The 57,671-nt window shown below is 62.5% G+C and carries 49 protein-coding genes (1 of these 49 running past the window's edge); 39 read left to right on the top strand and 10 right to left on the bottom strand.

Features of this window, described 5'->3' with window-relative positions; all coding sequences use genetic code 11:
- The 35 genes from KHP60_RS02230 to lpxB form a co-directional block, all read left to right on the top strand.
- Nucleotides 1–384 carry the 3' portion of an NADH-quinone oxidoreductase subunit C gene (locus KHP60_RS02230; protein WP_213561945.1) on the top strand. The gene continues 219 nt to the left of window position 1, outside the view, so the window shows 384 of its 603 coding nt (coding positions 220–603); the start codon falls outside the window, past its left edge; the stop codon is at nt 382–384.
- A gap of 20 nt (nt 385–404) precedes the next feature.
- A complete protein-coding gene (locus tag KHP60_RS02225) occupies nt 405–1,595 on the top strand; it encodes an NADH-quinone oxidoreductase subunit D (protein ID WP_213561944.1) in 1,191 nt (396 codons plus the stop codon).
- 115 nt (nt 1,596–1,710) lie between these two features.
- Nucleotides 1,711–2,769 (top strand): NADH-quinone oxidoreductase subunit NuoE, encoded by a 1,059-nt coding sequence (gene nuoE, locus KHP60_RS02220; protein WP_213561943.1) that lies wholly within the window; start codon nt 1,711–1,713, stop codon nt 2,767–2,769.
- Between the two features lie 14 nt (nt 2,770–2,783).
- The gene (nuoF, locus tag KHP60_RS02215) at nt 2,784–4,085 is read left to right on the top strand and encodes an NADH-quinone oxidoreductase subunit NuoF (RefSeq protein ID WP_213561942.1); all 1,302 of its coding nucleotides are present in this window, start codon (nt 2,784–2,786) and stop codon (nt 4,083–4,085) included.
- An 8-nt stretch (nt 4,086–4,093) separates the two neighbouring features.
- Nucleotides 4,094–6,172 carry an NADH-quinone oxidoreductase subunit NuoG gene (gene nuoG / locus KHP60_RS02210; RefSeq protein ID WP_213561941.1) on the top strand — a complete coding sequence of 693 codons (2,079 nt, stop codon included), beginning with the start codon at nt 4,094–4,096 and terminating at the stop codon, nt 6,170–6,172.
- 12 nt (nt 6,173–6,184) lie between these two features.
- A complete protein-coding gene (gene nuoH, locus KHP60_RS02205) occupies nt 6,185–7,210 on the top strand; it encodes an NADH-quinone oxidoreductase subunit NuoH (protein ID WP_213561940.1) in 1,026 nt (341 codons plus the stop codon).
- 12 nt (nt 7,211–7,222) lie between these two features.
- Complete coding sequence (gene nuoI / locus KHP60_RS02200; RefSeq protein WP_213561939.1) at nt 7,223–7,711, top strand: NADH-quinone oxidoreductase subunit NuoI; 489 nt, start codon at nt 7,223–7,225, stop codon at nt 7,709–7,711.
- Between the two features lie 138 nt (nt 7,712–7,849).
- Nucleotides 7,850–8,464, top strand: coding sequence for an NADH-quinone oxidoreductase subunit J (locus KHP60_RS02195; RefSeq protein ID WP_213561938.1), 615 nt, complete (start codon nt 7,850–7,852; stop codon nt 8,462–8,464).
- A 12-nt stretch (nt 8,465–8,476) separates the two neighbouring features.
- Nucleotides 8,477–8,785, top strand: coding sequence for an NADH-quinone oxidoreductase subunit NuoK (gene nuoK, locus KHP60_RS02190; RefSeq protein ID WP_027316571.1), 309 nt, complete (start codon nt 8,477–8,479; stop codon nt 8,783–8,785).
- A 29-nt stretch (nt 8,786–8,814) separates the two neighbouring features.
- Nucleotides 8,815–10,857 (top strand): NADH-quinone oxidoreductase subunit L, encoded by a 2,043-nt coding sequence (gene nuoL, locus KHP60_RS02185; protein WP_213561937.1) that lies wholly within the window; start codon nt 8,815–8,817, stop codon nt 10,855–10,857.
- Nucleotides 10,857–12,368 carry an NADH-quinone oxidoreductase subunit M gene (locus KHP60_RS02180; RefSeq protein WP_213561936.1) on the top strand — a complete coding sequence of 504 codons (1,512 nt, stop codon included), beginning with the start codon at nt 10,857–10,859 and terminating at the stop codon, nt 12,366–12,368. Before nuoL ends, KHP60_RS02180 begins: the two co-directional genes overlap by 1 nt.
- A gap of 7 nt (nt 12,369–12,375) precedes the next feature.
- Nucleotides 12,376–13,815 carry an NADH-quinone oxidoreductase subunit NuoN gene (nuoN, locus tag KHP60_RS02175; protein WP_213561935.1) on the top strand — a complete coding sequence of 480 codons (1,440 nt, stop codon included), beginning with the start codon at nt 12,376–12,378 and terminating at the stop codon, nt 13,813–13,815.
- 2 nt (nt 13,816–13,817) lie between these two features.
- On the top strand, nt 13,818–14,642 hold the full coding sequence (locus KHP60_RS02170) for a biotin--[acetyl-CoA-carboxylase] ligase (protein ID WP_311924545.1): 825 nt from the start codon (nt 13,818–13,820) through the stop codon (nt 14,640–14,642).
- 5 nt (nt 14,643–14,647) lie between these two features.
- Nucleotides 14,648–16,321, top strand: coding sequence for a ribonuclease J (locus KHP60_RS02165; protein ID WP_213561934.1), 1,674 nt, complete (start codon nt 14,648–14,650; stop codon nt 16,319–16,321).
- Nucleotides 16,322–16,344: 23 nt separating this feature from the next.
- Nucleotides 16,345–16,749, top strand: a complete 405-nt coding sequence (mce, locus tag KHP60_RS02160) for a methylmalonyl-CoA epimerase (protein WP_213561933.1) — start codon at nt 16,345–16,347, stop codon at nt 16,747–16,749.
- 10 nt (nt 16,750–16,759) lie between these two features.
- On the top strand, nt 16,760–17,095 hold the full coding sequence (locus tag KHP60_RS02155) for a DUF1467 family protein (protein WP_249688443.1): 336 nt from the start codon (nt 16,760–16,762) through the stop codon (nt 17,093–17,095).
- A gap of 391 nt (nt 17,096–17,486) precedes the next feature.
- Nucleotides 17,487–18,815, top strand: coding sequence for a proline--tRNA ligase (gene proS, locus KHP60_RS02150; protein ID WP_213561932.1), 1,329 nt, complete (start codon nt 17,487–17,489; stop codon nt 18,813–18,815).
- 6 nt (nt 18,816–18,821) lie between these two features.
- The gene (locus KHP60_RS02145) at nt 18,822–20,111 is read left to right on the top strand and encodes a lipoprotein-releasing ABC transporter permease subunit (protein ID WP_213561931.1); all 1,290 of its coding nucleotides are present in this window, start codon (nt 18,822–18,824) and stop codon (nt 20,109–20,111) included.
- A gap of 2 nt (nt 20,112–20,113) precedes the next feature.
- Nucleotides 20,114–20,809 carry an ABC transporter ATP-binding protein gene (locus KHP60_RS02140; RefSeq protein ID WP_213561930.1) on the top strand — a complete coding sequence of 232 codons (696 nt, stop codon included), beginning with the start codon at nt 20,114–20,116 and terminating at the stop codon, nt 20,807–20,809.
- Between the two features lie 393 nt (nt 20,810–21,202).
- Nucleotides 21,203–24,676 (top strand): DNA polymerase III subunit alpha, encoded by a 3,474-nt coding sequence (gene dnaE, locus KHP60_RS02135; RefSeq protein WP_213561929.1) that lies wholly within the window; start codon nt 21,203–21,205, stop codon nt 24,674–24,676.
- A 53-nt stretch (nt 24,677–24,729) separates the two neighbouring features.
- Nucleotides 24,730–25,212: a GNAT family N-acetyltransferase gene (locus tag KHP60_RS02130; RefSeq protein ID WP_213561928.1), complete on the top strand. Its 483-nt coding sequence runs from the start codon at nt 24,730–24,732 to the stop codon at nt 25,210–25,212.
- Between the two features lie 146 nt (nt 25,213–25,358).
- The gene (locus KHP60_RS02125) at nt 25,359–26,381 is read left to right on the top strand and encodes a 30S ribosomal protein S2 (protein WP_213561927.1); all 1,023 of its coding nucleotides are present in this window, start codon (nt 25,359–25,361) and stop codon (nt 26,379–26,381) included.
- A 105-nt stretch (nt 26,382–26,486) separates the two neighbouring features.
- Complete coding sequence (tsf, locus tag KHP60_RS02120; protein ID WP_213561926.1) at nt 26,487–27,416, top strand: translation elongation factor Ts; 930 nt, start codon at nt 26,487–26,489, stop codon at nt 27,414–27,416.
- A 71-nt stretch (nt 27,417–27,487) separates the two neighbouring features.
- Nucleotides 27,488–28,201, top strand: a complete 714-nt coding sequence (pyrH, locus tag KHP60_RS02115) for a UMP kinase (RefSeq protein ID WP_409366248.1) — start codon at nt 27,488–27,490, stop codon at nt 28,199–28,201.
- A 71-nt stretch (nt 28,202–28,272) separates the two neighbouring features.
- The gene (gene frr / locus KHP60_RS02110) at nt 28,273–28,833 is read left to right on the top strand and encodes a ribosome recycling factor (protein ID WP_213561925.1); all 561 of its coding nucleotides are present in this window, start codon (nt 28,273–28,275) and stop codon (nt 28,831–28,833) included.
- A 27-nt stretch (nt 28,834–28,860) separates the two neighbouring features.
- Nucleotides 28,861–29,628, top strand: a complete 768-nt coding sequence (locus KHP60_RS02105; protein ID WP_213561924.1) for an isoprenyl transferase — start codon at nt 28,861–28,863, stop codon at nt 29,626–29,628.
- Between the two features lie 2 nt (nt 29,629–29,630).
- On the top strand, nt 29,631–30,488 hold the full coding sequence (locus KHP60_RS02100; RefSeq protein ID WP_213561923.1) for a phosphatidate cytidylyltransferase: 858 nt from the start codon (nt 29,631–29,633) through the stop codon (nt 30,486–30,488).
- Nucleotides 30,489–30,494: 6 nt separating this feature from the next.
- Entirely contained in the window at nt 30,495–31,676 is a 1,182-nt protein-coding gene (gene dxr / locus KHP60_RS02095; protein ID WP_213561922.1) for a 1-deoxy-D-xylulose-5-phosphate reductoisomerase, read from the top strand.
- A gap of 20 nt (nt 31,677–31,696) precedes the next feature.
- A complete protein-coding gene (gene rseP, locus KHP60_RS02090; RefSeq protein ID WP_213561921.1) occupies nt 31,697–32,860 on the top strand; it encodes an RIP metalloprotease RseP in 1,164 nt (387 codons plus the stop codon).
- 166 nt (nt 32,861–33,026) lie between these two features.
- Nucleotides 33,027–35,420: an outer membrane protein assembly factor BamA gene (bamA, locus tag KHP60_RS02085; protein WP_213561920.1), complete on the top strand. Its 2,394-nt coding sequence runs from the start codon at nt 33,027–33,029 to the stop codon at nt 35,418–35,420.
- A gap of 38 nt (nt 35,421–35,458) precedes the next feature.
- Complete coding sequence (lpxD, locus tag KHP60_RS02080; RefSeq protein WP_213561919.1) at nt 35,459–36,523, top strand: UDP-3-O-(3-hydroxymyristoyl)glucosamine N-acyltransferase; 1,065 nt, start codon at nt 35,459–35,461, stop codon at nt 36,521–36,523.
- A 40-nt stretch (nt 36,524–36,563) separates the two neighbouring features.
- A complete protein-coding gene (gene fabZ / locus KHP60_RS02075; RefSeq protein ID WP_213561918.1) occupies nt 36,564–37,028 on the top strand; it encodes a 3-hydroxyacyl-ACP dehydratase FabZ in 465 nt (154 codons plus the stop codon).
- The gene (lpxA, locus tag KHP60_RS02070; protein ID WP_213562159.1) at nt 37,025–37,837 is read left to right on the top strand and encodes an acyl-ACP--UDP-N-acetylglucosamine O-acyltransferase; all 813 of its coding nucleotides are present in this window, start codon (nt 37,025–37,027) and stop codon (nt 37,835–37,837) included. The genes fabZ and lpxA overlap by 4 nt, the downstream gene beginning before the upstream one ends.
- Nucleotides 37,838–37,951: 114 nt before the next feature.
- Nucleotides 37,952–38,815, top strand: a complete 864-nt coding sequence (locus tag KHP60_RS02065) for an LpxI family protein (RefSeq protein ID WP_213561917.1) — start codon at nt 37,952–37,954, stop codon at nt 38,813–38,815.
- Nucleotides 38,808–39,986, top strand: coding sequence for a lipid-A-disaccharide synthase (gene lpxB / locus KHP60_RS02060; RefSeq protein WP_213561916.1), 1,179 nt, complete (start codon nt 38,808–38,810; stop codon nt 39,984–39,986). Before KHP60_RS02065 ends, lpxB begins: the two co-directional genes overlap by 8 nt.
- 189 nt (nt 39,987–40,175) lie before the next feature.
- Here lpxB and gltA read toward each other — a convergent pair whose 3' ends face one another.
- The gene (gene gltA / locus KHP60_RS02055) at nt 40,176–41,468 is read right to left on the bottom strand and encodes a citrate synthase (protein WP_213561915.1); all 1,293 of its coding nucleotides are present in this window, start codon (nt 41,466–41,468) and stop codon (nt 40,176–40,178) included.
- 173 nt (nt 41,469–41,641) lie between these two features.
- Nucleotides 41,642–43,072: a glutamate--tRNA ligase gene (gltX, locus tag KHP60_RS02050; RefSeq protein WP_213561914.1), complete on the bottom strand. Its 1,431-nt coding sequence runs from the start codon at nt 43,070–43,072 to the stop codon at nt 41,642–41,644.
- A 141-nt stretch (nt 43,073–43,213) separates the two neighbouring features.
- On the opposite strand from gltX, the gene KHP60_RS02045 reads away from it, so the two are divergent.
- A complete protein-coding gene (locus KHP60_RS02045; protein WP_213561913.1) occupies nt 43,214–45,490 on the top strand; it encodes a ComEC/Rec2 family competence protein in 2,277 nt (758 codons plus the stop codon).
- On the opposite strand, the gene lexA is transcribed toward KHP60_RS02045, so the two are convergent.
- The 8 genes from lexA to KHP60_RS02005 form a co-directional block, all read right to left on the bottom strand.
- On the bottom strand, nt 45,468–46,172 hold the full coding sequence (gene lexA, locus KHP60_RS02040; RefSeq protein ID WP_213561912.1) for a transcriptional repressor LexA: 705 nt from the start codon (nt 46,170–46,172) through the stop codon (nt 45,468–45,470). The two genes, KHP60_RS02045 and lexA, sit on opposite strands and share 23 nt — an antisense overlap.
- 151 nt (nt 46,173–46,323) lie before the next feature.
- Nucleotides 46,324–47,580 (bottom strand): gephyrin-like molybdotransferase Glp, encoded by a 1,257-nt coding sequence (gene glp, locus KHP60_RS02035; protein ID WP_213561911.1) that lies wholly within the window; start codon nt 47,578–47,580, stop codon nt 46,324–46,326.
- Nucleotides 47,577–48,053: a cyclic pyranopterin monophosphate synthase MoaC gene (gene moaC / locus KHP60_RS02030; protein WP_213561910.1), complete on the bottom strand. Its 477-nt coding sequence runs from the start codon at nt 48,051–48,053 to the stop codon at nt 47,577–47,579. The genes glp and moaC overlap by 4 nt, the downstream gene beginning before the upstream one ends.
- The gene (gene trpC, locus KHP60_RS02025) at nt 48,050–48,850 is read right to left on the bottom strand and encodes an indole-3-glycerol phosphate synthase TrpC (protein ID WP_213561909.1); all 801 of its coding nucleotides are present in this window, start codon (nt 48,848–48,850) and stop codon (nt 48,050–48,052) included. Before trpC ends, moaC begins: the two co-directional genes overlap by 4 nt.
- A gap of 11 nt (nt 48,851–48,861) precedes the next feature.
- On the bottom strand, nt 48,862–49,875 hold the full coding sequence (gene trpD / locus KHP60_RS02020; protein ID WP_213561908.1) for an anthranilate phosphoribosyltransferase: 1,014 nt from the start codon (nt 49,873–49,875) through the stop codon (nt 48,862–48,864).
- A 5-nt stretch (nt 49,876–49,880) separates the two neighbouring features.
- Nucleotides 49,881–50,510, bottom strand: coding sequence for an aminodeoxychorismate/anthranilate synthase component II (locus tag KHP60_RS02015; RefSeq protein WP_213561907.1), 630 nt, complete (start codon nt 50,508–50,510; stop codon nt 49,881–49,883).
- A 58-nt stretch (nt 50,511–50,568) separates the two neighbouring features.
- A complete protein-coding gene (trpE, locus tag KHP60_RS02010) occupies nt 50,569–52,089 on the bottom strand; it encodes an anthranilate synthase component I (RefSeq protein ID WP_213561906.1) in 1,521 nt (506 codons plus the stop codon).
- A 3-nt stretch (nt 52,090–52,092) separates the two neighbouring features.
- Nucleotides 52,093–53,976 carry a SurA N-terminal domain-containing protein gene (locus KHP60_RS02005; RefSeq protein WP_249688438.1) on the bottom strand — a complete coding sequence of 628 codons (1,884 nt, stop codon included), beginning with the start codon at nt 53,974–53,976 and terminating at the stop codon, nt 52,093–52,095.
- A gap of 148 nt (nt 53,977–54,124) precedes the next feature.
- On the opposite strand from KHP60_RS02005, the gene tpiA reads away from it, so the two are divergent.
- From tpiA to KHP60_RS01990, 3 genes are all read left to right on the top strand, one after another.
- Complete coding sequence (tpiA, locus tag KHP60_RS02000) at nt 54,125–54,892, top strand: triose-phosphate isomerase (protein ID WP_213561904.1); 768 nt, start codon at nt 54,125–54,127, stop codon at nt 54,890–54,892.
- Nucleotides 54,893–55,174: 282 nt separating this feature from the next.
- The gene (secG, locus tag KHP60_RS01995) at nt 55,175–55,582 is read left to right on the top strand and encodes a preprotein translocase subunit SecG (RefSeq protein ID WP_213561903.1); all 408 of its coding nucleotides are present in this window, start codon (nt 55,175–55,177) and stop codon (nt 55,580–55,582) included.
- A 105-nt stretch (nt 55,583–55,687) separates the two neighbouring features.
- Complete coding sequence (locus KHP60_RS01990; protein WP_213561902.1) at nt 55,688–57,316, top strand: CTP synthase; 1,629 nt, start codon at nt 55,688–55,690, stop codon at nt 57,314–57,316.
- Nucleotides 57,317–57,671: the final 355 nt, after the last annotated feature.

Below are 57,671 nucleotides of genomic sequence, written 5' to 3'. Positions count from 1 at the left end.
GTGGTTTATCACTTCCTTGCGCCACACCATAACCGGCGCATCCGCGTGAAGGTGGAGACGGACGAGGTCACCCCGGTTCCGTCGCTCGTAGGCATTTGGCCCGCCGCGAACTGGTATGAGCGGGAGGCCTATGACCTCTACGGCATCCTGTTCACGGGGCACCCGGACCTGCGCCGGATTCTCACCGATTACGGCTTCGAGGGGCACCCTCTGCGCAAGGACTTCCCGATGACCGGCTATGTCGAAGTCCGCTACGACGATGGTCAGGGCCGCGTTGTCTACGAGCCGGTGAAGCTCAATCAGGAATTCCGCAACTTCGACTTCCTCTCTCCCTGGGAAGGCACGGATTACGTGCTGCCCGGCGACGAGAAGGCCAAGGCATAAAGGAGCGGAGAGGGCGACCCATGGGTGAGCATAATATCCGTAACTTCACGATCAACTTCGGTCCGCAGCACCCGGCTGCGCACGGCGTTCTGCGTCTCGTGCTGGAGCTGGACGGCGAAGTGGTCGAGCGCGTCGATCCGCATATCGGCCTGCTCCACCGCGGTACCGAGAAGCTGATCGAGTACAAGACCTACGTTCAGGCCAATCCCTATTTCGACCGGCTTGACTACGTGGCGCCCATGAACCAGGAGCACGCCTATTGCATGGCGATCGAGAAGCTCCTGGGGATCGAGGTGCCGCGTCGTGCACAGCTGATCCGTGTCCTGTTCTCGGAGATCGGGCGCCTGCTGTCGCATCTCCTCAACGTGACGACGCAGGCCATGGACGTCGGCGCGCTTACTCCGCCTCTCTGGGGTTTCGAGGAGCGCGAGAAGCTGATGATCTTCTACGAGCGGATTTCCGGCTCGCGGATGCACGCCAATTACTTCCGCCCCGGCGGCGTGAACATGGACATCCAGCCGGAGCTGATCGACGATATCGAGGCCTTCTGCGATCCGTTCCTTCAGGTTCTCGACGATCTCGACACCCTCGTGATCGGCAACCGCATCTTCAAGCAGCGCAACGTCGACATCGGCACGATCACACTGGACGATTGCTTCGCCTGGGGCTTCTCAGGTCCGATCGTCCGCAGTTGCGGCGTGGCCTGGGACCTGCGCAAGTCCCAGCCTTACGAGTGCTACGAGGAGATGGAGTTCGACATCCCCGTCGGAAAGAATGGCGACAACTACGATCGCCAGGTGATCCGCATGGAGGAGATGCGCCAAAGCGTACGTATCATGCGCCAGTGCCTGAGCAAGCTGCGGGCGCCGGACGGGCAAGGACCGGTGACGACGCTCGACGGCAAGGTTGCCCCGCCATCGCGCAAGGACATGAAGCGCTCCATGGAAGCGCTGATCCACCACTTTAAGCTCTACACGGAAGGCTTCCACGTTCCCGCGGGCGAGGTCTATGCGGCCGTGGAGGCCCCGAAGGGCGAGTTCGGCGTCTATCTCGTGTCGGACGGCACCAACAAGGCTTATCGCTGCAGGATCCGCGCCCCGGGCTTCGCCCACCTCCAGGGCATGGATTTCATGTGCCGCGGCCACATGCTGGCCGACGTGGCAGGCGTTCTGGGTTCCCTCGACATCGTGTTTGGCGAGGTCGACCGCTAACAAGAGCTGCCCCGGTTCCGGGGCGGATATCCACGCACCTTGAGGCGTGTTGGAAAAGTTCAAGTCGCGAGTGGCCGGGCCTCATGCCCGGCCATGGCGATGAGGAGAAGAGTGTATGGCCGTTCGTAAGCTCGCGCCTGAAGACATGCAGCCCGAGAACTTCGTTCTCTCTCCCGAGACCGAGGCTTTCGCGGACAAGGAAATCGCCAAGTATCCGCCTGGTCGACAGGCTTCAGCTGTGATCGCTCTTCTGGGCAAGGCTCAGGAGCAGGCCGGCGGCTGGCTGCCGCGCAAGGCCATCGAGGCGGTTGCGGCCAGGCTTGAGATGCCGGTGATCCGCGTGATGGAGGTGGCGACCTTCTACACGATGTTCAACCTTGAACCGGTCGGAAAATATTTCATCCAGTTCTGCGGCACCACGCCCTGCGTGCTGCGAGGCGCGGGCGATATCAAGAAGGTCCTGGAGCGCCGCATCGGTGACCAAAACCATGTGACGGCGGACGGAACCTTCTCCTGGCTCGAGGTGGAGTGTCTGGGCGCCTGCTCCAATGCGCCGATGGTCCAGATCAACGACGACTATTACGAGGATCTGACGACCGAGAACTTCGAGAAGCTGCTCGACGACCTTGCCAGCGGTCGTCCCGTGAAGGCCGGATCCCAGATTGGCCGTAATCGGTCCGAGCCCTTCGAGGCCGTCAACACTCTTCAGGATCCTGCCTTGTACGACGGTTCGGTGGTGGGTGCTTGGCGGAAACGCTTCGAGGAGCAGGCGAAAGTCGCCGAGACTGGAGAGACCGCCGCTGCCATGGCCAGTGTTCCGCAGGAGGCCAGGGCTGCAAAGCCTGGAGCCGGGCGCGCCATCGAGAGCGATGCTGCCGACACCCCGGCCAAGCGCGCCAAGGAAGGCGAGACGCCGATCAATCCGGCCGATCGCAAGGAGGCTGCCGATCCGTCGACGGCCACCAAGGGTCAATCGCATACGGAAGCCGAGCCGAGACCTGCTCCACAGAGCGGCAAATCCTACGTGGCGACGCCAACGAAGGAAGGCGAAGCCACACCTGCCAACCCGACGACACCGGTTGCCGGCACACCGCCTTCGCAAGCCGAGACCCGTCGTGACGGCAGCGAGAGCAAGCCGGGCGTGGTCGTCGACAAAGACAACAAGTCGTCCTGATGGAGTGATCGGGAATGCTTCAGGACAAAGATCGTATCTTCACCAACCTCTACGGCTTCCATTCGCCGGACCTCAAGGCCGCGAAGATGCGCGGTGCCTGGGACGGGACGAAGTTCCTGCTCGAGCAGGGCCGCGACTGGATCGTCAACGAGATGAAGGCGTCGGGCCTGCGCGGCCGAGGCGGCGCAGGCTTCCCCACGGGCCTGAAATGGTCCTTCATGCCCAAGCAGTCGGACGGCCGTCCGCACTTTCTGGTCGTGAATGCGGACGAGTCGGAACCCGGCACCTGTAAAGACCGCGAAATCATGCGGAACGATCCGCATCTTCTCGTCGAGGGCTGCCTCATCGCGTCGTTCGCCATGGGGGCTCACGCAGCCTACATCTACATCCGCGGCGAGTACGTGGCCGAGCGCTACGCGCTTCAGCGGGCGGTGGACGAAGCTTATGAGGCCAAGCTCATCGGCAAGGACAACATCCACGGCTATCCCTTCGACCTCTACGTCCACCACGGCGCAGGCGCCTATATCTGCGGTGAAGAGACGGCTCTCATCGAGAGCATGGAAGGCAAGAAGGGCATGCCGCGTCTGAAGCCGCCGTTCCCGGCCAATATGGGCCTCTATGGCTGCCCGACCACCGTGAACAACGTCGAGTCGATTGCCGTTGCCGGCACGATCCTGCGCCGCGGGGCGTCCTGGTTCTCCAGCATCGGCCGTCCGAACAACGTCGGCACCAAGCTCTTCTGCGTGTCGGGCCACGTGAACAAGCCCTGCAATGTGGAAGAGGCTATGGGCCTCACTTTCCGGGAACTGATCGACCGCCATTGTGGTGGTATCCGCGGCGGCTGGGACAACCTGCTCGGCGTCATCCCCGGCGGTTCGTCTGTGCCGATTGTTCCGGCCGAGCAGATCGCCGATGCCTACATGGATTTCGACACCCTGCGGAATCTCAAGTCCGGTCTCGGCACTGCCGCCGTGATCGTCATGGACAAGTCCACCGACATCGTTCGCGCGATTGCCCGCATCTCGTACTTCTACAAGCATGAGAGCTGTGGCCAGTGCACGCCTTGCCGTGAGGGCACGGGCTGGATGTGGCGCGTGCTGACCCGCATGGCCGAAGGCCGCGCCCAGAAACGCGAGATCGACATGCTGCTCGAAGTTTCGACCCAGATCGAAGGCCACACCATCTGCGCGCTCGGCGACGCGGCGGCTTGGCCGGTTCAGGGTCTGATCCGCCACTTCCGTCATGAGATTGAGAAGCGGATCGACGACTACGCGGCTAACCCGCATTCCGAATCCGTCCTGATTGCGGCGGAGTGAGATTGAAGATGGCGAAAATCATCGTTGATGGCGTCGAGGTCGACGTTCCCGCGGAATACACCCTGCTCCAGGCCGCCGAGGCCGCGGGAGCGGAGATCCCGCGCTTCTGCTACCATGAGCGGCTTTCGATCGCCGGTAACTGCCGCATGTGCCTCGTGGAGGTAAAGGGTGCGCCGAAGCCGGTCGCATCCTGCGCCTGGGGCGTGCGCGACTGCCGTCCCGGTCCGAATGGTGAGCCGCCGGAGATCTCGACCAAGTCGCCGACGGTGAAGAAGGCACGTGAAGGGGTGATGGAGTTCCTCCTCATCAACCACCCGCTCGACTGCCCCATCTGTGACCAGGGCGGTCAATGCGACCTGCAGGACCAAGCCATGGCCTACGGCGTCGACACCAGCCGCTATCACGAGAACAAGCGCGCAGTGACCGACAAGTATCTCGGCCCGCTCGTGCGCACCTCCATGAACCGATGCATCCACTGCACCCGCTGCGTGCGTTTCTCCGCCGAAGTGGCTGGCGTGCCGGATCTCGGCGCCCTATGGCGCGGCGAGGACATGGAGATCACGAGCTATCTCGAGCGAGCCCTCGGCTCGGAGCTGCAGGCGAACGTTGCCGACCTCTGTCCGGTCGGCGCGCTCACCCACAAGCCTGAGTCGTTCCATTATCGTCCCTGGGAGCTCACCAAGACCGATTCCGTCGACGTGATGGACGCGGTCGGCTCCTCGATCCGTGTCGATTCCCGTGGCCGGGAGGTCATGCGCATCCTGCCGCGCGTGAACGAGGCGTTGAACGAGGAGTGGATCACCGACAAGACCCGCCAGATTGTGGATGGCTTGCGCCTCCAGCGTCTCGACCGCCCCTTCGTGCGGGAGAACGGCCGCCTGCGTCCGGCTTCCTGGCAGGAAGCCTTCGCCACGATTGCTAACCGCGTGAAGGGTACAGATCCCAAGCGTATCGGCGCCATCGTGGGCGATCTTGCCGCCGTCGAGGAGATGTATGCCCTGAAGCTCCTCATGGAGAGCCTCGGCGTTACCAACATCGACGCCCGCCAAGATGGAACCGTGCTGTCGCCGGCTTATGGCCGAGGCTCCTATCTCTTCAACACAACCATTTCCGGTATCGAGGACGCGGACGCGATCCTGATCGTGGGTTCGAACCCGCGCATTGAGGCTTCGCTCGTCAATGTGCGCATCCGCAAGCGCTGGCGCATGGCTCCGCCGCCGATCGCGATGATCGGTGAGCATGCGGATCTGACCTATCCCTACGACTACCTCGGCGCCGGTCCTGAGACGCTGGCCGAGCTGGTTGGGGGCCGTCACAGCTTCATCGAAAAGCTTCGTGGTGCCGAGCGCCCGCTGATCATCGTGGGGCAGGGCGCCCTCTCTCGTTCGGATGGTCTGGCGGTCCTCTCTGCCCTCGCGCAGCTCGCCCGCGATGTGGGCGCCGTCAAGGACGGCTGGAACGGCTTCTCTATCCTGCACACCGCCGCTTCCCGCGTCGGTGCGCTCGATCTCGGCCTCGTGCCGGGCGAGTGGGGCCTGAACGCTCAGACCATGGCACAGGGCAACGTGGACGTGCTGTTCAACCTCGGGGCGGACGAGATCGACATCGCTCCCGGCGCCTTCGTGATCTACCAGGGAACCCATGGTGACCGTGGCGCTCATCGCGCCGACGTGATCCTGCCAGCCGCGACCTATACGGAGAAGTCCGGTACTTACGTGAATACGGAAGGACGGGTGCAAATCGCCAACCGTGCAGCCTTCGCTCCGGGCGAGGCCCGCGAGGACTGGGCCATCCTGCGCGCTCTCTCCGACGTTCTGGGTCAACGGCTGCCCTTCGACTCGTTGAATGCTCTTCGGGCGAAGCTCTATACGCATTATCCGCACTTTGCGGCCATCGACACGGTCCAGCCGGCCGATGGGTTTGCCGCCGTCCAGGCGCTCGCCGGCATCGGCGGCACTCCCGGTCGCGAGCCGTTCGTGAGCCCGGTGAAAGACTTCTATCTGACGAACCCGATTGCCCGCGCCTCCGGCGTCATGGCCGAGTGCTCCGCGCTCGCCCGTGAGCTGAAGCTCGAGGCGGCTGAGTAAGAGGAACGGATCATGGAATTTGGGGATATTCTCCTCGCAGTCGCGATCATGCTGGGCAAGAGCCTGCTCATGCTGGTGGCACTGCTCATCTTCATCGCCTACGCGCTTTATGCCGACCGCAAGGTCTGGGCTGCGGTTCAGCTGCGCCGTGGTCCGAACGTGGTCGGTCCCTGGGGGCTGTTCCAGTCATTTGCCGACTTGCTGAAGTTCGTGCTGAAGGAGCCGGTGATCCCGGCTCCCGCCAACAAGGGCATGTTCCTGCTCGCTCCGCTGTTGATGTGCACCCTGTCGCTGGCGGCCTGGGCGGTCATCCCGCTGAACGCCGGCTGGGCCATCGCCGACATCAATGTAGGTATTCTCTACATCTTCGCGATCTCATCGCTCGGCGTTTACGGGGTCATCATGGGCGGCTGGGCCTCGAACTCGAAGTACCCGTTTCTCGGTGCACTCCGCTCCGCGGCGCAGATGGTGTCGTACGAGGTCTCCATCGGCTTCGTCATCGTGACCGTGCTCATGTGTGCGGGAACGCTCAATCTCTCGGAGATCGTTGAATCGCAGAACACTCGCCTCGGTATCCTGGGCTGGTACTGGCTGCCGCTCTTCCCGATGTTCGTGGTCTTCTTCATCTCTGCCATGGCAGAGACGAACCGCCCGCCCTTCGACCTGCCCGAAGCGGAATCGGAGCTGGTCGCCGGCTACATGGTGGAATATTCCTCCACGCCGTACCTGCTCTTCATGCTCGGCGAGTACGTGGCGATTATGACCATGTGCGCACTCGGCACGATCCTGTTCCTCGGCGGCTGGCTGTCTCCGATCCCGTTCGCTCCCTTCACCTGGGTGCCGGGTGTGATCTGGTTCGTCCTGAAGGCGAGCTTCCTCTTCATCCTCATCGCCATGGTGAAAGCCCTGGTGCCACGCTACCGCTACGATCAGCTCATGCGCCTCGGCTGGAAGGTCTTCCTGCCGCTTTCCCTGGCCATGGTGATCATCGTGGCAGCTGTCCTGATGGCGACCGGCAATGCGCCGGGCGTCCGCTAAAGGAGATCGGCCATGCAGCTCGACCGCATTGCCCAATCCCTCCTGCTGAAGGAGTTCATCTCAGGCTTCATCCTGACGGTGAAGTACTTCTTCAAGCCGAAGGCGACCCTCAACTATCCCTTCGAGATGGGCCATCGCGGGCCTCGCTTCCGCGGTGAGCACGCTCTGCGTCGCTACCCCAACGGGGAAGAGCGCTGCATCGCCTGCAAGCTCTGCGAGGCCATCTGCCCTGCGCAGGCCATCACCATCGAAGCTGGTCCGCGCCGCAATGACGGCACCCGCCGCACGACGCGCTACGACATCGACATGGTGAAGTGCATCTATTGCGGCATGTGCCAGGAGGCTTGCCCGGTGGACGCCATCGTGGAAGGCCCGAACTTCGAGTTCTCCGTGGAGACCCGCGAGGAGCTCTATTACGACAAGGCCAAGCTTCTTGATAACGGTGAGCGTTGGGAGCGGGAAATCGCGCGCAACATCGCGAAGTCCGCGCCTTACCGATAGGAGCGCCTTTTGCCCGGTAAGGGCAGGGGGGAAGGAGATCCGGCGGGTTGTGCCCCTCGGATTCGGATTTTATAGACAGGCCGTCGGATTCTCCGGGGCCACGTCGGAAGGGGCCGCCTTGGGCGGCTTGAGTTGAACATGACGGTTACCGCCGCCTTCTTCTACCTGTTCGCGACGATCACGATCGCGTCCGGATTCATGGTGATTGCCTCCCGCAATCCCGTGCAGTCGGTGCTCTTTCTGATCCTGGCCTTCGTCAACGCGGCGGGCCTGTTCCTGATGATGGGAGCCGAGTTCCTGGCGATGATCCTGGTCATCGTCTATGTGGGCGCCGTCGCGGTGCTCTTCCTCTTCGTCGTGATGATGCTCGACGTCGACTTCGCCGCGCTTCGCCAGGGCTTCCTGCAATACCTGCCCATCGGCGGACTGATCGGCGTGATCTTCCTGCTCGAACTGATCCTGGTTGTCGGTGCCTATGCCATTGATCCCGGCCTTGTGCGCTCGCCGGCGGTTCCAATCCCAGCGCCCGACGTCATGACCAACACCGAGGCGCTCGGCCAGGTTCTCTACACCCGCTACTTCTACTTCTTCCAGGCAGCGGGTTTGATCCTTCTGGTGGCCATGATCGGCGCGATCGTACTGACGTTGCGTGAGCGCGTGGGTGTGCGGCGCCAGGATATTTCCAAGCAGAACGCCCGGACGCAGGAAACCGCCGTCGAAGTGCGGAAGGTTCCCTTCCGCCAGGGTATCTAAGGAGGGCACGCAATGGTTATCGGACTGGGCCATTATCTCACCGTCGCCGCCGTGCTCTTCACGCTCGGGGTATTCGGAATCTTCATCAACCGGAAGAACGTCATCGTCATCCTGATGTCCATCGAGCTGATCCTGCTCGCCGTGAACATCAACATGGTTGCCTTCTCGACCCATCTGAACGACATCGTCGGCCAGATCTTCGCCATGCTGATCCTCACGGTCGCGGCAGCGGAGGCGGCCATCGGCCTTGCCATTCTGGTGGTCTTCTTCCGCAACCGCGGCTCCATCGCGGTCGAAGACGTCAACATGATGAGGGGCTAGGCCCAAACGGACCGGCGAAGTAAACCAACATGTATCACGCAATCGTCTTCCTGCCGCTCGTCGGCTTCCTCATCGCAGGCATGTTCGGACGCGTCCTTGGCGCCCGGCCGAGCGAGATCATCACCACGGCCCTTCTCTTCGTGGCGGCCGTCCTGTCCTGGGTGTCCTTCATCCAGGTCGGCTTCGGCGACGGGGCCACCCGTGTTCAGGTCGCTCAATGGATGTCGGTCGGCGATCTCCAGGTCGATTGGGCCTTCCGGATCGACACCCTGACCGCCATGATGCTGGTGGTGGTCAACACCGTGTCGGCGCTCGTGCACCTCTATTCCATCGGTTACATGCACGAGGATCCGCACCGTCCGCGCTTCTTCGCCTATCTGTCGCTCTTCACGTTCACCATGCTCATGCTGGTGACGGCGGACAACCTCGTCCAGATGTTCTTCGGCTGGGAAGGCGTTGGTCTCGCGAGCTACCTGCTCATCGGCTTCTGGTATCAGAAGGACTCGGCCAACGCGGCTGCCATGAAGGCCTTCATTGTCAACCGTGTCGGCGATTTCGGTTTCCTGCTCGGCATTTTCACCGTCTTCGTTCTGTTCAACGGCGTCACCTTCGACCAGATTTTCCCGCGCGTCGGCGAATTCGCAAATGCCCGGTTCAACTTCCTCGGGATCGAGTGGCATGCCCTGACCATCGCCTGCCTGCTGCTCTTCATGGGCGCGATGGGCAAGTCGGCGCAGTTCCTGCTGCACACTTGGCTTCCGGACGCCATGGAAGGCCCGACCCCAGTTTCCGCCCTCATCCATGCCGCCACCATGGTGACCGCCGGCGTGTTCATGGTCGCCCGTCTGTCGCCGATCTTCGAGTATGCTCCGGCTGCCCTCACGGTCGTGACCGTCATCGGCGGCATCACGGCCTTCTTCGCCGCGACCATCGGTCTGGTTCAGAACGACATCAAGCGCGTGATCGCTTATTCGACCTGCTCGCAGCTCGGCTACATGTTCGTCGGTTTGGGCGTCGGCGCCTACGGCGCGGGTGTCTTTCACCTGTTCACGCACGCCTTCTTCAAGGCGCTGCTGTTCTTAGGGGCCGGCTCGGTCATCCATGCGATGCACCATGAGCAGGATATGCGCCACATGGGCGCCCTACGCCGCTACATCCCGCTGACCACGGCGATGATGGCCATCGGCACGCTGGCGCTTACCGGCTTTCCATTCACTGCCGGCTACTACTCGAAGGATGCGATCATCGAGGCAGCTTACGCGGCTCATTCCTCGGCCGGCTCTTTCGCCTTCCTTGCCACGGTCGTCGCAGCCTTCATGACCTCATTCTACTCCTGGCGCCTGTTCTTCCTCACTTTCGAGGGGACCGCTCGCTGGGGTCATAGCCATCATGATCACCAAGCCCATGCTCCGCATGACCATGAGGGTGTGGAGCATGACGATCACAGCCGTGACGTCGAGGCGGCCCATCATGCCCAGCATGAACACGGTCACCACGGAGCTCACACGCCCCATGAGAGCCCGCTCGTGATGCTGCTGCCGCTCATCGTGCTCGCCATCGGCGCAGTTATAGCCGGTGTGGTGTTTCACGGAGCCTTTATCGGCGAAGGCTATCAGGAGTTCTGGAAGGGGGCTCTGTTCACTCGTCCGGAGAACCACATCCTGGAAGAGATTCATCATCTCCCTGGCTGGGTGCCGCTCCTGCCGACCCTGATGATGATCCTGGGCTTCCTGCTGGCTGTCTACATGTACATCATCGACGCCAAGCAGCCGGCGAAGCTCGCTGCCGATCACCCGATCCTGTACCGCTTCCTCCTGAACAAGTGGTACTTCGACGAACTGTACGACGCGATCTTCGTGCGGCCCGCCATGGCCATCGGGCGCTTCTTCTGGCGTACGGGTGACCAGCGCATCATCGATGGGCTCGGACCCGACGGCATCTCCGCTCGTGTGCTCGATGTGACGCGGGGCGTGGTGCGGGTTCAGACCGGGTACGTCTACCACTACGCCTTCGCCATGCTGATCGGCGTTGCGGCTCTCGTGACCTTCTATCTCTTCAGGGGAGCCCACTAATGCTCGGCTTCGGCATTCTCTCCGGCCTTCTCATCCTGCCACTCGTCGGGGCGGCCTTCATCCTGACCCTGCGGGGCGACAGCGAGGCCGCTCGTTCGAACGCCCGCTGGGCCGCCCTTGCCACGACGATCGCGACCTTCCTGCTTTCACTCGTGGCCTGGGCGCGCTTCGACGTATCATCGGCTTCGTTCCAGCTCGTAGAAAGCCATGTCTGGCTGACCGATACCATCCGGTTCAAGCTCGGCGTCGACGGCTTCTCGATGCCGCTCATCCTGCTCACAACGTTCCTGATGCCGTTCTGCATCCTGGCCTCGTGGGAATCCATCGAAAGCCGGGTCAAGGAATACTTCGTCGCCTTCCTCGTCCTCGAGACGACGATGATCGGCGTGTTCTGCGCCCTCGACCTCGTACTGTTCTATCTGTTCTTCGAGGCGGGCCTCATTCCGATGTTCCTCATCATCGGCATCTGGGGCGGCAAGCGGCGCATCTATGCGAGCTTCAAGTTCTTCCTCTACACGCTCCTTGGCTCCGTTCTGATGCTTCTGGCCATTATGGCCATGTACTGGACCGCCGGCACGACCGACATTCCGACACTGCTCGCCTATAAGTTCGCGCCGAACCTGCAGATCTGGCTCTGGCTTGCATTCTTCGCCTCGTTCGCCGTGAAGATGCCCATGTGGCCGGTCCATACCTGGCTCCCAGATGCGCACGTGGAGGCGCCGACGGCCGGCTCCGTGATCCTGGCTGGCGTTCTCCTGAAGATGGGCGGCTACGGCTTCATCCGAGTGTCGCTTCCCATGTTCCCGGACGCCTCGCTCTATTTCGCCCCGCTGGTCTACGCTCTCTCCGTCATCGCGATCATCTACACCTCGCTGGTTGCCCTGATGCAGGAGGACATCAAGAAGCTCATCGCCTATTCGTCGGTGGCGCATATGGGCTTCGTCACCATGGGCCTGTTCAGCATGAACGAGCAGGGCATCCAGGGCGCCATGTTCACCATGATCTCCCACGGCCTCGTCTCGGGCGCGCTCTTCCTGTCCGTTGGCGTGATCTACGACCGGATGCACACCCGCGAGATCAAGGCCTATGGCGGCTTGGTGAACCGGATGCCGCTCTATGCCGTGGTCTTCCTCATCCTGACGATGGCGAACGTGGCTCTGCCGGGCACCTCGGGCTTCATCGGCGAGTTCCTGACTTTGATGGGTGCATTCCGCTCCAACACCTGGGTGGCGTTTCTCGCCACGAGCGGCGTGATCCTTTCGGCCGCCTATGCGCTCTGGCTCTACCGCCGCGTGGTCTACGGACCGCTCGACAAGCCCGCCCTCCAGGGCATCACGGATCTGAATCGTCGCGAGATCATCACCTTCGCGCCGCTCATCCTGCTCATCATCTATTACGGCGTGCAGCCCGGTCCCATTCTGGATGCCTTCGCGGCGCCTACGGATGCGCTCATGAACAGCGTCCAGGCCGCTCTCGCTACCGTGAAAACGGCCGCTGTCGCGGCACACTGAGGTTCCGATGAATTCCGCCCTCACCATTCCCGCTTTCGGTCCGATGCTGCCAGAGATCCTCATGGCAGCGGGAGTTCTTGCCCTGGTCCTGTTCGGCGCTTTTCGCGGCGAACGTCCAGGCTACGGCATGAGCATCATTGCCCTCGCGCTTCTTGCCGTCACCTTCGTTGCGGTGCTGATGCTCCCGTCCGAGCGGGTCGAAACCATGGGCGGCTCCTTCGTGGTCGATGGTTTCGCCAAGTTCATGAAGGCGCTGACGCTCCTCGGCTCCGCTGGCGGCATCATCCTGTCCCTGGACTACATGCGCCGCGAAGGGATCTACCGTTTCGAATACCCGATCCTGATCGTGCTCTCGACCATCGGCATGATGATGGTGATTTCGGCAAATGACCTGATCGCTCTCTACCTCGGCTTGGAGCTGCTCAGCCTGTCTTCCTACGTGATCGCGGCCTTTGACCGTGACAATGTGCGCTCGACCGAGGCCGGTCTGAAGTACTTTGTTCTGGGTGCGCTCTCCTCCGGCATGCTGCTCTACGGCGCATCCCTGGTCTATGGGTTCACCGGCAGCGTGTCCTTCCCGGTCATTGCCACGGTTCTTCAAGGCGATGTCGGCATCGGGGCCATCGTCGGCCTCGTCTTCATCGCTGCCGGCATCGCGTTCAAGATTTCAGCCGTGCCTTTCCACATGTGGACGCCAGATGTGTATGAGGGATCGCCAACGCCTGTGACGGCTTTCTTCGCTGCCGCCCCCAAGATGGCCGGCATGGCGATGGCCACTCGCGTGTTCATTGATGCCTTCCCGGGCATCCTGGTGCAGTGGCAGCAGATCATCGTCTTCATCTCGATTGCCTCGATGGCGCTCGGCTCATTCGCCGCCATTGGCCAGCGCAACCTGAAGCGCCTGATGGCCTATTCCTCCATCGGCAACGTGGGCTATGCGCTGATTGGTCTCGCCGCCGGCACCCCGGATGGCGTCCAGGGCGTTGCCATCTACATGGCAATCTACCTCGCCATGACACTCGGTACTTTCGCGATCATCCTCGCCATGCGTCGCGGCAACGTCATGTTCGAGTCGATCGACGATCTTTCCGGCCTCTCGCGCACCCATCCTGCCTTGGCGTTCTGCCTGGCCATGATGATGTTCTCGCTAGCCGGCATTCCGCCGCTTGCCGGCTTCTTTGCGAAATTCTACGTCTTCGCCGCTGCAATCCAGGCAAACCTCGTGACCCTCGCGGTGATCGGTGTCGTAACCAGCGTGATCGGCGCCTATTACTACCTGCGCATCGTCAAGGTCATGTACTTCGATGAACCGGTCGAGCGGTTCGAGCGCATGTCACCCGGCGTGACCTTCGTTCTCATGGTGTCGAGTGCTGTGGTGCTGCTGTTCTGGTTGGTGCCCGCTCCGATCGTCAACGCAGCGGGCGCCGCCGCACGCTCGTTGTTCTGATCGTGAATCTGTCGCCTGAGACCGAGGCCGCGGGTTATCGGCTTCTCTCGCTTGAGGCGACGAACTCGACGAACGACGACGCTCTCCAGGCCGCTCGGTCCGGCGATCCGGGACAACTCTGGATCACAGCGGCCGAGCAGCTTGCGGGGCGGGGGCGGCATGGCCGGCAATGGTCGTCGCCCCTCGGTAACCTCTACGCGACTCTGCTCTTGATCGATCCATGCGATATGCCGTCTGCGCCGCAACTCGGCTTCGTGGCCGGGCTCGCATTGCATGAGGCGGTCGAGGCGGTCACAGGGATCGGCGCGCCACGTCTTTCTCTGAAGTGGCCGAATGACCTCCTTCTCGATGGCGCCAAGGTGTCCGGCCTCCTACTGGAGGGGCATCGCCTTCAGCCTGCCGGACCGTTGGCCATCGTCATCGGCTTCGGGGTGAATGTGGCTTTCTCGCCGACAGGTACCCCTTACCCTGCTACGGCATTGCGTGCAGTCAAGCATAGCCTCGGCAGGGACCAAGTGTTCCGTGCCCTTTCCTCCGCTTTCGCCCGAGTGTTCTCGGCTTGGCGGATGTCGTCCCGGATGAATGCGTCAGATCCATTCGGAGCGATCCGGCGGCTTTGGCTCGAACGAGCGGCGGGAATCGGGCAGGAGGTGACCCTTCGCCTGCCTTCCGGCGAGAAGGCGGGTATCTTCGAGGGGCTGGACCGTTTCGGGCGCCTGCAGCTGAAAAGCGGCGATGACGTGGAACTCATCGATGCCGGCGACCTTTATTTTCCCAATTTGCTGCACGATATAGCCAAGCCTGACGCTGGCTCGAAAAGGTCTTGAATTTAATGGCTTCGCACCAGGATGAATTGGTCTTTCTTTCCCTTGGAGGGCTCGGCGAAATCGGGATGAACGCTGCTCTTTACGGCTTCGGGCCGGAGGAGAACCGGCAGTGGATCCTGGTCGATTGCGGGATGGGTTTCGGCGGTGAGGAGAACCTGCCTGGCATCGACGTCGTCTATCCGGATTTGCGCTTCATCGAGGAAGAACGCCACAACCTGCTGGGCATCTTCATCACCCATGCCCACGAGGACCATATTGGCGCCCTCGTCGAGATGTGGCCGCGCCTTAACGCCCCGGTCTATGCCACGAAATTCGCCATCGGCCTTCTGGAAACGCGTCGCCTGTCCGAGGCCGGTGCTCCGAAGGTCGATCTCAGGGAGATCGTGCCAGGTCAGCGCCTGAAGATCGGTCCCTTCGATATCGAGTATGTGCCGGTCGCGCACTCAATCCCGGAATCCAATGCGCTCGCGATCCGCACGCCTCACGGTCTCGTGGTGCATACGGGTGACTGGAAGCTCGACAATACGCCCTATCTCGGCAGTCTGACATCGGAGGAGGCTTTCCGTGCCTTGGGCGACGAGGGGGTGCTTGCCCTCATCTGCGATTCTACCAACGTGGTCCGCGAAGGTACGAGCCCCAGCGAGTCGGATGTCTCCAGGAATCTGGCGCAGTTGATCAAGGATGCGCCGCACCGCGTGGCGGTCACCACCTTCGCCTCCAATGTTGCCCGAATCCGTTCGGTTGCGGAAGCGGCCCGCGAGTGCGGTCGCGAGGTGGTCGTCGTCGGTCGTGCCATGGATCGGGTCGTCGATGTGGCAAAGGAATGCGGTTACCTCGAAGGGCTGCCCGAATTCCGCTCCACGGACAACTTCGGCTATATCCCTCGCGATAAGATCGTTGCCATCCTGACGGGCTCACAGGGCGAGCCCCGAGCGGCTCTTGCCCGTATCGCTCAGGACGAGCACCCTAATATCGCTCTCTCCGCCGGAGATCGGGTGATCTTTTCATCGCGTGCCATCCCTGGGAACGAGAAAGGTGTGGGCTCGATCATCAACAGCCTGATCGAGCAGGGCATTGAGGTCATCACAGACCGCACTGAGCTGGTTCACGTGTCCGGTCATCCTCGTAGGGGCGAATTGGCGCAGATGTACCAGTGGACGCGGCCGCGCATCGCCATTCCCGCTCACGGGGAACCGTTGCATTTGAGCGAGCATGCCAAGTTTGCGAGAGCTCAGGGTGTACAGGAGGTCGTTCGAGCGAAGAACGGAACCCTCGTGCGCCTTTCGCCCGGTCCTGCCGAAATCGTCGACAATGTTCCGACCGGCCGTCTCTATCGCGACGGCAACATTGTCATCGGTGCCGGCGAGCGGGCTCTGCCGGAGCGCCGCAAGCTTGCTTTCGCCGGGATCGTAACCGTTGCGATAGCGATCGACGATCGGGGAGAACTCGTCGGCGATCCTGTGATCGATGTGATGGGCCTCCCGGACCGGAACCGGCAGGGGCGGGACCTGACGGACATCATTGCTGACACCGTGGCCGATCTCCTGGATGGCCTGTCCAAAGCCAAGCGACGGGATCCTGAGGCGGTCGAGAACGCGGTTCACCGCGCCGTCCGCGCAGCTGTGAATCAGGAATGGGGCAAGAAGCCCGCCTGCCACGTGCTCGTCATTGAGGCGTAAGGTCAGGAAGGGAGAAATTGTCGATGATCGGACGTCTCAACCATGTGGCCATTGTGGTGCGCGATATCGCAGCCGCCTCGGAAATCTACCGTAACACCCTGGGAGCCGAGGTCTCGGCACCTCAGGCGCTGGAAGAACATGGCGTCACGGTCGTCTTCATCACCCTGCCCAATACCAAGATCGAACTCCTTGAACCCCTCGGCGGAGAATCGCCGATCGCCCGGTTTCTGGAGAAGAATCCCGACGGCGGGATACATCATGTGTGCTACGAGGTAGACGATATCGTCGAATCGCGGAATCGGCTTGTGAGTTCCGGGGCGAGGGTGCTTGGCTCCGGCGAGCCTAAGACCGGGGCCCATGGAAAGCCCGTGCTTTTCCTCCATCCTAAGGACTTCAACGGCGCGCTCATAGAACTTGAGCAAGCCTGAGGACAAGCTGTTGATAAGCTTTGTAAAAACCCTTGCGGGATCGCTCTGGTCCACGATTGCCGTCGTCGCGGCCGTGTCAGGCACCGCCATCACTGTCGCCGTCAATGCTTTTGGCCTGCGGGTGAGCGGAGGCTTGGCTCTTTATTTCGTGATCTGGTGGATCCTGCTCTTTGCCGTCCTCCCCTTCGGCGTCCGCAGCCAAGTGGAAAGCGGAGATGTCGTCCAAGGAAGCGAGCCCGGAGCCCCGGCGCTTCCGGCACTGCGAGAAAAGGCGATCTGGACGACGTTTGTCGCGTCCGTCGTTCTCATAGTGGTCGCGGCGGTTTTTCCTCTGGCCGGCCTTTGATCGAAAGAAGAGCGGAGGGCTTAAAAAAGAAAAGCAAGGCTTTCGCCTTGCCTAAACTGCCTTTTGGCAATTTTTGATCCCTGGCTTTCTAAGACCAGCGCCTCAGGGCGCTTGGGGACCTTGTTCCTCCCGAAACTCGGACCGTAGCCTCTGACCTTTGAAGGTCTAAGACGTTAGGGTTTTGTTTATAGTCACCTTGCCCAGCGGTGTCACCTTTTGTAGGCACTTTCTGATGCATTTTTTGGCATTTCTTGTATTGATCTTTGGTCTAATCCGTCTCGCCGCAGGCCCGACCGGTCGATGACAGCTTGTCTTTTGCCTGGGGCCTGTGTTGTGTGCTGGAAGCGAGTCGCTACCTTTCCCTGTTCTGATCGAGACCCAAAGGCGTCCCATGCGTTTGAGCCGCTACTTCCTCCCCATTCTCCGTGAGACGCCGAAAGAGGCGGAGATCGTCTCTCACCGTCTGATGTTGCGCGCCGGCATGATCCGCCAGGAAGCCGCTGGAATTTATGCCTGGCTGCCGCTTGGGTTGAAGGTGCTGAACAAGGTCAATGCCATCGTCCGCGAGGAGCAGAACCGCTCCGGCGCCATCGAGCTTCTCATGCCGACGATCCAATCGGCCGACCTGTGGCGGGAATCGGGCCGGTACGATGCCTACGGCAAGGAGATGTTGCGCATCCAGGACCGGCACGAGCGCGATATGCTCTTCGGCCCGACCAACGAGGAAATGGTCACGGAGATCTTCCGGGGCTATGTGCGCTCCTACAAGGATCTGCCGCTGAACCTGTATCACATCCAGTGGAAGTTCCGCGACGAGGTGCGTCCGCGCTTCGGTGTCATGCGCTCGCGCGAGTTCCTGATGAAGGATGCCTATTCCTTCGATCTGGATCAGGCGGGCGCCGTGCATTCTTATAACAAGATGTTCGTGGCATACCTTCGGACCTTCGCCAGGATGGGGTTGAAGGCGATCCCGATGCGCGCCGACACTGGCCCCATCGGAGGAAATCTGAGCCACGAATTCATCATCCTGGCCTCGACGGGCGAGAGCGAGGTTTTCTGCCATGCGGATTACCTGAACTTCGAGATTCCATCGGCCGACACGAATTTTGATGATATTCCCGGTCTCCAGAGCACTGTCGACAAGTGGACGTCGCTCTATGCGGCGACATCCGAAATGCACGACGCTGCGGCTTTCCACGCGGTTTCGGAGGACAAGAAGATGTCTGCCCGCGGCATCGAGGTCGGCCACATCTTCTATTTCGGCACCAAGTATTCCGAGCCAATGGGTGCGAAGGTCATGGGTCCCGACGGGCAGGAGAGGCCGGTCCATATGGGCTCCTACGGCATCGGCCCGAGCCGCCTGATTGCCGCAATCATCGAGGCCAGCCATGACGAGAATGGCATCATCTGGCCGGAAGCAGTTGCTCCCTTCGACGTGGCGATCCTGAATTTGAAACCCGGTGACGCGGCGACCGATGCCGCCTCGGAGCGTCTTTACCGCGAGTTGGGCGCTGCTGGGCGCGACGTGCTTTACGATGATCGGGACGAGCGTCCGGGAGGCAAGTTCGCGACCGCGGATCTCATCGGAGTTCCGTGGCAGGTTCTGATCGGGCCGAAGGGCCTTGCCGAGGGCAAGGTGGAGCTGAAGCACCGCTCCACTGGAGAGCGTGAACATCTCGCGCTCGAGGACGTGATCGCCCGCCTCACAATGCATAAATAAGCTGTCATGGCCAAAGACAGAGAAGCCAAGACGGTGCCAACAGGCACGAAACCCTTCTCGCTCTTCGAGTGGATGCTCGCCGGGCGCTACCTGCGCACGCGACGGCGGGAAGGTTTCGTCTCGGTCATCGCCGGCTTCTCCTTCCTCGGCATCATGCTCGGTGTCGCCACGTTGATCGTGGTTCTCTCGGTCATGAACGGCTTCCGCAAGGAACTGCTCGACAAGATCGTCGGTATCAACGGCCACATCTTCGTGGCGCCGATCGAGAGCCCTCTCACCGATTATCCGGAGGTTGCTGCGCGCATTGCCGCCGTGCCGGGTGTCAAGCGCGCCATTCCGCTCGTCGAGGGGCAGGCCTTCGGTTCCTCGCAATTCAACGGCAGCGGTGTCCTTGTGCGCGGCATCCGCCCGGAGGATCTGCGCAAGATCGAGCATATTGCCGGCAATCTGCGTCAGGGCACGCTCGAGAACTTCGAGGAAGGCGAGGGGGTCGCCATCGGCCGTCGTCTGGCCGATGCACTGTCGCTCCAGGCCGGAGATACCTTCACGCTCATCACGCCGCGGGGAGCCTCGACACCTTTCGGTACAGCACCTCGGGTCAAAGGCTACCCGGTCAAGGCGATCTTCGAGATCGGGATGTCGGAGTTCGATTCGACCTTTGTGTTCATGCCGCTGACTGAGGCTCAGAACTACTTCAATCGGCAGAACGACGTACAGCTCATTGAGGTCTATCTCGATAACGCTGACAGGGTGGATCAAGCCCGCGTTGCCATCGAAGAGGCAGCGGGTCGTCCGATTCTGATGACGGACTGGCGCCAGCGGAACCGGACCTTCTTTGGTGCGCTGGAGGTCGAGCGGAACGTGATGTTCCTGATCCTCACGCTCATCGTGCTGGTGGCGGCGCTCAACATCATCTCGGGCCTCATCATGCTCGTGAAGGACAAGTCGGAGGATATCGCGATCCTGCGTACCATGGGGGCCACGCGGGGCGCCGTCATGCGTGTCTTCCTGATCACCGGTGCGTCGATCGGCATCGTGGGAACGATTGCTGGCTTCGGCCTCGGGCTGCTCCTCGCGCTCAATGTCGAAACCATCCGCGATGTCATCTCGCGACTGACGAGCACTAACCTTTTTCCGGCGGAGCTCTATTTCCTCAGCCGTCTGCCGGCCGAGGTGAACCCGACCGAAGTGGCGACCATTCTCATCATGGCGATGGTGCTGTCGCTGCTGGCGACCCTCTATCCCTCCTGGCGGGCCGCGAAGCTCGATCCGGTCGAAGCGTTGCGTTACGGATAAGCATGCCGCTAGCCCAGTCACAACCCGCCCTGCATCTCTCCAAGGTCGAGCGCCGTTATCCGCAAGGTGACAGCTTTCTCGAGGTGCTGCGCGGTGCCGATCTCGCGATCTGGCCTGGCGAGATCGTTGCTCTCATCGCGCCTTCGGGCACAGGCAAGTCGACCCTGCTTCATCTGGCCGGTCTGCTCGAAAAGCCCGATGGGGGCGAGGTCTTCGTGGGCTCAAAGCCGACGGCCGCCATGAACGACCAGGAACGCACCCGCATCCGGCGCGAGGAGCTCGGCTTCGTCTACCAGTTCCACCATCTCCTGCCGGAGTTTTCGGCGCTTGAGAACGTGGTGATCCCGCAGCTCATCCGCGGTCTGCCGAAGACGGAAGCCCAGGATCGTGGGACGCAGCTCCTCACATTCCTGGGCCTCGGCAAGCGCCTCGATCACCGTCCCGGCGAACTTTCGGGCGGCGAGCAGCAGCGCGTCGCCATCGCGCGAGCCGTCGCCAACGCCCCACGGTTGCTCTTGGCGGACGAACCCACAGGCAATCTCGATCCCAATACGGCAGACCGTGTCTTCCAGACTCTCGTTGCCATCGTCCGCGCCTCAAAGCTCGCTGCCCTGATTGCCACGCACAATATGGATCTCGCAGCGCGTATGGACCGCCGTGTAACGATCCGCGACGGACTGATTGTCCAGCTGCCCTAAAGCCTCGACATTATCGACTTAGTTGATCAACGCAGCGTCCGCGCTCCGGCAACAGGTGCCGTATTGCGTCTTAACGCTCTGTTGACTCCGTCCCGAGACGACAGCCTGCACAGGCTTTACACAGAACATCCAATGAACAAAGATGAACATATTGGGAACACGGAGATCAAACCATGCTTCGCTTCATCCTCGAGACCACCGCCGAAATCGCTTCCCTCGCAATGTTTGGGTCAGCCGTGGCAATCTGGGCTCTGGTCCTTTCTCCCATCGCTTGATACCGGGATCCACAACAACCCACCGGGATTCACAGGAACGTAGTCCTTGATACCGGAGGTTAGGCTTCCTTAGCAAAGAATCGTGCCACTATGCGTGCCGTTCGATGAGTAGAGTTTTATGGCGCGCATTCTTCACGATATCGGTTTTGTCCATCTTCATGTCCATTCCTCATACTCATTGCTTGAGGGGGCATTAAAGGTCGCGCAACTGGCAAAACTCGCCGCCGCCGACAAGCAGCCGGCACTTGCTCTCACCGACACCAACAATCTCTTCGGCGCCCTCGAATTTTCCGAAAAGCTTGCAGGCTCCGGCATCCAGCCCATCGCCGGTGTCCAACTCTCCGTGTGCTTCGAGGAGCCGGACCCGGTCGCCCGCGTGGTGCCGCAACCATCCAACATTGTACTGCTCGCGCAGACGGAGGAGGGCTATCGTAACCTCATGCGCCTCGTGAGCCACGCCTATTTCGGCGTGCCATTGGGGGAGGATCCGCGTGTGATGGCGCCGGTTTTGTCGGTCCACAGCGATGGGTTGATCGCTTTGACCGGCGGCTTCTCGGGACCACTCGATTGCGCCCTGCGCAACGGCGGACGCCAGGACCTGGCGCAGACGCGGCTCGACATTCTCAAAAACGCCTTCGGCCACCAACTCTATGTGGAAATTCAGCGCCATGGTCTCGAGGATGAGCGCCTGATCGAAGGGGAACTGCTCGCGATGGCGGACCGCAACGGGCTGCCCGTCGTCGCAGCGAACGAGCCCTTCTTCTCGTCGGCGAAGGATTATGAAGCGCACGACGCACTTCTGGCCATTGCCGAAGGGCAGATCGTCTCCAACCCCGATCGGCGTCGTCTTTCGCCGGAGCATCATTTCAAGACGCGCCGGCAGATGATGGAGCTGTTCGCGGATCTGCCGGATGCGCTGCAGGCCAGCGTTGAGATCGCCATGCGTTGTGCCACGCGTGTAAGAACCCGCAAGCCAATCCTGCCGAATTTCGGCACCGGTCCCGATGCTGATTCCCTGGACGAAGGCGAGGAGTTGAAGCGGCAGGCGGAAGAAGGGCTTGAGAAGCGACTCGCTGCGCATGGCCCCGCGCCGGGCCTGACTGAGCAGGATTATCGCGACCGCCTCGCCTATGAGATCGGCATCATCCGGAACATGAAGTTTCCTGGATACTTTCTGATCGTATCCGATTTCATCAAGTGGGCGAAGGATCACGACATTCCGGTCGGGCCGGGCCGTGGTTCGGGTGCAGGCTCGCTCGTCGCCTACGCGCTCACCATCACTGATCTCGATCCGCTGCGATTTGCACTGCTCTTCGAACGCTTCCTCAATCCGGAACGTGTCTCGATGCCGGACTTCGATATCGACTTCTGCGTCGAGGGCCGTGAACGCGTTATCGAGTATGTTCAGCAGCGTTACGGCGAGGAGCAGGTCGCGCAGATCATCACCTTTGGCACGCTGCTCGCCCGCGGCGTGATACGCGACGTCGGTCGCGTGCTCGAAATGCCCTACGGGCAAGTGGATAAGCTCACCAAGCTGGTGCCCCAGAATCCGGCCAATCCGGTAACGCTTGCGCAGGCCATCGAGGGCGAGCCGAAATTGCAGGCGGCTATCGATGAGGAGCCGGTCGTCAAGCGCATGCTCGACATCGCGCAGAAACTCGAAGGCCTTCACCGGCACGCCTCGACCCACGCCGCCGGCGTCGTGATCGGCGACCGCCCGCTTCAAGAACTGGTCCCGCTTTACAGAGATCCGAAGACCGGTATGCGGGTGACTCAGTTCAACATGAAATGGGTCGAGCAGGCAGGCCTGGTGAAGTTCGACTTCCTGGGCCTCAAGACGCTCACTGTTCTGCGCACGGCTGTCGACCTCATTCGGCGAAAAGGGATCGAGGTTGATCTCTCGGCTCTGCCGCTCGACGACCGCAAGACCTACGAGATGCTCCAGCGAGGCGAGACGGTCGGCGTGTTCCAGGTGGAGTCGGCGGGCATGCGAAAAGCACTCGTCGAAATGGAGACCGACCGTTTCGAGGACATCATTGCCCTCGTGGCGCTCTACCGTCCGGGCCCGATGGCGAACATTCCGGTCTATTGCGCACGCAAGCTCGGCAAGGACGAGCACAACAAGAGGGACTGGTACCCTCACGACAAGCTGGAGCCGATCCTGCGCGAGACTTTCGGCATCATCGTCTACCAGGAGCAGGTGATGGAGGTGGCGAAGGTCCTCTCCGGATACTCGCTCGGAGATGCAGATCTTCTGCGCCGCGCCATGGGTAAGAAGATCAAGGCCGAGATGGACGCCCAGCGCGAGCGCTTCGTCTCAGGTGCCACCAAGGGCGGTCTCGACAAGGCGAAGGCGAACGAGATTTTCGATCTTCTCGCCAAGTTCGCGGATTACGGCTTCAACAAGAGTCACGCGGCAGCCTATGCGCTGGTGGCCTTCCAGACAGCCTATCTCAAGGCCAATTATCCAGTCGAGTTCCTGGCTGCGTCGATGACGCTCGATCTCGACAATACAGACAAACTCGCAGAATTCCGCCGCGAGGCTCAGCGACTCGAGTTCAAGGTGATCCCGCCCTCGATCAACCGCTCAGGCGTCGTCTTCGACGTGACATATGACGGGGAGCGAAAGGGCCAGATTCTGTATGCCCTTGCAGCCGTTAAAGGCGTCGGGCGCCAGGCCGTCGAGAGTGTGGTCGAGGCGCGCGCTGACCAGCCGTTCAAGGATCTTGCCGACTTCGCCCGGCGCATCAATCCGCGCATGCTCAACAAGCGTACGTTAGAAAACCTGATTGCGGCCGGCGCCTTCGATGAGCTCGAGCCCGATCGTGCCAAGGCTTGTGCCTCCATCGATGCTATGATGAGTCTCGCCCAGCAGTCTCACGAGGCTGCCAATGGCGGTATGATGGATATGTTCGGCGGCGTCGCCTCGGCGGATGTGCAGTTGCGCATCGGAGCTTACGATCCGTGGCCTGCCGCCGAGAGGCTGCAGCGCGAGTATGACGCGGTCGGCTTCTTCCTCTCAGGACATCCGCTCGACGAGTACGGCGAACTCCTGAAGAAGCTGCGTGTGCAAACCTGGGTCGAATTCTGCCGTTCGGTAAAAGCGGGCAATTCCGTGGGGCGGGTCGCCGCCACGATCCTCGACCGTCAGGAACGCCGCACTAAGACCGGCAACAAGATGGGCATCCTTACCCTGTCGGATCAGACCGGGCAGTTCGAGGCCATCATCTTCTCCGAGGGACTGCAGCGCCTTCGCGACGTTCTGGAGCCCGGATCGGCCGTGGTCCTGATGCTGCAGGCCGGCCTTGAGGGCGAAGAGGTCAGAGCGCGCATCGGCATGGCCGAGCCCCTGGATGAGGCGCTTGCCAAGCATCAGAAGAGCATGCGGATTTTTCTGCGCGACGAGCGGCCGATCACGAGCGTGTTCGAGCGGCTCAAGGGGCGAGGTGAGGGAGAGGTGTCCCTCGTTCTCATCCTCGACGACGGCGACCGGGAGGTCGAGGTCAAGCTGCCCGGCAAGTACATGGCCACGCCTCAGGTCGCCGGAGCACTCCGAGCCGTGCCTGGGGTGGTGGACGTTCACATGAACTAAGCCGATCATGGCGGTGATGCTGCGGCATAAATCGAAAACCCATCGGAGAGGCAATGGATGGGCGGCTGTCTGATATCCGTATAGCGGTCGAGCCCGATCCCGGCGCATTCGCGAGGGAGATCGAGACGCGCCTTCTCGATTCCTTGAGGCAGAACGTTCCAGCTAGCGACTATGCACCCTTCGGAATTCTCGCCCGGGACAGCGAAGGCGCGATTCTGGGTGGGCTCATCGGTGGAACGTCCTACGGATGGCTGCTGATCAAGATGCTCTGGGTTGCAGAGGGCCTCCGTGGCCAGGGCCTCGGTGCCAGAATGGTGCGATTGGCCGAAGAGGAGGCCTCGAGCCGAGGCTGCCATGGCGCTTGGCTGGATTCGTCCAGTCAGCGCGCCCGAAACTTCTACATGAAGCTTGGCTATGAAACCTTCGGGATGCTGAAGAACCGGGAGGGGGAGGAGCCTCAGGGCCATGCCCGCTTCTTTCTCTGCAAGCGATTTCCATGCGCGGATAAGCCGGCTGAGGCGTCTCCCCGGCGCTGACATCCTCCGGCTTGCATTTCGGCGCCTTTACCCCTATATGCGCGCCTATCCCACACGCGGAATCCCCTCATGAGCCCATGAGGAAACCCCGGTGGCCGGCTCGACCGGTCCACTTGTTCCGCGGAGGCTTAACCGGAGAAAAACTTATGGCGCTTCCTGAATTCTCGATGCGCAGCCTGCTTGAGGCTGGCGCTCACTTTGGCCACCAGGCCCATCGTTGGAACCCGAAGATGGGTCAATACATCTTCGGCACACGCAACAACATCCACATCATCGACCTCGCTCAGTCGGTTCCGATGCTGCACCGCGCCCTCCAGGCCGTCAGCGATACGGTCGCCAAGGGTGGCCGCGTGCTGTTCGTCGGCACCAAGCGTCAGGCCGCCGATGCGGTTGCCGATGCCGCCAAGCGTTCGGCCCAGTACTATGTTAATGCCCGCTGGCTCGGCGGCATGCTGACCAACTGGAAGACGATCTCCGGCTCGATCCAGCGCCTGCGCAAGGTCGACGAGATCCTCGCCGGCGGCGGCCAGGGCCTCACGAAGAAAGAGCGCCTCATGCTCGCCCGCGAGAAGGAGAAGCTCGAGCGTGCTCTCGGCGGCATCAAGGACATGGGCGGTACCCCGGACCTGATCTTCGTCATCGACACGAACAAGGAGCAGCTGGCGATCCAGGAGGCCAAGCGCCTCGGAATCCCGGTGGCTGCCATCGTCGACACGAACTGCGATCCGGACGGCATCACCTTCCCGGTTCCTGCCAACGACGACGCCGGCCGCGCGATCTCGCTCTACTGCGATCTGGTTGCCCGCGCCGCTCTCGACGGCATCTCCCGCGGCGCCGGCGCGATGGGCATCGATATCGGCGAGTCCGAGAACCCGATGGCCGAGGAGCTCCCGGCGAACGACACGGCTGTGGCCGCCTATGAAGGCGAGCAGTTCGAGCGTCTGGCGGCCCCGCGTGGCGCGCCCGACGATCTGACCAAGCTGAACGGCGTCGGCCCGCAGCTCGAGAAGAAGCTGAACGAGGCTGGCATCTTCCACTACTGGCAGCTGGCCGCTATGCAGCCGGGCGATGTCGCCCAGCTCGACAAGGACCTGAAGCTAAACGGGCGCCTCGAGCGCGATGGCTGGATCAACCAGGCCCGCTCGATGATCGAAGCCGCTGCTGCGTAAGCCTCACGGCGCCGCAACATGCAGCGCCGCTTGAACGAATGATCGAGCCCGGCGTTCCACGAGCGCCGGGCTCCCTCTATGCGTGAACCTTTGAAAGGAAAAGCCATGGCGAACATTACCGCTGCGATGGTGAAAGAACTGCGCGAGACGACCAGCGCCGGCATGATGGACTGCAAGACTGCTCTTGCTGAAACCAATGGCGACATGGAGGCCGCGATCGACTGGCTCCGCAAGAAGGGCCTCTCGAAGGCTGCCAAGAAGGCCGGCCGCGTGGCAGCCGAGGGCCTCGTGGCTGTCGAGTCCTCCGGTCACACTGCCACGATCCTCGAGGTCAACTCCGAGACGGACTTCGTGGCCCGCAACGACCAGTTCCAGGCGTTCGTTCGCGAAGCCGCCAAGATCGGTCTGATGGGAGACGGCACCATCGAGTCGCTCGAAGCTACCCATTTCCCCGGTTCGCAGACGACCGTGAAGGATCGCCTGCAGGAGCTCATCGCCACCATCGGCGAGAACATGACCCTGCGCCGGATCGCGAAGCTCGAAGTGTCCAAGGGCGTGATCGCGTCCTATGTCCATAACGCGGTGACCGACGGTCTCGGCAAGATCGGCGTCTTGGTGGCGCTCGAGTCCGAGGGCGATGTGACCGTTCTCGGCACGCTGGGCCGCCAGATAGCCATGCATGTGGCTGCAACCAACCCGGTGGCCCTCGATGCTTCCGGCGTGGATCAGGCGACTGTCGAGCGCGAGAGCGCGATCCTGCGCGACAAGAATGCCGGCAAACCCGACCATGTCATGCAGAAGATCATCGAAAGCGGCCTGAAGAGCTACTTCAAGGAAGTCACCCTCCTGGAGCAGCCCTTCGTTCACGATCCTTCGAAGACCGTGACCCAGGTCCTCAAGGAAGCCGAGTCCAAGGCCGGCAAGCCGGTGACCCTCAAGGCCTTCGTCCGCTATGCGCTCGGCGAGGGAATCGAGAAGGAAGAGGCTCCTGACTTCGCCGCGGAAGTGGCCGCTCAGGCCGGTCTCAAGGCCTAAATCGAACCCGGGCAAACGGCGGCTCTTCAGCCGCCGTTTTCATGAGAGGATTCGAATAGAAAGGTCTGACGATGGCAACGTTCCGGCGCATCCTGGTGAAGCTCTCCGGTGAGGCTTTGATGGCCCCCGATGGGTACTGGCTCGACTCTCAGATCCTGTCGTCCCTGGCAGCCGACTTGGCTCAGGCTACCCGAGCCGGGTTCGAGATCGCCCTCGTCATCGGTGGCGGCAACATCATCCGCGGTGCCCGCATGAGCGCCGCCGGCTGGATCGACCGTCCTACCGCCGACTCGATGGGCATGCTCGGCACGGTGATGAACTCGCTTGCGATCGAGACGGCCCTCAATGCGGCCGGCGTTCCGGCGCGCACCATGTCGGCAGTCTCCATGCCGACGATCTGTGAAACCTATGCCCGTCAGCCGGCTCTGCATCATCTCGATAAGGGTCAGGTGGTGGTTCTGGCCGGAGGCACCGGCAATCCCTTCTTCACCACGGACACCGCTGCTGTCCTCCGCGCTGCCGAACTGCGATGCGATGCGGTCCTGAAGGCAACCCAGGTCGATGGAGTCTACTCTGCGGATCCGAAAAAGGACCCCAGCGCGATCCGTTTCGACCGCCTGACCCATGACGAGGCCATCGCTAGGGATCTGAAGGTCATGGATACCGCGGCGTTTGCCCTGGCGCGTGAGAGCAGGCTCTCGATCATCGTGGGCTCCGTGCACGCTCCCAGCTCGGTGACAGCTCTTCTCCAGGGGAAAGTGCCTTCCACGGTCGTTGCCCCTTGATCCAAGGGCCTTGATGCTGGACCTTGGGAAGCGTAAGCCCGTTTAAATAGTTCGCGTAAGGACAGAATCTGATGGCTACGACCTTCGAACTCGCCGATGTGAAGCGCCGCATGCAGGGCGCCATCAACGCTTTCAAGAACGACCTGGCTAGCCTGCGGACCGGGCGCGCTTCGCCGAACCTGCTGGATCCCATTCAGGTCGATGCCTATGGCTCCCTGATGCCGATCACCCAGGTCGCCACGGTCAATGTGCCGGAACCGCGCCTGCTGAGCGTTCAGGTGTGGGACCGCGGCATGGTGGCTGCCGTGGAGAAGGCTATTCGGGAATCGGACCTTGGTCTCAATCCCCAGACCGAAGGCCAGGTGATCCGCCTGCGCATCCCGGAGATGAACGAGCAGCGCCGCAAGGAGATGGTGAAGGTCGCGCACAAGTATGCCGAGGAGGCGCGTGTCGCGGTTCGCCACGTCCGCCGCGATGGCCTCGATCTCCTCAAGAAGCTTGAGAAGGATAGCGCTATCAGCGAGGATGACGGCAAGCGTCATGCTGATCAGGTTCAGAAGGCCACCGACCAGTTCGTAGCTGAGATCGACAGCCTTCTCGTGGCCAAGGAAAAGGAAATCATGCACGTCTGATCGTCAGGCGTGCATCGGGACGGAAATATGAGCGGCGAAGCCAAAAGGTCGGTCCCAAGCTTTGCCTGCAAGGAAGCAGGCGAGGGGATGCCGGCCCATGTTGCCATCATCATGGATGGGAATGGACGCTGGGCCGCTCAGAGAGGGCTGCCCCGGTTTGAGGGGCACCGGAAGGGGATAGAGGCGATACGCCGGGCGGTGAGAACCGCGGCCGAACTGGATATCCGCTACCTCACGGTCTACAGCTTCTCAGCGGAAAACTGGCGCAGACCGGCGGATGAGGTCTCCTACCTCATGGGACTCCTCAAGCGTTTCGTGCGCCACGACCTTGCCGAGCTCCATGCTAACAACATCCGCGTCCGGATTATCGGTGAGCGCGAAGGTTTGGTGTCCGACATCCGCCTGCTGCTCGACGAGGCGGAGCAACTTACCCGGTCCAACACCGGCCTGACCCTGGTCATCGCGTTTAACTATGGGGGGCGCCAGGAGATCGTCAGCGCCATTCGGGCTCTTGCGCGCAAGGTTCAGGAGGGGACACTCAATCCCGCCGATATCGATATGGATACGGTGGGGGCGGCCCTGGACACTCATGGCATTCCCGACCCGGACCTGGTGATCCGAACCTCGGGCGAACAGCGAGTGTCGAACTTTCTCACTTGGCAGACGGCCTATTCCGAGTTCGTTTTCCTGCCCTGCTTCTGGCCGGATTTCGATGAAGCGGCCTTCAAGGCCGCCATTGACGAATACTGCAGACGCGATCGCCGTTTCGGCGGTTTGAGCGCCAGGGCAGGCTGACAATGGTCGCAGACCAGGGTTCATCCTTGCCGTCCAGCCCTAAATCAGCCTCATCCAAGGAACTGACGAGACGGATTTTGTCAGGCCTTGTCATGATCGCCTTAGCGCTTCTGACGGCCTACTGGGGCGGATGGCCTTTCGCCCTGTTCTGGCTGGCGGCCGGTATCGCCATCATGGTGGAATGGACTGATATGACCGGGGTTGAGCCGCGCCGGCTGGTGCAGGCGATCCTGGGCGCTGGCCTTGCCTTGCTGACGCTGCTTTTTCTGGCCGGTGCGAGCTTAGGCTTGTCTGCGGCGGCCGGTTTCGCCTTTCTCGCAGCCGGTGTCCTCGCCACGAAGGGGATGCTGAACAAGAAATGGGCCGCTTCGGGCGTCCTCTATGCTTCGCTGATCGTTCTCGTTCCGCCGATCGTGCGCGACCATCTCGAGCTCGGTATCCTAGGCCTGCTTTGGATGTTCGCTGTGGTTTGGGCAACGGATATTGCCGCCTATTTCACGGGCCGCACCTTCGGCGGCCCTAAGCTTTGTCCCCCCATCAGCCCAAAGAAGACCTGGTCCGGGTTCATCGGAGGCGTCGTCGCGGCGGCCCTGAGCGGGGTGTTGGTCGCCTGGGCCGGGGAGAAATATGGACTGAGCCTGCCGTTCGGTCTCCTCGGCACAACTCTTATCTCTATCATCGCTTCCGTCGCGAGCCAGATCGGGGATCTCGGCGAGTCGGCTCTCAAGCGCCATTGCAATGTCAAGGATTCGAGCCATCTCATCCCAGGCCATGGCGGCGTGATGGATCGTCTGGATGGCTTCTGGGCCGTATGCCTCATCGTTGCGGCCGTTCTTCTGACCATTCGTTTCACCGCATAGGCATTGATGACCCGTTCCCTCACGATTCTTGGAGCAACCGGATCGATCGGGCGCTCGACCGCCGATGTCGTCCTGGCTCATCAAGATGAGTTTCGTGTTCAAGCCGTCGTCGGTGGGCGCGACGCCGCTGCTCTGGCGAAGGTTGCCCGGCAGCTTGGAGCCAAGTTCGCCGCTCTGGCCGATGAGCGAGAGGGCGACGCCTTAAAGCAAGCCTTGTCCGGAACCTCGATCGAGAGCGGCGCAGGCCCCACTGCTGTTCTCGAGGCTGTCGAGCGTGACGCCGACATCGTGCTTGCCGCAATCAGCGGGACCGCTGGCTTGGCTCCGACCCATGCGGCCCTGAAGCCCGGCAGGCGGATTGCCCTTGCCAACAAGGAAAGTCTCGTTTGTGCCGGCAACGCTTTCATGGCCGATGCCCGCCGTCTCGGCGTCGAGATCATGCCGGTGGATTCCGAGCATAACGCTCTGGATCATGCTCTCGCGGCGGGCCTCAACAGGGATGTGGAAAAGGCGGTGATAACCGCATCCGGCGGCCCCTTCCGTACCTGGTCCCGAGAGCGCATTGCAAGGGCCAGTGCGAAGGAGGCTTCGGCTCATCCGGTCTGGTCCATGGGATCGAAGATCAACATCGACTCGGCCACTCTGATGAACAAAGGGCTCGAGCTGATCGAGGCCCATCACCTGTTCGACCTTGAGGCCGAACGGCTCGGTGTGCTGGTTCATCCAGAGGCGATCGTCCATGGGCTCGTTCAGTGGAGCGATGGTGCCGTAACGTCCGGTCTCGCTCTGCCCGACATGAAGGTGCCGATCGCCAACGCCCTGAGAAATCAGAGGCGCCTGAAGATGGATCTGCCTCGTCTCGATCTCGCCGCGATTGGTCGATTAAGCTTCGAGCGTCCTGACGAGGGGCGGTTCCCATGCCTATCGCTGGCCAAGGCAGCGCTCAAGGCTGGAGGGGCATTGCCTACGATTCTTAATGCCGCCAATGAGATTGCTGTCGAGGCTTTTATGGCTGACCAGATCAGGTTTTATGATATATCAGAGATAGTTGAGAGGGTTTGCTCGACTTTTTCGGGAAGAAATATTCCTGCGCCGGCAACTGTAGCTGAAGCCCTCGGCGTCGATCAGGAGGCCCGACAGGCGGCAGGACACCTGATTCCGGCCTATGCTGAAGTGACGCGGCTCTGAAGAGCGCGAAAGGGACAACGATGGACTTTCTCACGATGATCAGTGGTGCAACAGGTTCCCTGTTCCTGACCCTGATCTCCTTCCTTGTGGTTCTCACGGTTGTCGTGTTCATTCACGAGTTCGGCCATTTCTGGGTCGGACGGCTCTGTGGGGTCGGCGTGACGGCCTTCTCCATCGGCTTCGGGCGCGAATTGATCGGCTGGACCGACAGGAAAGGCACTCGCTGGAAGATCTCCGCGATTCCCCTCGGCGGTTACGTGAAATTCGTCGGGGACCTCAACGCCGCCAGCGTTCCCGATCAGGATCAGCTTGATCGAATGCCGCTTGAGCAGCGGTCGATCAGTTTTCCCCACCAGAATGTGGCCAAGCGCGCCGCTATTGTCGCCGCGGGTCCCATCGCCAATTTTATCCTGGCCATCGCCATTTTCGCGGGATTCAACTACTTCAACGGGCGGCAGGTCCTCGAGCCGCGGATCGAAGCGGTCCAACCTGGAAGCGCCGCGGAGAAGGCTGGTTTCCAGCCTAAGGATCTGATCCTGACTGTGGATGGCCGACAGATCCAGACCTTCGCCGACATGCAGCTCATCGTGAGCTCCAGCGCCGGCGAGCCCCTGAACTTCACCGTCGAACGCAACGGTCAAGCTGTTGCCCTTACGGCAACGCCGAACTTCGTCGAAAGGACCAGCCCCTTCGGCAAGCAGCGCATCGGACTTCTCGGGGTCGAGGCATCGCGGGACCCCTCCGCGATCAAGCGTCTGACCTATACCCCCTGGGGAGCCGTCAAGGCTGCCGTAGTCGAAACCTGGAACCTCGTGGACCGGACCCTCAACTTCATCCGCCGCTTGGTGATGGGTTGGGAATCGGCCGATCAACTCTCCGGTCCCATCGGAATCGCCCGGGCCTCGGGGACCGCCTTCGACGTCGGAGGGGTCTACAGCCTGGTCAGTCTGATCGGCTTCATGTCGGTCTCGATCGGACTCATTAACCTTTTTCCCATTCCGTTACTGGATGGCGGCCATCTTCTGTTCTATGCCATTGAAGCGGTTCGCGGGCGTCCTTTGAGCGAAAAAGCCCAGGAAATCGGCTTCAGAATCGGATTTGCCCTGGTGGCGATGCTCATGCTTTTCGCCACCTGGAATGATCTTGTTCACCTTGGCACCAGTTTTCTGGCTCAGGGATCGTGACAAGGACGCCACGGTATTTAAAAATTGGTACTCTGTTGTGGATGCGCCGTTTGCAATAACGGCGAAAGTTTGTACAAGCGGTCCACACGGATAAGGTTGGGGGCACTCGTCTCCAACCTGCGGGGCCTTCCTCGCTAGTGACAGAATATAAAGAACGGGCCAGTTGATGATGTCGACGACCACTCCTCGCCGGAAAAAGCCGGCCACCACCGCCATTGTCGCGATCAGCGCGCTGATGGCCGGGATTACTGCCGCGGATAGCGCCTTCGCGCAGCAGGTGGCCCCGGGGAATCGCCGCGCTTCGGCTGCACAGGGCCCCGTTGTCAATCGGGTCGTGGTCGAAGGTAACAAGAGGGTCGAGAAGGCCCTGATCGAGGATCAACTGCAGGCTCGGGCCCGCGCGCCTTACAGCCAGGCTGCCGTAGACGCCGACGTCCAGCGAATTCTCGAGGTCTATCGCCGCTCGGGTCGTGGTCTTGCCCAGGTGACACCCCGCCTGGTCGATCTGCCCAACGGCACGGTCGACGTAGTCTACACCATCAACGAGGGTGACAAGACCGGCGTCAAGGAAATCCGCTTCGTCGGGAACAGCCAGGTTTCGTCCAGCCGCCTGCGTGGCATCATGCAGACCACCGAGACGAACCTCCTGAGCTTCCTCAAGAGCACTGACGTTTATGATCCGGACCGGCTCTCGAACGATCTGGACCTGATCCGCCGTTACTACCTGAAAAACGGCTATGCCGACTATCGTCTCGTCTCCAGCGATGTTCAGTTCGACGCCAACGCAGGCGGCTACGTCATTACCATCGCCGTGGAAGAGGGTGGGCAGTACCGGTTCGGCAACGTGAGCGTCGACCCTCGAATTACCGGCGTCGACGCAGAGGCTGTGCGCAGAGGGATCACGACCTCTGAAGGCGCGGTTTACAACGCCGAAGCAGTTGAGAGATCGGTTCAGGCGCTGACTACCAATGTCGGCCGCCAGGGCAATCCGTTCGCTCAGGTGCGTCCGGTCGGTACGCGCGATCCCTCGACCCGCACGGTCAACCTCGCCTATGTGGTCGAGGAAGGTCCGCGGATCTACATCGAGCGCATCAACGTGCGCGGAAACAGCCGTACCCGTGACTACGTGATCCGTCGCGAGTTCGAACTCGGCGAGGGCGATGCCTACAATCAGGTGCTCGTCGACCGCGCCGAGCGCCGCCTGAACAACCTTGGTTACTTCAAGCGCGTCCGTATCTCCAACGAGCCCGGCTCCTCGGCCGACCGTGTGGTCGTGAACGTGGATGTGGAAGATCAGTCCACCGGCTCGTTCGCCATTTCGGGCGGTTACTCGACGGCCGACGGCTTCATCGGTGAAGTCTCCGTAACAGAGACCAACTTCCTCGGCCGTGGCCAGTTCGTTCGTCTGGCCGGCCAGCTCGGCCAGCGCGCTCACGGCGTCGACTTCTCGTTCACGGAGCCGTACTTCCTCGGTTACCGGATGTCTGCCGGTATCGACCTGTTCTCGAAGTTCAGCGACCAGACCCGGTACTCCCGTTACGAGAACCGCATGACAGGCGGTACGCTGCGCCTCGGCCTTCCGATGACGGAAGAGTTCTCGATCACGGCACGCTACTCGCTCTATCAGCAGTCTCTGGACATCCCGAACGATACCGATCAGCCCTATAACGACTGCTCGGCTCCGATCCCGGGCTATACGCAGCTGAATGCCGATGGAACGCCGAACCGCCAGTTCTGCGAAGGCAACGGTGAAGCTTCCCTGGCAATCAAGGAATCGCAGGGCGACACGATGACGTCGCTTGCGGGCTTGACCTTCAACTACAATACGCTCGACAGCATCCGTGAGCCGCGCAACGGCTTCTATACTGAAGTCAAGACGGACTTCGCGGGTCTTGGTGGCGACTCGCACTACTTCCGCGTGACGGGTGATGCACGCTACTACCGCGAACTGTTCGAAGACGTGGTCGGTATCGCTCGCATCCAGGGCGGCCACATCATGGGCTTCGGCGACAACGGCAACGACTTCGCGCAGGGCGGCGACCTGCGCATTGTCGACCACTTCTTCATGGGGCCGTCGCTGGTCCGTGGTTTCGCGCCGAACGGCATCGGTCCGCGTGACATCTCGAGCCTCGACAGCCGTGCGAACGCCATCGGTGGCACCACCTATTTCGGCGGTACGCTCGAGGTGCAGTTCCCGATCTGGGGTCTGCCGCGTGAGCTGGGCCTGAAAGGCGCTGTCTTCGCCGATGCCGGTACGCTCTTCGGCTACGAGGGTCCGACCACCTTCGACGTGAACGGCAACAACTTCATCGATGGCTATTCCGGAACATGCGTGCGCGACGCATCCTCGACCGTTACGCAGGAATGCATTGACGTTCTCGACAGCAAGAAGATCCGCTCCTCTATCGGCGCCTCCATCCTGTGGACCTCGCCGCTCGGCCCGATCCGCTTCGACTACGCATTTGCGCTTTCCAAGGAAGAGGGTGTCTTGAGAGATGGTGTTCGAGTCGGCGAAGACCGCACTCAGGCCTTCCGGTTCTCGGGCGGTACACGCTTCTAATCGGGGAGGGCGCCGGTGGGCGCCCTCACTTATCGTTCATGACAGAAACCAATTTTTTTCCGCAAAGCCAGACGCTGAATCTGCGTCAGGTGGCGGAGATGGCGAATGCAACGCTCCCCGACGGCACCGACGGGGAGTTTTTGCTTAAGGGCGTCGCTCCTCTGGAAAGTGCAGGCCCAGGCGATCTCGCTTATATGGACAATCCGGCCTATGTAGCCGCTTTGACCGCAACGCGGGCTGGGGCCTGCCTCGTGACGCCACGCTTTGCCGCCAAGGTGCCGTCCCATACCGCCGCCATCGTGACCCCGCAGGCCTATCGCATCTTCGCACAGGTGCTCGGGATCCTGTTTCCCACTGCCATGCGGCCGGAATCGTCCTTCGCATCCACGGGTATCTCGCCGGGTTCCTTCGTCCATCCGTCGGCTCGGTTGGAGCATGGAGTGAAGGTTGATCCGGGAGCCGTCATCGGCCCCCATGCGGAGATCGGCGCGGGAACCCTGATCGGGGCCCATTCGGTGATCGGCCCTCAGGTGAAGATCGGGCGCGACTGCTCTATTGCCGCCAACGTGACTGTGACCCATGCCTTCCTCGGCAACCGGGTCATTCTTCATCCGGGCGTGCGCATCGGGCAGGACGGATTCGGTTTCGCCATGGGGCCCCAGGGGCACCTCAAGGTGCCGCAGGTCGGCCGCGTCATCATTCAGGACGATGTGGAAATCGGCGCCAATACGACCGTGGACCGGGGCGCCAGCCGCGATACCGTGATCGGCGAGGGCACGAAGATCGATAATCTCGTTCAGATCGCCCATAACGTTGTGATCGGGCGTCATTGCGTGATCGTTGCCCAGGTCGGCATCGCCGGATCCACGACGATCGAAGATTATGTGGCTCTCGGCGGACAGGTCGCCGTAAAGGGCCATGTGCGGATCGGCATGGGTGCCCAGATCGCCGCGACCAGCGGCGTCAACGGTGATGTTCCCGCCGGCGCCCGCTGGGGCGGCATCCCCGCTCGCCCGATGCGGGAATGGTTCCGCGAGATCACTGCTCTGAAAAAGCTTGCATCCCAGGACGATTCCGCCAAAGACGACGGTGCGTCTTCATAGGGTTCGTTGAAGGCATCCACTACCGCCTGGAGTTCACGTCATGTCCGAAGCGCCCACCACGCTTCAAACCGCCGATATCATGGAGATCCTGGAGCTGCTGCCGCACCGGTATCCATTCCTGCTGGTCGATAAGATCATCGAGATCGACGGCGACAATTCGTGCATCGGCATCAAGAATGTCACCTTCAATGAGCCACAATTCACGGGCCATTTCCCCTCTCGGCCGATCTTTCCCGGCGTTTTCCTGATCGAGGCGATGGCTCAGACGGCGGGTGCCATCTGCGTCAAGGCGAAGATTGCACAGCAGGCTAAGCCGAAACAGGTATTTTTTATGACGATTGACAAGGTGAAGTTCCGCAGACCTGTGGAGCCTGGCGACAGGGTCGAGTTCCACATGCGCAAGCTGAACAACCGCCGCAACATGTGGTGGTACAAGGGCGAGGCGAAGGTGGACGGCACGCTTGTCTGCGAGGCCGAGGTCAGTGCCATGCTGGTACTCGAATAATGGAACCCGTGATTCATCCGAGCGCCATCATTGAGGATGGCGCAAAGATCGGACCGGGTGTGAAGGTCGGACCGTTCTGCACCATCGGTCCCGAGGTCGAGTTGGGCGAAGGTTGCCAGCTCATGAGCCATGTGGCTCTGGCCGGGCGGACGACGATCGGTCCCCGGACGCGCATCTTTCCCTTCGCGTCCATCGGCCATATCCCGCAAGATCTGAAGTACAAGGGCGAGGCCTCGACGCTCGAGATCGGCGCGGATTGCATGATCCGCGAAGGGGTGACCATTAACCCAGGCACCGAGGGCGGCGGCCTGCGCACAATCATCGGCGACCGCTGCGCCTTCCTGGCCAATTCTCATGTGGGCCACGACACCAAGGTTGGTAACGACTGCATTCTTTCCAACAACGTGATGCTGGCGGGCCATGTCACGGTGGGCGATTTCGTGATCTTCGGCGGTGGTTCCGCCGTGATCCAGTTCGCCCGTGTGGGCTCCCATGCCTTCGTGGGAGGCATGTCCGGCCTTGAGAACGATCTCATTCCCTATGGCATGGCCATGGGCAACCGCGCGCATCTGGCGGGCCTCAACATCATCGGCCTGCGTCGCCGTGGCTTCACCCGCGAGCAGATCCACGACATCCGCCGCGCCTATCGTCTGCTCTTCGCAGACGAGGGCACCCTGTCCGAGCGGGTCGAGGATGTCGCCGGCGAGTTCGACGATCATCCCTTCGTGCACGAGATCCTCGACTTCATCCGGGAAGGCAAGGATCGCGCGATCTGCACGCCGCGGGACCCCGTCAATTCGGTCGGTTAGCACATCGTGCGGAAAAGTGGACCCGGTTTTCCGCACCCAACGATGCGCTCACCAAAGGAGGAAGCATCGGATCGATCCCAAAAGTGCAAGTCCACTTTTGGGTCCGATGCTCTAATGCCTGCAGGCCCGATTGCGGTTCTCGCCGGGGCCGGGCAGCTTCCCATCCAACTCGTGAACCATCTCGAGCGGACGGGACAGGAGGTGCGCGTACTGACCTTCCGCGGCTTTGCCGAGGCGGAGCTGCAGCGCCGCGCCCATGCCACCGTCGATCTTCTCGACCTCAAGACCATCATGAGCACCCTGGAAGGGTGGCGGCCGCAGGCCGTCTCCCTCGTCGGCGCCGTACGCCGGCCCGGCTTCTCCGCGCTCCTCAGTGCCTATTCGCTCTTGCGAAACATGCACGAGGTGAAGGAGGTCATCACCCGCGGCGACGATCAGGTTCTGCGAGGAGCCGTGATGCTGTTGGAAGAGCGGGGCCACAGGGTGGTCGGCGCCCATGAGCTTGCGCCGGATCTCGTTGCCGCCAGGACCTTGAGCGGTACTCGGAAACCCGGTGCCGACGATCACGAGGCCATCGCCCTCGGCCTCGATCTCCTCAAATCTCTCTCGGCGTTCGACATCGGCCAGGGGGCCGTCATTGCCCGCAGGCATGTTCTGGCAATCGAGGGACCGGAAGGCACCGACAGAATGATGCGCCGGGTGATGAAGATGCGGCAGTCCTGGTTCGGCCTTCGCCGGCGGGAAGAGGGCGGGGTGCTGATCAAGGCCGCAAAACGCGGCCAGGACCTCAGGGTCGACATGCCCACCATCGGGCCCCGCACCATCGTGGAGGCGGCCAAGGCAGGGCTTTCCGGCATCGCTATCGGCGCGGGCTCGACCTTCGTGCTGGAGCAGGAAAAAACTCTCCTCACGGCCGACCGTCTCGGCCTGTTCCTCATTGCGGTCGACCTGCCATGGATGGAGAGTTCCCTTGCCTGAGGACAAGCCCCTGACGATCTGGATCGTGTCGGGTGAGGAATCGGGCGATCAGCTCGGCGCGAAACTCATACGATCCCTGAAGGCAAGGCTTGGAGGTGAGCGCCTGCGCTTCGGCGGTGTGGGCGGACACGCCATGGAGAAGGAAGGGCTGAAGAGCCTGTTTCCTCTCGAGGAAATCGCCGTCATGGGTTTTTCCGCAGTCATCGCCCGGCTGCCCTCCATCTTGAAGCGCATCCGGGTCACGGCTGATGCGGTCGTGGCGGCAAAGCCGGACATGCTGGTCATCATCGACAGTCCCGATTTCACCCATCGGGTGGCCAAAGCGGTTCGGCAACGGGCGCCTCAGATCCCTATCATCGACTATGTCAGCCCCTCAGTGTGGGCCTGGCGACCCGGGCGCGCCCCAAAAATGCGGGCTTATGTGGATCACCTGTTGGCCCTGCTGCCTTTCGAACCCGCCGCCCATAAGCGACTGGGCGGTCCACTGACCACCTATGTCGGTCACCCGCTGATCGAGCGTCTTGCGGAGATCAGGCCTGCGCCCGGTGAGAGGGAAGGCGCCGACAATGGGCCGATCAAACTACTGGTTCTGCCCGGCAGCCGCCGCTCGGAGGTGAGCCGTCTCATGGAGCCATTCGGCAAGGCTTTGGCACTCCTGCAGCAACGCTCTCCGCGCCCGTTCGAGGTTACGATTCCTGCGGTCTCGCACCTCGCGCATGAGATCAGGACACGGGCAGAGTCTTGGAGCATGAAACCCAGGATCGTCGAGGGAGAAGGGGCAAAATGGGCTGCCTTCCGCGAGGCGGATGCAGCGCTCGCGGCCTCTGGTACCGTGACCCTGGAACTCGGGCTCTCCGGCGTTCCAATGGTGGTCGCCTACCGGGTCTCGAAAATCGAGGAGGTGCTCAAATATCTCATCAAGGCACCCTCCATCGTGCTCACCAACCTGGTGCTTGGCGAGAACGTCATTCCCGAGCTGATTCAGTGGGATTGCACCCCCGAGAAGCTCGCCGAGTCACTCCTTCCGCTTCTCAGCGACAGCCCGGAGCGCCAGAGGCAGATCGAGGCCTTCAGCAGGCTCGATGAACTCATGAAGATCGGTCATGAGGTGCCAAGCGAACGCGCGGCGAGGATCGTCGAAGAAGTGCTGGTCTCCAGCGGAAAAGCATAACCGTTTCTTGAGCGTGTCATCCTCGGCAGCCGCAGGCCGGGAAAGGGGATCTGTCCGCACGCTTGGGCCTGATGGATTCTCTTCTCCTCCGCTGACGCTCCGGCCGGGAGTGACACTCATTTGATGAGCAGCACAATGAAAAAGGGGCCTTTCGGCCCCTTTTCTCGTTTCCAAATTTTTTCGCTTCTCTCACCCGCGTTGGGCGACCGTGACGTAGTCGCGCTCTGTCTCGCCGGTATAGAGCTGGCGCGGACGGCCGATGCGCTGGGACGGATCCTCGATCATCTCGCTCCACTGGGCGATCCAGCCGACCGTACGGGCCAGCGCGAACAGCACCGTGAACATGGAGGTGGGGAAGCCCATCGCCTTGAGAGTGATGCCCGAATAAAAGTCGATGTTCGGGTAGAGCTTCTTCTCGACGAAGTAATCGTCCTTCAGGGCGATCTGCTCGAGTTCCACGGCCACGTCGAGGAGCGGGTCGTCCTTGATGCCGAGCTCGTTGAGCACCTCGTGGGTGGTCTTCTGCATGATGCGGGCGCGCGGGTCGTAGTTCTTGTAGACCCGGTGACCGAAGCCCATGAGGCGGAACGGATCGTTCTTGTCCTTCGCCTTGGCGATGTATTCCGGAATGCGATCCGGCGTGCCGATCTCTTCGAGCATCTTCAGGGCCGCTTCGTTGGCGCCACCGTGGGCCGGTCCCCACAGGCAGGCGATGCCGGCCGCAATGCAGGCAAACGGATTGGCGCCCGAGGAACCCGCCAGACGCACCGTCGACGTGGAGGCGTTCTGCTCGTGATCGGCGTGCAGGATGAAGATCCGATCGAGGGCCCGCGAGAGCACCGGGTTGACCTTGTAATCCTCCGCCGGAACCGCAAAGCACATGCGCAGGAAGTTGGAGGTGTAGTCCAACTCGTTCTGCGGATACACGAAGGGCTGGCCGATGGAGTACTTGTAGGCCATCGCTGCCAGCGTCGGCATTTTGGCGATCATGCGCATGGATGCGATCATGCGCTGGTGCGGATCCGAGATGTCGGTGGAATCGTGATAGAAGGCCGAGAGGGCGCCGACGCAGGCCACCATGATCGCCATCGGGTGCGCATCGCGACGGAAGCCGGTGAAGAACCGGTTCATCTGGTCGTGCACCATGGTATGGCGCGTCACGCGGTAGTCGAAATCGGCCTTCTGAGCTGCGGTCGGCAGCTCTCCGTAGAGCAGCAGATAGCATGTCTCGAGGAAGTCGCCGTGTTCGGCGAGCTGGTCGATCGGATAACCGCGATAGAGCAGGATACCCTTGTCGCCGTCGATATAGGTGATCTTCGACTCGGTGGCGGCGGTCGAGGTGAAGCCGGGATCGTACGTGAACATCCCGGTCTGACCGTAGAGTTTCGAGATGTCGATGACGCTCGGGCCGATGGTGCCTTCTTTGACCGGCAGTTCCACGGACTTGTTGTCAACGGTGACGGTGCTGGTAGAGGAACTCATGCGTTGTGGCCCTTTCAAAAGGAGGCCGGGCAGAACCTAGAGCAACCTGTGGAACGGAGAAGGTCTCCTGGGTTGCTGAACCGAGGTTTGCCGGTCAGTCAGTAAGGATAATGGTGCCTTCGGTAGCTTATCCGTGGGAACGGAGCAAGCACGTCTAAAGGCGGGATCGCCTGCTATGCAGCAGGCGCATCCTCGGCTTGGTCCCTCAGTCGCAACAGGGTTTCGTCCTTGCCGAGGACCGCCATGACATCGAAAAGTCCGGGCGACGTCGCCCGCCCTGTCAAGGCAGCTCTCAGAGGCTGGGCCACTTGGCCGAGCTTCGCTCCGATAGCCTCCGCATGCGCACGCACGACAGCCTCCACGCTCCCGGCCGACCAGTCGGAAACGGCTTCGAGCTTATCGGCAACTCCGACGAGGCGCGAACGGCCGTCCGCCAGCAGGCTTGCCGCCTTCTCGTCGAGATGCAGCGGCCGCTGGGCATAGAGGTAGTAGGCGCTGTCGAGCAGTTCCACGAGGGTTTTCGCACGCTCCTTCAGGCCCGGCATGGCGGCGATCAGTTTCTGGCGCAGAGCCGGCTTGAATGTCCGTCCCAGGTGGTGCTCGTCCTTCTCCAGCTCCGGGAGCAGATCCTCAAGCGCCTGCACCAGCTGCTCGTCATCGGCTTGGCGCATGTAGTGCCCGTTGAGGTTTTCCAGCTTGGCGAAATCGAAGCGCGCCGGCGAACGGCCGATGCTGCCGAGATCGAAGGCGTCGATCATCTCCTGGGTGGAGAAGATCTCCTGATCGCCATGGCTCCAGCCGAGACGCACGAGGTAATTGCGTACGGCCTCTGGCAGGTAGCCCATGCTTCGGTAGGCCTCGACACCGAGCGCACCATGGCGCTTGGACAGCTTGGCACCGTCGGGGCCATGGATCAGCGGAATATGGGCCATCTTCGGCGCATCCCAGCCGAGCGCCTGATAGATCTGGGTCTGGCGGGCAGCATTGGTGAGATGGTCGTCACCACGGATCACATGCGTCACATCCATATCGTGATCGTCCACAACGACTGCGAGCATGTAGGTGGGCGTTCCGTCCGAGCGCAGGAGGACCAGGTCGTCGAGATCCTTGTTCTGCCAGACGACACGGCCCTGAACCTCGTCTTCGACCACCGTCTCGCCCTCGGTCGGTGCCTTGAGGCGAATGACGGGCTTCACACCCTCCGGAGCCTCGGACGGATCACGGTCGCGCCAGCGACCGTCATAGCGCAGGGGGCGGCCCTCCTTGCGGGCCGTTTCGCGCATCTCTTCCAGCTCTTGCTGGCTCGCATAGCAGTAATAGGCGCGGCCCCGCGCCAGCAGGCTCTCGGCGACTTCGCGGTGACGGGCGGCGCGGGAGAACTGGTAGACCACGTCCCCGTCCCAATCGAGGCCGAGCCACTTCAGGCCGTCGAGGATCGCCGCAATGGCGGCGTCCGTGGAGCGTTCCCGGTCGGTATCCTCGATGCGCAACAGCATCTTGCCCCCATGCCGCTTGGCATAGAGCCAGTTGAACAGGGCCGTGCGCCCCCCTCCGATATGCAGGAAGCCGGTGGGAGAGGGGGCGAAGCGGGTGACGACGGGCATCGCGGGAAACCTTGACTTGAAAATCCGGGGCATGCGGCCTGTCTCATCCGCAGCGTCATCCGACTCAATCCACAGGGCGGTTTGGGTCGGAGCGTGCGGTCGTCTAGCATGCAACCGCACCCGCGTTAAGCCTAAGCCGCAATGGAAGACAACCGTGAAAAGCCCCGTCGGATCCCGCGCAGCTCCGCGCAGGTCATGGCGCTGCCGCGGTCCTGGAGCCGTCCTGTCGAATGGAGCTTCCTCGACGGGCGTGGCTGGCTTCTGAACAACATCGCTCGGGAGATCGAGCAGCGCCGGCTTTTCCCCTGGATCGCGGTCTTCTTCGGGATCGGCATCGTCCTGTTCTTCCAGGCCGATGGCCAACCGGCCCTTTGGGCACCCATTGGAGCTTCTGCGCTTTTCAGTGCGACTGCGATCGGTTTTCGTGGGAGATTGGCAGTCTTCTCCGCCCTGGTCGCGCTCGCGGCGCTCTTCGCCGGCTTCTCGGCCGGTGTGATCCGCGCCCGGTGCGTGGCGGCGCCGGCTCTCACGCGGATCGTCATCACACCGGTTACGGGTTTCATCGAGGCCGTAGACGACCGTGACGGGGCAAAGCGGCTCCTCCTGCGCGTGACTGAAATGAAGGAGGTTGCGGAAGCCGAGCGGCCCACGCGGGTGCGGGTCTCGGTGCGGAAAGGCGAGGGGCTCTCTCCCGGACAGTTGATCGCCGGTACGACGCGCCTGCTTCCGCCACCCCAGGCCGCATGGCCCGGAGGCTACGATTTTGCCCGAGATGCCCATTTCAAGGGTATTGGCGCCGTAGGCTCCATGATTGGTCAGGTCCGCCAGGTCGACCCGTCAACGAGGCCGGATCGGTCCCTGTGGCTGGCAGCACGTGTCGACGAGGCGCGCAATGCGCTGACGGAGCGCATCGCCTCAGCCATCGGTGGCGCAGCCGGGGGCGTCGGAGCGGCGCTGGTGACGGGCAAGCGCGGGCTCATTCCTGAGCCTACGAACGACGTTCTGCGCGGAGCCGGCATTTACCACATCGTGTCGATCTCGGGGCTTCACATGGTGCTGGCAGCCGGTACCTTCTTCTGGCTGGTTCGTGCGCTCCTGACGCTTGCGCCGGGCCGTGCGCTGCTCTGGCCGGTCAAGAAGATCGCCGCACTTCCCGCGATCGTCGGCGCGACGGTTTACTGCATCTTCTCCGGCTCCGATGTCGCCACCGAGCGCTCGCTCATCATGACACTCGTGATGTTCGGTGCTGTTCTGGTCGATCGTCCTGCCTTGAGCATCCGCAACCTGTCGATTGCTGCTCTCATTGTGTTGGCGCGAGAGCCCGAGGCGTTGCTGGGGCCGAGCTTTCAGATGTCGTTCAGCGCCGTTGCCGCCATGATGGCGCTCGTGCCGTTGATGCATTGGCGACAGATTGAGAAAGCACCTGCCACATTGTTTGAGCGGGGATTTCTCTGGATCGGGCAGGCAATGCTAGGGCTCGTCACAACGACGGTCGTGGCCAGCGTCGCTACGGCGCCCTTCGCCGCTTACCATTTTCAGAGTTTGAACCCTTACGGCCTCATCGGCAACGCACTCGCCCTGCCGCTCGTCTCATTGGTCGTGATGCCGTCAGCGGTTCTCGGAGTGCTGGCTTATCCTTTCGGACTCGATCGTCCGATCTGGCAATTCATGGGAGCGGCCGTGTCCCAGGTTCTCGACGTCTCGGCCTGGGTCGGAGGTTTCAGCGGTTCGACGATGTTCGTTCGGGCCCTGGGCGTTGTCGCCCTTGGCTTCTTGAGCATCGGCCTGATCGTTCTGACCATTCCGGCTTCCTCCCTGCGGTGGCTCGCTCTCGTGCCGGCCGGGGCAGGACTGGCCTTCGCTGTTACGCCGCATCGCCACGATATCTTCATCGACCGGGATGGGGCAGGGGCTGCCGTGCGCGGCAAAGACGGACGGCTGACACTCGTGGGGCGCCCATCCGATTTCGTCGTCGAGCAATGGCTGCATGCCGACGGGGACGCACGAAACGCTGACGATGTGAGCCTCAGGCAGGAGACGATGTGCGATGCCGGGGGCTGCGTGATTGGGGCCGCAGGCGGGCGATGGATCGCGTTCGTCCAGGATTTCTCGGCATTCGAAGAGGATTGCCGTCGCGCTACGGTGGTCGTCACGAGGCTTAAAGCCCCGCCGACCTGCCGGGCACGCTTCATCGTGGATGGTGAGGATCTGAAGGAACGTGGCGCAACGGCGATCAGCTTCAGTCCTGAGGCCATCGAAGTACGATCGGTCAAGAAGGGGCGCGAGATCAGATCTTGGTCCCGCACGGAAACGCTTCAGGTCGAAACATCGATCGCCCGGGAAAAGCCGCGTCGCACGCGGCCTGTCCCGGAGCAGGATTTACCCGAGGAAGATCTCAGTACCGGCGAACCAGACTGACGAGCTTACCCTGGATCTTGACCCGATCGGGGCCTAGCACGCGGGTCTCATAGGCCTGGTTGGCGGCCTCGAGCGCAATCGAGGAGCCGCGACGGCGGAAGCGCTTCAGGGTCGCCTCCTCATCGTCGATCAACGCCACGATGATGTCACCCGTATTGGCCGTATCCTGGCGGCGGATCACCACGAGATCGCCGTCGAGGATGCCGGCCTCCACCATCGAGTCCCCACGGACCTCAAGGGCAAAGTGATCGCCCTGAGCAAGGAAATCGCCAGACAGGGTGATGGAATGGCTGCGCGTCTGAATCGCCGAGATCGGCACACCGGCAGCGATCCGGCCCATGACCGGAATCGACATCTCCCGGTCCCGCGGATCGGCAGCAGGCTGGGGTGCAGCCTTGGCCTTGCCGGCCAATCCGCCCTCGACCACGCTCGGCGTGAAGCGCCGCTGGCTGCCTGCGCCGCTGGTGCTCTCCGGCAGGCGGATCACCTCCAGCGCCCGGGCGCGGTTCGGCAGGCGACGGATGAAGCCTCGCTCCTCAAGCGCCGTGATGAGGCGGTGGATGCCGGATTTCGACTTGAGGTCGAGCGCATCTTTCATCTCGTCGAAGGACGGCGGAACCCCGGTTTCACGAAGCCGCTCATGAATGAAGCGGAGCAATTCGTGCTGTTTGCGCGTCAGCATGGCTGGCCCTTACTGCTCCCACGTGGAGCGATTCTGAAACAAAGCGAGAACAAGGTATCCGTTCTTGCTGTGTTCTGCAAGCCTGCCGCTCAGCTTATTGGCCAAACAATTCGTCAATTTGCCTGCGGATGAACCTCACCGGTGCCCTTTTTCAGCAGAAACGCCCCAGCCGAATGATGCGGCAGGGCTCGCCGGCCGTAGCAGCTGGAGCATGAGGCGGGCGCACCAGCAGGGCATCGGAGCGCTCCAGGATGCTCAATATCGATGAATCCTGCAGCAGGTGGGGCGTTGCGACAGGCAGCATCAGGCGCTCCGGGGGCTTGGTGAGGCTTAAGGGCACATCCTGAAGAGAGAGAGAAGCGCGCATGTAGTCCTGGCGATCCCTGTTGGGCGGGAGATCTGCCCCCAGGATTGCATCCTCTGTCGGATCCTCGGCCGCTTTCTGGTCGCCCAGCAAGGCACGAATCGCTGGGATCAGAAACAGGACGGCACAGACGAGAGAGGAGACCGGGTTGCCAGGCAGCCCCAGGAGAAGGGTCGACCCCAGGCGTCCGTGCATCAGGGGTTTGCCGGGCCGTAAGGCTACTCGCCAGAAGCCGAGATCCATGCCCTGGCGACTCAGGGCCTTCTGCACCAAGTCGTGCTCACCCACCGATGCGCCGCCCAGGGTGACGAGAATATCGGCGCCCGCATCTTTCGCCGCCTGGATGCGTTCGTCGAGCGATTCGAGTGTGTCGCGTGCGATGCCGAGATCGATGGCTTCGGCCCCGGCCTTCTCGACCATCAGAATCGTGGCCGGCAGGCTGGACGCGGAAATCTGGTCGGGGCCGACAGGTTCGCCCGCACGCACCAGCTCGTCGCCAGTGGCGAGAATGGCGACCCGGGGCTTGCGGTGGACCGGAAGTGCTCCGTGGCCCATGGAGGCTGCGAGAGCGATGTGGCGGGAATCCAAGCGCAAGCCGGCTTGCAGGAGTACGTCCCCAGCGCGGAAATCGAGGCCCGCGGTGCGGATGTGGCGGTTGGGGCGGGTTGCCTCTTTCACCACTACATGGTCGCCGGACCGCTCGGTATCCTCCTGCAGGATCACCGCGTCGGCACCGTCAGGAAAGGGCGCGCCGGTGAAGATCCGCACCGCCTCCTTGGCGCCGACACTGCCGGAGAAGCGGTTGCCGGCCGCGCTGGTGCCGATGATCCGGAGGGTAGCAGGTACCTGAGTGCAGTCGGCGCTCCGCACTGCGTAGCCGTCCATGGCCGAGGCGGGAAAGGGCGGCTGGTCACGCAGGGCGTCGACGTCGTGGGCGAGGGTCCGGCCCGCGCAGGCGACGAGGGAGACATGCTCGACCCCGACCGGCTTTTCGACACTTGCCAGAACGCGGGACAGCGCATCCTCGACCGAGATCAGGCTCATGGCGCCTCGAAATCTCCCGAGCGGCCGCCGCTCTTCCGCCGGAGGCGGACATTCTCGATCCGCATCGCCTTATCGGCCGCCTTCACCATGTCGTAGATCGTCAGGCAGGCGATGGAAACGGCGGTCAGCGCCTCCATCTCGACGCCGGTCTGGCCTGACACCTTGACCTCGGCGCTCACGCGCACGCCGGGAAGGCTGTCATCGAGGGTGCAGTCCACCTTGACCTTGGATATGAGCAGGGGATGACAAAGCGGAATGAGTTCGTGCGTGCGCTTGGATGCCATGATCCCGGCGAGCCGGGCCGTGCCCAGAACGTCGCCCTTCTTCGCCTCGCCGTGGCGGATCAGGTCCAGCGTCTGCGCCTGCATGACCACGCATCCCTCAGCGATCGCCGTGCGGCTGGTGACGCTCTTCTCCGAGACATCGACCATGCTGGCCTGACCGGCCGCATCGAGATGCGAGAGCTTCGTCATGCAGCCTCGCCGAACAGAAGTTTGCGAGTCGCCGCCGCCACATCGGCCTGACGCATCAGGCTCTCTCCCACAAGGAAGGTGCGGATGTCGACCTTCGAGAGCCGCTCGATGTCGGACAACGTGACGATGCCGCTCTCGCCCACGACGATGCGGTCCGCAGGGATCAGAGGCGCCAGTTCTTCGCTGACCCCGAGCGATACCTCGAAGGTGCGCAAGTTTCGGTTGTTGATGCCGACCAGCCGGGTGCCTAGCGGCAGAGCGCGGTCCAACTCGGCGCGATCGTGCACCTCCACCAGCACATCCATGCCGAGATCATGCGCGGTATCGATCAGAGCGCGGGCCTCGTCGTCGGAAACGCTTGCCATGATCACGAGAATGCAATCGGCGCCCCAGGCACGCGCCTCGTAGACCTGATAGGGCTCGAACAGGAAATCCTTGCGCAGGGCGGGCAGACCGGAGGCTTCACGGGCCTGGGCCAGGTATTCGGGCCTGCCCTGGAAAGACGGCTCGTCGGTCAGGACGGACAGGCAGGTGGCGCCGCCGTACGCATAGGCCCTCGCCAGGCTCGGCGGATCGAAGTCGGCGCGGATCAGGCCCTTGGAAGGACTGGCCTTCTTCACCTCGGCAATGAGGGCAGGGCGCCCTTCGGCGAGATGGCGTTCGATCGCTTCTGCAAAGCCGCAGGGCGGAGAGGCCGTACGCGCGCGACGCTCCATCTCACCCGGCGGAACAGCCGCTTTCGCCGCTGCGATCTCCTGACGCTTATAGGCTTCGATCTTGCTGAGAACATCGGCCATGGAAGGTTCACTTAAGCGTTGGAGACTTTGACGAGACGCTCGAGGGTCGCCTTCGAGGCGCCGCTGTCGAGCGCCCGCGAGGCACGGTCGAGACCGTCGCGCAGGTTCTCGGCCTCGTCTGCGATCACCAGGGAGGCGGCCGCATTGAGCAGGGAAACATCGCGATAGGGCGTGCGGGCGCCTTCCAGAACGGCACGCAGTTGGGCGGCGTTGTGCTCAGGATCGCCACCTCTGAGTTCGTCGAGCGACACGGTTGGAAGGCCGATCTCCTCAGGGGTTACGGTGAACCGACGGATCGCGCCATTCTCCAGAGCCGCCACGAAGGTGGGGCCGGTGGTGGTCATCTCGTCGAGACCGTCGGACCCATGCACGGTCCAGACCTTGTAGGAGCCGAGCTCCTTCAGAACCTGAGTGAGGGGTTCGAGCCAAGCTTCTGAAAACACGCCGAGAAGCTGGCGCTTGGCTCCGGCCGGATTGGCCAGCGGTCCGAGCAGGTTGAAGATCGTGCGCGTCCCGAGTTCGACACGCACAGGCGCCACGTGGCGCATGGCGGCATGATGGGTCTGCGCGAACATGAAGCAGAGATTTGTCTCAACCAAGCAGCGCTCCAGACCCTCGGGGTCGAGCCCGAGCTTGAGGCCCAACGCCGCCAGCACATCCGCCGTACCCGATTTCGACGACGCTGCCCGGTTGCCGTGCTTGGCGACGGGCACGCCGCAGGAGGCCACGATGATCGAGGCGAGCGTCGAGATGTTGTAGCTGCCCTTGTGATCTCCGCCGGTGCCGACGATGTCGATGGCCTTCTCGGGAGCTTGGACCTGCAACATGCGGCCGCGCATCGCCGTGACGGCCCCGACGATTTCCTCGAGGGCCTCGCCACGGACCCGCAGCGCCATCAGGAAAGCGCCGCCCTGGGCGGGCGTCACTTCGCCGGAGAGCAGGTCATCGAAGGCATCCCGCGCCTCGTCGCGCGTCAGCGATGCGCCCGTGGCGACCTTCCCGAGGTAGGATTTGAACGATTCCATCGGTTTCAATGTCCTGCTGGAGCGGCTACGCCGCCGGCGGCGCGGTGTTTGGCGTTCCAATCCGCCGCGAGTTCGAAGAAATTGCGCATGATAGTCACCCCATGTTCCGACAGGATGCTCTCAGGGTGGAACTGCACGCCGTGAATCGGCAGCGAGCGATGCGACAGACCCATGACGAGGCCATCGGATGTTTCCGCCGTCACCAGAAGGTCGGCCGGGCAGGTCGCTCGATCCACGATAAGTGAGTGGTAGCGGGTCGCCTTGAAGGAGCCGTTGATGCCGCGGAACACCGCCTGACCCCCATGCTCCACCTCGGAGACCTTGCCGTGCATGGGCAGGGGCGCCCGCGAGACGGTGCCGCCGAAGACCTGTCCGATCGTCTGCAGTCCCAGGCACACGCCGAAGGTCGGGATCTCAGGCGAGGCACGCTTCACGAGATCGAGGCAGATGCCCGCCTCGTTCGGCGTGCAGGGTCCGGGGGAAAGCACGATGGCATCGGGTTGAGAGGCGAGAACCTCGTCGGTGGAGATGGCATCGTTGCGCACCACATCGACCGAGGTCGCGAGCGGGCCGAGCAGATGCACCAGATTCCAGGTGAAGCTGTCGTAGTTGTCGATGACGAGAACGCGGGTCATAGCGCGCCGACGTTCGCGTAAGCGAAGCTCCCGGTCAAGAGAAGCGTTGCGGCCGGCGTCATTGTCCGATCCTCGCCTGGCTGGCAAAGCGAACCGCCTCTTCCGCGGCCCGGAAGAGAGCCTTCGACTTGTTGATGCATTCCTGCTGCTCGGAAGCCGGATCGGAATCGTAGACGATGCCCGCCCCGGCCTGGACGGCCATGCGGCCATCCTTCACGATGGCCGTGCGCAGCACGATGCAGGTATCCATCTCGCCATTGGCGCCGAAATACCCGATGCAGCCGGCATATGGGCCGCGCTTGTCCTTCTCCAACTCGTCGATGATCTGCATGGCGCGCACCTTCGGCGCCCCGGAGACGGTGCCAGCCGGGAAGCCCGCCACCAGAGCGTCGAGCGCGTCGAAGGACGGATCGAGCCGGCCTTCGACGTTCGAGACGATGTGCATCACCTGGCTGTAATATTCGAGAAAGAACGAATCCGTGACCGCGACGGAGCCCATCTCCGCCACCCGGCCCACATCGTTGCGCCCGAGATCGAGCAGCATCAGATGTTCGGCGCGCTCCTTCTGATCGGCGAGCAGGCTCTCCGCATGCGCCCTGTCTTCGGCCGCCGTCGCGCCGCGCGGCCGAGTTCCTGCGATGGGACGGATCGTGACCTTGCCGTCCCGCATCCGAACCAGAATCTCGGGCGAGGAGCAGACGATCTGGAAGTCCTCGAAATCGAGATAGCAGAGGAACGGGGCCGGATTGACCCGGCGCAGGGAGCGGTAGAGCGCAAAGGCAGGCAGGGGAAATGCCGACTCGAACCGCTGCGACAGCACCACCTGGAAGATATCGCCGGCGCGGATGTATTCCTTCGCCTTGCCAACCATCGCCTCGAACTCACCCGGAGGCGTGTTCGACACTGGTGGCTCGAAGTGGATCTGCGTCGGATCGCTTCGGTCATCGATGGGAAGCGGGCGATCAAGGGCGGCCGTGACCTCATCCAAACGCGCAAGAGCCGTCTCATAGGCCGCCTTGGCGGATGTTCCTGCTTGCGGACGCACGGGGGTGATGAGCGAAATCTCGTCCTTGACCGCATCGAACACCACCATCACTGTCGGCCGGATGAGAATAGCGTCGGGAACCTTCAGCACGTCGGGATTGGGTTCGGGCAACCGCTCCATCAGCCGCACCATGTCGTAGCCGAGATAGCCGAAGAGACCGGCCGCCATCGGCGGCAGGTCGTCCGAGAGGGGCAGGGCGCTTTCCCTAATCAGCGCGCGCAGGCTCTCCAGCGGACGAAGCTCCTCCACCCTGAATTCCTGCAAGCGGCTCAATGCCCGGCGGTCGATGGCGGCCGTCCCGTCCTGGCAACGCCAGACGAGGTCGGGCTCGAGCCCGATCATGGAGAACCTGCCGCGGGTCGCGCCGCCTTCGACGGATTCGAGCAGGAAGGCTGGGCCCTCCCGGTCATGCCGCAGCTTCATGAAAGCCGCGACGGGAGTCAGCAGATCGCCCACGAGGGTCCTGCGCAAGACGCCGGCCTCGCCAGCTTCATAGGCTGCTGCGAACGTTTCGAAGTTGGGCGTAATCGTCATGGACTACGATTCGCCGCCCGTTGCCCGACGCAGCGCCTGCTGGTTGATGGTGACCCCGAGATCCTGGCGGACCTGGGCGATGTACTGGCTGATCAGGTCATCGCCAAACCCGGCCCGGAGCTGGTTCTCGGCGTTCTGCGCCGCTTGGGTCGTGGTAATCAGGGGCGGAACCGTGGCCGAAGTGACCTTGAACACGGCGCGAGCATCCGCGCCATTGGCGGCATGGCCGGCCTTGCCGACGGGAACGGCGAAGATGCGATTCACGGCCTCGGTGACAAGGTCGTCCTTTGCGGTGTTGCGCACCAGGTCCGTTACGTTCTTGACGGGCGCTCCCGCTGCCTGCGCCACGGCCTCGATGGCCTCGCCCTTTTCCAGGCGTCCGGTGAGCTCGTTGGCCTTTTCGGATAGGCGCTGAGCCACCTGATCGTCTCGCCATTGGGTGGCCACCTGATCGCGAACCTCATCCAGGTTCTTCTCGCGGGAGGCTTCGATGCCGGTCACGTCGTACCAGACATAGCCGGTTGCGGTGCGCAGGGCCTCGTTGTCGACGCCGATATCCGACGCGAAAGCCGCCTTCACAACGGCATCCCTCTCCGGAAGGGTGACCGGACTGCCGGCCTTGTCGAGACCGCCGGCTTCGACGGCCGGGACCTGAACCAGGGTCAGGCCCTTCTCCTTGGCGATGTCCGCCAGCGGCTTGGCGCCGGCGCGCAGGTCCTCGATCTCATCATGAATCTTCTCGATCTGCCCCTGGGCGCGCTCCTGCGCGACCTCCTGGCGGAGCTCGGCGGCAACCTCCTCGAAGGGGCGGACGGCCTCGGGCTGGATCTGGGTGACCCGCACGAGCACCGGTCCAAAGCGCCCGGCGACCGGCGCGCTCACGGCTCCCTGCTCAAGGGCGAAGGCGGCATCCGCCACGGCCTGATCGAGCATTTCGGTCTTGGTGAAGGTGCCGAGTTCCAGATCTTGCGCCGAAACGTTGCGCTCGCTGGCAACGGCCTCGAAGGTGGTGCCTTCCTTGATCTTGGCGGCGGCCGCCTCGGCGTCGGCCTGCGACGGGAAGGTGATCTGCTGGATCGTACGGCGCTCCGGCGTGCCGTACTTGGCTTTCCGCTGCTCATAAGCCTGGCGGGCGTCAGCCTCGGACACGGCGTCCGGCTTGGCAAGAGCCGCGGCATCGAGCGCCATCACCGTTACGGCCCGGTACTCGGGCGCGCGGAAGGTGCTCTTGCGCTCATTGAAGAAGCTCTGGAGCTGGTCGGGCGTGGGGGCCGGGATGTCGCCTGCCATGGTCGGGGTCAGGAGGAGGTAGGAAGCTGCGCGGCGCTCGCTGGTATAGCGATGGAGAGCATCGCGCGCCGCAGCCGGCACGGTGATGTCTCCGGCAACGGCTTCAGCCAGATGGAGGCGGGCCATGGCCGAGCGCTGCTCCTGCACGAAGCCCGCCTCCGAGAGACCGGCATTGCGCAGGGCCTGATCGAAGAGGGCGCGGTTGAACTGCCCGTCGGCCCCCTTGAACGTCGGATTGTTCATGATCGAAGCGGCCACGAGCTGGTCTGAGACCGAGAGGCCCATCTGCTTGGCCTGCTCGGCCAGCACCGCCTCGGTCACGAGGTTGGAGACGACCTGCTGGTCGAGGCCGAACGCGCGGGCCTGCTCGGGACTGATGACGGTGCGGAACTGCCGCCCGAGGCGCTGAAGTTCGTTGGTGTAGGCGTTGCGGACTTGGTCGACCGTAATGGTGGTGCTGCCGACCTCGGCCACCGCGGAAGCAGGCGTCGTCCGGAAGATGTCGCCGATGCCCCAGATGGCGAAGCTTACGATGAGGGCGCCGAAAAAGACGGTGGCGATGATTTTGCCGACCAGCGTCTGCCCAGCCTTGCGCATGTTCCGAAGCATCGTGAACCCGTTTTCCAAAAATTCGTTAAACCTGCCGATAAACGATCAGGCGCTCTACGAAAAGGGCAAGTCTGGTTGAAAGAAGGCTCAAGCCTCTGCTACTGCCAAATAATCAAGCGTGACAGGAGTGCTTCATATGAGCGTCGATAGGCCGCGCCCGCTGGTGGCGGGAAATTGGAAGATGAACGGGCTGAAGAGTTCGGCCAAGGTTCTGACCGAGATCCATGCCGGCTGTACGCCAGGACTGAAAGCCAAGGTCGAGCTGGCTGTCTGCCCGCCGGCCACCCTCGTATCCCTTTTCGCCTATGCGTCTGTCGGGTCCCGGGTCGCCATCGGCGGTCAGGACTGCCACGCCAAGGAATCGGGCGCCTTCACAGGCGATCTTTCGGCCGAGATGCTGGCCGATGCGGGCGCCACCTATGTGATCGTCGGACACTCCGAGCGCCGTCAATACCACAAGGAAAAGGACGTCGATGTCTGCGCCAAGGCGGTGGCGGCGCATCGCGCCGGCCTCACGGCCATCGTGTGCGTCGGTGAAACCAGGGAGGAGCGCGAAGCCGGCAAGACCCTGTCCGTCGTCCGCAAGCAGCTGCGCGGCTCGATCTCGGTCGATTCGAACAGCCACAACCTCGTGGTCGCCTACGAGCCCGTTTGGGCCATCGGCACCGGCCTGACGCCGACCGTCGCGGACGTGGCGGAAGTTCACGCCCTGATCCGGGACGAGCTGCGCCGCCTCGTCGGCAAGGCGGATGCGCCCAAAGTCCGCATTCTCTATGGCGGCTCCGTGAAACCCTCGAATGCCACCGAACTGATGGCGGTGGAGAACGTCAACGGCGCCCTGGTGGGTGGTGCAAGCCTCGTCGCGGCCGATTTCCTGGCTATCGCCGGGGCTTATCTGGGGTAAGCAGCGTCTTATCGCGCTGAGACGTCATCACTGGCAGCCGCCCTTCAACGTCATGGCCGGGCTCGTCCCGGCCATCCCGACCCTGTGGCGCTGCGTTCTTCCGATCGAGATCACCGGCACAAGGCCGGTGATGCCGTGAGAGAGGCTTCAAGAGCGCCCACATGCGGAAAAGCGCTCTTGCAGGCCTTTGATCCTGCGCCCACCTATGCTACAGGCCGCCGCAACGAACGGATTGCGAGCGGCTGTCGCCCTGTGCGCAGCCGCTTGAGGTTTTTGAAAACGATGCAAACAGTTCTCATCATAGTCCACCTGATCATCGTGCTCGCTCTGATCGGCGTAGTGCTCCTTCAGCGCTCCGAAGGCGGCGGCATGGGCCTCGGTGGAAGCGGAGGCGGCGGTGTGTCCGGCTTCATGACCGGTCGCGGCCAAGCCAATGCGCTCACCCGCGCGACGGCGATTCTGGCGGGCCTTTTCTTCGTGACCAGCATCGCGCTCACCGTCATGGCGACTTCGACCCGGGCTCCGCGCTCGATTCTCGATGGCGCCGCGCCGGCAGCACCCGCGCCGGGCCAGCAGGCTCCGGCCGCTCCGCAGGGCGGCAATGTGCTCGAACAGCTGCAGCGCCTCCAGGGCGAGCAGCCGGCGGCTCCGGCTCCCAGCGCTCCGGCGCCGACAGCGCCTCAGCAGTAAGTGAAACCAGGGCCGGACGTTCCGGCCCTCTCTTTTTGTGGATGGATTTCGGGTAGCGGGGTTCGCGATTGCGAATCGGCGCCCGATGTTTATGGATAGGGGTCCATGACGCGGTACGTATTCATCACCGGCGGCGTGGTGTCTTCGCTCGGCAAGGGTCTGGCTTCGGCGGCCCTGGGAGCGCTTCTCCAGGCACGCGGCTACAAGGTTCGGCTTCGCAAGCTCGACCCATATCTCAACGTCGATCCGGGGACGATGAGTCCCTACCAGCACGGCGAAGTCTTCGTGACCGACGACGGTGCTGAGACCGATCTGGATCTCGGACATTATGAACGCTTCACCGGCGTTCCGGCCACCAAGGCCGACAACATCACCACCGGGCGCATCTACCTCGACATCATCACCAAGGAGCGGCGTGGCGACTATCTCGGAGCCACGATTCAGGTGATTCCGCATGTCACCAACGCCATCAAGGACTTCGTGCTCACCGGCAACGAGGGCTTCGATTTCGTCCTGGTCGAGATCGGCGGCACAGTCGGCGACATCGAAGGCCTGCCGTTCTTCGAGGCCATCCGCCAGCTCGGCAACGATCTCGAGCGGGGTCAGGCGATCTACGTTCACCTGACGCTCCTGCCGTTCATCCCGTCCGCCGGTGAGCTGAAGACCAAGCCGACCCAGCACTCGGTCGCGGAGCTGCGCTCCATCGGCATTCAGCCCGACATTCTCCTCTGTCGCACCGATCGCGAGATTCCGAAGGACGAGCGGCGTAAGCTCGCCCTGTTCTGCAATGTGCGTGAGACGGCGGTCATCGAGGCGCGCGATGCACGCTCGATCTACGACGTCCCGCTCGCCTATCACGAGGCCGGTCTCGACAGCGAAGTTCTGGCGGCTTTCGGCCTCGACAGCGCCAAGACGCCCGATCTCTCCCGCTGGACGAACATCTCCGGGCGCGTCCATAACCCGGAGGGCGAGGTCACCATCGCCGTCGTCGGCAAGTACACGGGCCTCAAGGACGCCTATAAATCCCTGATCGAGGCGCTGCATCACGGCGGCATCGCCAACCAGGTGAAGGTGAACCTGGAGTGGATCGAAAGCGAGATCTTCGAGAACGAGGATCCGGCTCCTTTCCTCGAGGGTATCCACGGCATCATGGTTCCCGGCGGCTTCGGCCAGCGCGGCGCCGAAGGCAAGATCCGGGCGGCGCGCTTCGCCCGTGAGCGCAAGGTCCCGTATTTCGGCATCTGCTTCGGCATGCAGATGGCGGTCATCGAGGCGGCGCGTTCCCTCGCCGGCATCGACGATGCTAGTTCGACCGAGTTCGGCCCGACCTCGGAGCCCGTCGTCGGCCTGATGACCGAGTGGCTGCGCGGCAACGAACTCGAAAAGCGTACGGCCAGCGGCGATCTCGGCGGCACCATGCGCCTCGGCGCCTACCAGGCTTCGCTCAAGCCAGGCAGCAAGGTGGCCGAGATCTATGGCGGTACGGAAATCTCCGAGCGGCACCGGCACCGTTACGAGGTCAACATGACCTACCGCGACCAACTGGAAGGGAAGGGGCTGCGCTTCTCGGGCGTTTCTCCGGACGGGGTGCTGCCCGAAATCGTGGAATACGAGGACCATCCCTGGTTCATCGGCGTCCAATATCACCCGGAGCTGAAATCGCGTCCTTTCGAGCCGCATCCGCTCTTCAAGAGCTTCATTCATGCGGCCGTGGAGCAAAGCCGGCTGGTTTGAGCGCCCATACTGCCACGTCGTCACCGGCCTTGGGCCGGTGATCTCGATGTACTGAAGCGCGGTGCTCTTCCGATCGGGATGCCGGGACAGGCCCGGCCATGACGGCAAGCAAAGTGCTTTTCAGTTATTGATCCGGCCTGAGTGATCTTGAAATTCGCAGCCAGTCGGCCCAGGTCGGCGGGATGAAACATGTGGACATGCGCAAGCTGCCCGCAGCAGCGCAAGAAGAGCGTCGGCGGCAGGTGATCGGACTGCGCGAGAGCGGCCTGACTTACGAGGCCATTGCCGTGCAGGTCGGCCTGACCCGGACCGGCGTGTTCAATATCTGCCGCCGCGTCGCCGAACAGGGCCGGGC

This window comes from Microvirga sp. 3-52 (assembly GCF_018383585.1).
GTDB lineage: Bacteria > Pseudomonadota > Alphaproteobacteria > Rhizobiales > Beijerinckiaceae > Microvirga.
Note: the sequence above shows the minus strand (reverse complement) of the source record. Positions and strands in the feature narration are given on the sequence as shown.

Coding starts and splice junctions, on each gene's coding strand:
- KHP60_RS02225 (WP_213561944.1), top strand. CDS start 405: ATGGGTGAGCATAATATCCGTAACTTCACGATCAACTTCGGTCCGCAG.
- nuoE (WP_213561943.1), top strand. CDS start 1,711: ATGGCCGTTCGTAAGCTCGCGCCTGAAGACATGCAGCCCGAGAACTTC.
- nuoF (WP_213561942.1), top strand. CDS start 2,784: ATGCTTCAGGACAAAGATCGTATCTTCACCAACCTCTACGGCTTCCAT.
- nuoG (WP_213561941.1), top strand. CDS start 4,094: ATGGCGAAAATCATCGTTGATGGCGTCGAGGTCGACGTTCCCGCGGAA.
- nuoH (WP_213561940.1), top strand. CDS start 6,185: ATGGAATTTGGGGATATTCTCCTCGCAGTCGCGATCATGCTGGGCAAG.
- nuoI (WP_213561939.1), top strand. CDS start 7,223: ATGCAGCTCGACCGCATTGCCCAATCCCTCCTGCTGAAGGAGTTCATC.
- KHP60_RS02195 (WP_213561938.1), top strand. CDS start 7,850: ATGACGGTTACCGCCGCCTTCTTCTACCTGTTCGCGACGATCACGATC.
- nuoK (WP_027316571.1), top strand. CDS start 8,477: ATGGTTATCGGACTGGGCCATTATCTCACCGTCGCCGCCGTGCTCTTC.
- nuoL (WP_213561937.1), top strand. CDS start 8,815: ATGTATCACGCAATCGTCTTCCTGCCGCTCGTCGGCTTCCTCATCGCA.
- KHP60_RS02180 (WP_213561936.1), top strand. CDS start 10,857: ATGCTCGGCTTCGGCATTCTCTCCGGCCTTCTCATCCTGCCACTCGTC.
- nuoN (WP_213561935.1), top strand. CDS start 12,376: ATGAATTCCGCCCTCACCATTCCCGCTTTCGGTCCGATGCTGCCAGAG.
- KHP60_RS02165 (WP_213561934.1), top strand. CDS start 14,648: ATGGCTTCGCACCAGGATGAATTGGTCTTTCTTTCCCTTGGAGGGCTC.
- mce (WP_213561933.1), top strand. CDS start 16,345: ATGATCGGACGTCTCAACCATGTGGCCATTGTGGTGCGCGATATCGCA.
- proS (WP_213561932.1), top strand. CDS start 17,487: ATGCGTTTGAGCCGCTACTTCCTCCCCATTCTCCGTGAGACGCCGAAA.
- KHP60_RS02145 (WP_213561931.1), top strand. CDS start 18,822: ATGGCCAAAGACAGAGAAGCCAAGACGGTGCCAACAGGCACGAAACCC.
- KHP60_RS02140 (WP_213561930.1), top strand. CDS start 20,114: ATGCCGCTAGCCCAGTCACAACCCGCCCTGCATCTCTCCAAGGTCGAG.
- dnaE (WP_213561929.1), top strand. CDS start 21,203: ATGGCGCGCATTCTTCACGATATCGGTTTTGTCCATCTTCATGTCCAT.
- KHP60_RS02130 (WP_213561928.1), top strand. CDS start 24,730: ATGGATGGGCGGCTGTCTGATATCCGTATAGCGGTCGAGCCCGATCCC.
- KHP60_RS02125 (WP_213561927.1), top strand. CDS start 25,359: ATGGCGCTTCCTGAATTCTCGATGCGCAGCCTGCTTGAGGCTGGCGCT.
- tsf (WP_213561926.1), top strand. CDS start 26,487: ATGGCGAACATTACCGCTGCGATGGTGAAAGAACTGCGCGAGACGACC.
- pyrH (WP_409366248.1), top strand. CDS start 27,488: ATGGCAACGTTCCGGCGCATCCTGGTGAAGCTCTCCGGTGAGGCTTTG.
- frr (WP_213561925.1), top strand. CDS start 28,273: ATGGCTACGACCTTCGAACTCGCCGATGTGAAGCGCCGCATGCAGGGC.
- KHP60_RS02105 (WP_213561924.1), top strand. CDS start 28,861: ATGAGCGGCGAAGCCAAAAGGTCGGTCCCAAGCTTTGCCTGCAAGGAA.
- KHP60_RS02100 (WP_213561923.1), top strand. CDS start 29,631: ATGGTCGCAGACCAGGGTTCATCCTTGCCGTCCAGCCCTAAATCAGCC.
- dxr (WP_213561922.1), top strand. CDS start 30,495: ATGACCCGTTCCCTCACGATTCTTGGAGCAACCGGATCGATCGGGCGC.
- rseP (WP_213561921.1), top strand. CDS start 31,697: ATGGACTTTCTCACGATGATCAGTGGTGCAACAGGTTCCCTGTTCCTG.
- bamA (WP_213561920.1), top strand. CDS start 33,027: ATGATGTCGACGACCACTCCTCGCCGGAAAAAGCCGGCCACCACCGCC.
- lpxD (WP_213561919.1), top strand. CDS start 35,459: ATGACAGAAACCAATTTTTTTCCGCAAAGCCAGACGCTGAATCTGCGT.
- fabZ (WP_213561918.1), top strand. CDS start 36,564: ATGTCCGAAGCGCCCACCACGCTTCAAACCGCCGATATCATGGAGATC.
- KHP60_RS02065 (WP_213561917.1), top strand. CDS start 37,952: ATGCCTGCAGGCCCGATTGCGGTTCTCGCCGGGGCCGGGCAGCTTCCC.
- gltA (WP_213561915.1), bottom strand. CDS start 41,468: ATGAGTTCCTCTACCAGCACCGTCACCGTTGACAACAAGTCCGTGGAA.
- gltX (WP_213561914.1), bottom strand. CDS start 43,072: ATGCCCGTCGTCACCCGCTTCGCCCCCTCTCCCACCGGCTTCCTGCAT.
- KHP60_RS02045 (WP_213561913.1), top strand. CDS start 43,214: ATGGAAGACAACCGTGAAAAGCCCCGTCGGATCCCGCGCAGCTCCGCG.
- lexA (WP_213561912.1), bottom strand. CDS start 46,172: ATGCTGACGCGCAAACAGCACGAATTGCTCCGCTTCATTCATGAGCGG.
- glp (WP_213561911.1), bottom strand. CDS start 47,580: ATGAGCCTGATCTCGGTCGAGGATGCGCTGTCCCGCGTTCTGGCAAGT.
- moaC (WP_213561910.1), bottom strand. CDS start 48,053: ATGACGAAGCTCTCGCATCTCGATGCGGCCGGTCAGGCCAGCATGGTC.
- trpC (WP_213561909.1), bottom strand. CDS start 48,850: ATGGCCGATGTTCTCAGCAAGATCGAAGCCTATAAGCGTCAGGAGATC.
- trpD (WP_213561908.1), bottom strand. CDS start 49,875: ATGGAATCGTTCAAATCCTACCTCGGGAAGGTCGCCACGGGCGCATCG.
- KHP60_RS02015 (WP_213561907.1), bottom strand. CDS start 50,510: ATGACCCGCGTTCTCGTCATCGACAACTACGACAGCTTCACCTGGAAT.
- trpE (WP_213561906.1), bottom strand. CDS start 52,089: ATGACGATTACGCCCAACTTCGAAACGTTCGCAGCAGCCTATGAAGCT.
- KHP60_RS02005 (WP_249688438.1), bottom strand. CDS start 53,976: ATGCGCAAGGCTGGGCAGACGCTGGTCGGCAAAATCATCGCCACCGTC.
- tpiA (WP_213561904.1), top strand. CDS start 54,125: ATGAGCGTCGATAGGCCGCGCCCGCTGGTGGCGGGAAATTGGAAGATG.
- secG (WP_213561903.1), top strand. CDS start 55,175: ATGCAAACAGTTCTCATCATAGTCCACCTGATCATCGTGCTCGCTCTG.
- KHP60_RS01990 (WP_213561902.1), top strand. CDS start 55,688: ATGACGCGGTACGTATTCATCACCGGCGGCGTGGTGTCTTCGCTCGGC.